The 43,047-nt window shown below is 69.5% G+C and carries 45 protein-coding genes and 1 tRNA gene (1 of these 46 cut by a window edge); 30 read left to right on the top strand and 16 right to left on the bottom strand.

Annotated features, from left to right (window positions below; genetic code table 11):
* The first annotated feature begins 295 nt into the window (after nucleotides 1-295).
* From BLU09_RS35320 to BLU09_RS35310, 3 genes are all read left to right on the top strand, one after another.
* Nucleotides 296-2,389 (top strand): Ig-like domain-containing protein, encoded by a 2,094-nt coding sequence (locus BLU09_RS35320; protein ID WP_244172303.1) that lies wholly within the window; start codon nucleotides 296-298, stop codon nucleotides 2,387-2,389.
* Between the two features lie 123 nt (nucleotides 2,390-2,512).
* Nucleotides 2,513-2,586, top strand: a tRNA-Arg gene (locus BLU09_RS35315).
* A gap of 204 nt (nucleotides 2,587-2,790) precedes the next feature.
* Nucleotides 2,791-4,011 (top strand): fibronectin type III domain-containing protein, encoded by a 1,221-nt coding sequence (locus BLU09_RS35310; RefSeq protein ID WP_090495548.1) that lies wholly within the window; start codon nucleotides 2,791-2,793, stop codon nucleotides 4,009-4,011.
* Nucleotides 4,012-4,033: 22 nt separating this feature from the next.
* Here BLU09_RS35310 and BLU09_RS35305 read toward each other — a convergent pair whose 3' ends face one another.
* The 9 genes from BLU09_RS35305 to BLU09_RS35265 all read right to left on the bottom strand — a co-directional run bounded on the left by BLU09_RS35305 (nucleotide 4,034) and on the right by BLU09_RS35265 (nucleotide 12,343).
* Nucleotides 4,034-5,317 carry a hemolysin family protein gene (locus BLU09_RS35305; RefSeq protein ID WP_090495547.1) on the bottom strand — a complete coding sequence of 428 codons (1,284 nt, stop codon included), beginning with the start codon at nucleotides 5,315-5,317 and terminating at the stop codon, nucleotides 4,034-4,036.
* A 78-nt stretch (nucleotides 5,318-5,395) separates the two neighbouring features.
* The gene (locus BLU09_RS35300; RefSeq protein ID WP_370527156.1) at nucleotides 5,396-5,737 is read right to left on the bottom strand and encodes a response regulator; all 342 of its coding nucleotides are present in this window, start codon (nucleotides 5,735-5,737) and stop codon (nucleotides 5,396-5,398) included.
* A gap of 158 nt (nucleotides 5,738-5,895) precedes the next feature.
* Entirely contained in the window at nucleotides 5,896-7,104 is a 1,209-nt protein-coding gene (locus tag BLU09_RS35295; protein ID WP_090495545.1) for a ceramide glucosyltransferase, read from the bottom strand.
* A 143-nt stretch (nucleotides 7,105-7,247) separates the two neighbouring features.
* Entirely contained in the window at nucleotides 7,248-7,934 is a 687-nt protein-coding gene (gene phoU / locus BLU09_RS35290) for a phosphate signaling complex protein PhoU (RefSeq protein WP_090495544.1), read from the bottom strand.
* Nucleotides 7,935-7,959: 25 nt separating this feature from the next.
* Nucleotides 7,960-8,703 carry a phosphate ABC transporter ATP-binding protein PstB gene (gene pstB / locus BLU09_RS35285; protein ID WP_222595301.1) on the bottom strand — a complete coding sequence of 248 codons (744 nt, stop codon included), beginning with the start codon at nucleotides 8,701-8,703 and terminating at the stop codon, nucleotides 7,960-7,962.
* Nucleotides 8,704-8,749: 46 nt separating this feature from the next.
* Complete coding sequence (gene pstA, locus BLU09_RS35280) at nucleotides 8,750-9,661, bottom strand: phosphate ABC transporter permease PstA (RefSeq protein ID WP_090495542.1); 912 nt, start codon at nucleotides 9,659-9,661, stop codon at nucleotides 8,750-8,752.
* Nucleotides 9,658-10,638, bottom strand: coding sequence for a phosphate ABC transporter permease subunit PstC (gene pstC, locus BLU09_RS35275; protein ID WP_244172302.1), 981 nt, complete (start codon nucleotides 10,636-10,638; stop codon nucleotides 9,658-9,660). The genes pstA and pstC overlap by 4 nt, the downstream gene beginning before the upstream one ends.
* A gap of 61 nt (nucleotides 10,639-10,699) precedes the next feature.
* A complete protein-coding gene (locus BLU09_RS35270) occupies nucleotides 10,700-11,521 on the bottom strand; it encodes a phosphate ABC transporter substrate-binding protein (RefSeq protein ID WP_090495540.1) in 822 nt (273 codons plus the stop codon).
* 132 nt (nucleotides 11,522-11,653) lie between these two features.
* Nucleotides 11,654-12,343, bottom strand: a complete 690-nt coding sequence (locus BLU09_RS35265) for a response regulator (RefSeq protein ID WP_090495539.1) — start codon at nucleotides 12,341-12,343, stop codon at nucleotides 11,654-11,656.
* A 195-nt stretch (nucleotides 12,344-12,538) separates the two neighbouring features.
* Between BLU09_RS35265 and BLU09_RS35260 the strand changes: the two genes are divergently transcribed.
* The 6 genes from BLU09_RS35260 to BLU09_RS35235 all read left to right on the top strand — a co-directional run bounded on the left by BLU09_RS35260 (nucleotide 12,539) and on the right by BLU09_RS35235 (nucleotide 19,406).
* Complete coding sequence (locus BLU09_RS35260; protein WP_090495538.1) at nucleotides 12,539-14,188, top strand: sensor histidine kinase; 1,650 nt, start codon at nucleotides 12,539-12,541, stop codon at nucleotides 14,186-14,188.
* The gene (locus BLU09_RS35255; protein ID WP_090495537.1) at nucleotides 14,185-15,528 is read left to right on the top strand and encodes a sigma-54-dependent transcriptional regulator; all 1,344 of its coding nucleotides are present in this window, start codon (nucleotides 14,185-14,187) and stop codon (nucleotides 15,526-15,528) included. Before BLU09_RS35260 ends, BLU09_RS35255 begins: the two co-directional genes overlap by 4 nt.
* Nucleotides 15,529-15,733: 205 nt before the next feature.
* Complete coding sequence (locus BLU09_RS35250; protein WP_090495536.1) at nucleotides 15,734-17,281, top strand: SulP family inorganic anion transporter; 1,548 nt, start codon at nucleotides 15,734-15,736, stop codon at nucleotides 17,279-17,281.
* Complete coding sequence (locus BLU09_RS35245) at nucleotides 17,278-18,018, top strand: carbonic anhydrase (protein WP_090495535.1); 741 nt, start codon at nucleotides 17,278-17,280, stop codon at nucleotides 18,016-18,018. Before BLU09_RS35250 ends, BLU09_RS35245 begins: the two co-directional genes overlap by 4 nt.
* Before the next feature lie 96 nt (nucleotides 18,019-18,114).
* Nucleotides 18,115-18,957, top strand: coding sequence for a sulfite exporter TauE/SafE family protein (locus tag BLU09_RS35240; protein ID WP_090495534.1), 843 nt, complete (start codon nucleotides 18,115-18,117; stop codon nucleotides 18,955-18,957).
* On the top strand, nucleotides 18,954-19,406 hold the full coding sequence (locus tag BLU09_RS35235; RefSeq protein WP_186817933.1) for a DUF1634 domain-containing protein: 453 nt from the start codon (nucleotides 18,954-18,956) through the stop codon (nucleotides 19,404-19,406). The genes BLU09_RS35240 and BLU09_RS35235 overlap by 4 nt, the downstream gene beginning before the upstream one ends.
* A gap of 6 nt (nucleotides 19,407-19,412) precedes the next feature.
* Here the strand turns inward: BLU09_RS35235 and BLU09_RS35230 are convergent, their stop codons facing one another.
* The 6 genes from BLU09_RS35230 to BLU09_RS35205 are packed head-to-tail and all read right to left on the bottom strand — an operon-like array spanning nucleotide 19,413 to nucleotide 24,443.
* Nucleotides 19,413-19,907, bottom strand: a complete 495-nt coding sequence (locus tag BLU09_RS35230) for a SixA phosphatase family protein (protein ID WP_011554767.1) — start codon at nucleotides 19,905-19,907, stop codon at nucleotides 19,413-19,415.
* A 59-nt stretch (nucleotides 19,908-19,966) separates the two neighbouring features.
* On the bottom strand, nucleotides 19,967-20,911 hold the full coding sequence (locus BLU09_RS35225; RefSeq protein ID WP_090495532.1) for a metallophosphoesterase family protein: 945 nt from the start codon (nucleotides 20,909-20,911) through the stop codon (nucleotides 19,967-19,969).
* Between the two features lie 12 nt (nucleotides 20,912-20,923).
* Nucleotides 20,924-22,285, bottom strand: coding sequence for a sensor histidine kinase (locus BLU09_RS35220; RefSeq protein ID WP_090495531.1), 1,362 nt, complete (start codon nucleotides 22,283-22,285; stop codon nucleotides 20,924-20,926).
* A 13-nt stretch (nucleotides 22,286-22,298) separates the two neighbouring features.
* Nucleotides 22,299-22,979 carry a response regulator gene (locus BLU09_RS35215; protein WP_090495530.1) on the bottom strand — a complete coding sequence of 227 codons (681 nt, stop codon included), beginning with the start codon at nucleotides 22,977-22,979 and terminating at the stop codon, nucleotides 22,299-22,301.
* 25 nt (nucleotides 22,980-23,004) lie between these two features.
* Complete coding sequence (locus tag BLU09_RS35210) at nucleotides 23,005-23,511, bottom strand: hypothetical protein (RefSeq protein WP_090495529.1); 507 nt, start codon at nucleotides 23,509-23,511, stop codon at nucleotides 23,005-23,007.
* The gene (locus BLU09_RS35205; protein ID WP_090495528.1) at nucleotides 23,508-24,443 is read right to left on the bottom strand and encodes a tetratricopeptide repeat protein; all 936 of its coding nucleotides are present in this window, start codon (nucleotides 24,441-24,443) and stop codon (nucleotides 23,508-23,510) included. The genes BLU09_RS35210 and BLU09_RS35205 overlap by 4 nt, the downstream gene beginning before the upstream one ends.
* Nucleotides 24,444-24,606: 163 nt before the next feature.
* Between BLU09_RS35205 and BLU09_RS35200 the strand changes: the two genes are divergently transcribed.
* On the top strand, nucleotides 24,607-25,209 hold the full coding sequence (locus BLU09_RS35200; protein WP_090495527.1) for a YceD family protein: 603 nt from the start codon (nucleotides 24,607-24,609) through the stop codon (nucleotides 25,207-25,209).
* 132 nt (nucleotides 25,210-25,341) lie between these two features.
* Here BLU09_RS35200 and rpmF read toward each other — a convergent pair whose 3' ends face one another.
* Nucleotides 25,342-25,530, bottom strand: a complete 189-nt coding sequence (rpmF, locus tag BLU09_RS35195; RefSeq protein ID WP_090495526.1) for a 50S ribosomal protein L32 — start codon at nucleotides 25,528-25,530, stop codon at nucleotides 25,342-25,344.
* Nucleotides 25,531-25,972: 442 nt separating this feature from the next.
* Between rpmF and plsX the strand changes: the two genes are divergently transcribed.
* The 20 genes from plsX to BLU09_RS35095 form a co-directional block, all read left to right on the top strand.
* Nucleotides 25,973-27,034, top strand: a complete 1,062-nt coding sequence (plsX, locus tag BLU09_RS35190; RefSeq protein WP_090495525.1) for a phosphate acyltransferase PlsX — start codon at nucleotides 25,973-25,975, stop codon at nucleotides 27,032-27,034.
* A 138-nt stretch (nucleotides 27,035-27,172) separates the two neighbouring features.
* The gene (gene fabD, locus BLU09_RS35185; RefSeq protein ID WP_090495524.1) at nucleotides 27,173-28,114 is read left to right on the top strand and encodes an ACP S-malonyltransferase; all 942 of its coding nucleotides are present in this window, start codon (nucleotides 27,173-27,175) and stop codon (nucleotides 28,112-28,114) included.
* Nucleotides 28,111-28,860: a 3-oxoacyl-[acyl-carrier-protein] reductase gene (gene fabG, locus BLU09_RS35180; RefSeq protein WP_011554757.1), complete on the top strand. Its 750-nt coding sequence runs from the start codon at nucleotides 28,111-28,113 to the stop codon at nucleotides 28,858-28,860. The genes fabD and fabG overlap by 4 nt, the downstream gene beginning before the upstream one ends.
* Nucleotides 28,861-28,964: 104 nt before the next feature.
* Complete coding sequence (acpP, locus tag BLU09_RS35175; RefSeq protein ID WP_090495523.1) at nucleotides 28,965-29,207, top strand: acyl carrier protein; 243 nt, start codon at nucleotides 28,965-28,967, stop codon at nucleotides 29,205-29,207.
* A gap of 84 nt (nucleotides 29,208-29,291) precedes the next feature.
* Nucleotides 29,292-30,545, top strand: coding sequence for a beta-ketoacyl-ACP synthase II (gene fabF / locus BLU09_RS35170; RefSeq protein WP_090495522.1), 1,254 nt, complete (start codon nucleotides 29,292-29,294; stop codon nucleotides 30,543-30,545).
* A gap of 20 nt (nucleotides 30,546-30,565) precedes the next feature.
* Nucleotides 30,566-31,009 carry a ribose 5-phosphate isomerase B gene (rpiB, locus tag BLU09_RS35165; RefSeq protein ID WP_090495521.1) on the top strand — a complete coding sequence of 148 codons (444 nt, stop codon included), beginning with the start codon at nucleotides 30,566-30,568 and terminating at the stop codon, nucleotides 31,007-31,009.
* Nucleotides 31,010-31,045: 36 nt separating this feature from the next.
* Nucleotides 31,046-32,302 carry a serine hydroxymethyltransferase gene (glyA, locus tag BLU09_RS35160; protein WP_090495520.1) on the top strand — a complete coding sequence of 419 codons (1,257 nt, stop codon included), beginning with the start codon at nucleotides 31,046-31,048 and terminating at the stop codon, nucleotides 32,300-32,302.
* A gap of 21 nt (nucleotides 32,303-32,323) precedes the next feature.
* Nucleotides 32,324-32,830, top strand: a complete 507-nt coding sequence (gene nrdR / locus BLU09_RS35155; RefSeq protein WP_090495519.1) for a transcriptional regulator NrdR — start codon at nucleotides 32,324-32,326, stop codon at nucleotides 32,828-32,830.
* Nucleotides 32,831-32,839: 9 nt separating this feature from the next.
* On the top strand, nucleotides 32,840-34,003 hold the full coding sequence (gene ribD / locus BLU09_RS35150) for a bifunctional diaminohydroxyphosphoribosylaminopyrimidine deaminase/5-amino-6-(5-phosphoribosylamino)uracil reductase RibD (protein WP_090495518.1): 1,164 nt from the start codon (nucleotides 32,840-32,842) through the stop codon (nucleotides 34,001-34,003).
* Between the two features lie 51 nt (nucleotides 34,004-34,054).
* Nucleotides 34,055-34,717, top strand: a complete 663-nt coding sequence (locus BLU09_RS35145) for a riboflavin synthase (protein WP_090495517.1) — start codon at nucleotides 34,055-34,057, stop codon at nucleotides 34,715-34,717.
* A 40-nt stretch (nucleotides 34,718-34,757) separates the two neighbouring features.
* On the top strand, nucleotides 34,758-35,261 hold the full coding sequence (gene ribH, locus BLU09_RS35140) for a 6,7-dimethyl-8-ribityllumazine synthase (protein WP_020478482.1): 504 nt from the start codon (nucleotides 34,758-34,760) through the stop codon (nucleotides 35,259-35,261).
* Nucleotides 35,262-35,264: 3 nt separating this feature from the next.
* Nucleotides 35,265-35,687 (top strand): transcription antitermination factor NusB, encoded by a 423-nt coding sequence (gene nusB, locus BLU09_RS35135; RefSeq protein ID WP_011554748.1) that lies wholly within the window; start codon nucleotides 35,265-35,267, stop codon nucleotides 35,685-35,687.
* Nucleotides 35,688-35,717: 30 nt separating this feature from the next.
* On the top strand, nucleotides 35,718-36,209 hold the full coding sequence (locus tag BLU09_RS35130; RefSeq protein ID WP_090495516.1) for a M17 family peptidase N-terminal domain-containing protein: 492 nt from the start codon (nucleotides 35,718-35,720) through the stop codon (nucleotides 36,207-36,209).
* 55 nt (nucleotides 36,210-36,264) lie between these two features.
* Nucleotides 36,265-36,639, top strand: a complete 375-nt coding sequence (locus BLU09_RS35125) for a response regulator (protein WP_011554746.1) — start codon at nucleotides 36,265-36,267, stop codon at nucleotides 36,637-36,639.
* Nucleotides 36,636-39,209 (top strand): chemotaxis protein CheA, encoded by a 2,574-nt coding sequence (locus BLU09_RS35120; RefSeq protein WP_090495515.1) that lies wholly within the window; start codon nucleotides 36,636-36,638, stop codon nucleotides 39,207-39,209. Before BLU09_RS35125 ends, BLU09_RS35120 begins: the two co-directional genes overlap by 4 nt.
* 43 nt (nucleotides 39,210-39,252) lie before the next feature.
* Nucleotides 39,253-39,819, top strand: a complete 567-nt coding sequence (locus tag BLU09_RS35115) for a chemotaxis protein CheW (protein ID WP_090495514.1) — start codon at nucleotides 39,253-39,255, stop codon at nucleotides 39,817-39,819.
* A complete protein-coding gene (locus BLU09_RS35110) occupies nucleotides 39,816-40,340 on the top strand; it encodes a chemotaxis protein CheW (RefSeq protein ID WP_090495513.1) in 525 nt (174 codons plus the stop codon). The genes BLU09_RS35115 and BLU09_RS35110 overlap by 4 nt, the downstream gene beginning before the upstream one ends.
* Nucleotides 40,341-40,361: 21 nt before the next feature.
* Nucleotides 40,362-40,739, top strand: coding sequence for a hypothetical protein (locus BLU09_RS35105; RefSeq protein WP_090495512.1), 378 nt, complete (start codon nucleotides 40,362-40,364; stop codon nucleotides 40,737-40,739).
* Complete coding sequence (locus tag BLU09_RS35100) at nucleotides 40,736-42,715, top strand: HEAT repeat domain-containing protein (protein WP_090495511.1); 1,980 nt, start codon at nucleotides 40,736-40,738, stop codon at nucleotides 42,713-42,715. Before BLU09_RS35105 ends, BLU09_RS35100 begins: the two co-directional genes overlap by 4 nt.
* A gap of 9 nt (nucleotides 42,716-42,724) precedes the next feature.
* Nucleotides 42,725-43,047, top strand: the 5' end (the start) of a protein-coding gene (locus tag BLU09_RS35095; RefSeq protein WP_090495510.1) for a CheR family methyltransferase. Its footprint extends 550 nt past the window's final position; the window shows 323 of its 873 coding nt (coding positions 1-323); the start codon lies at nucleotides 42,725-42,727; its stop codon lies off the right edge, out of view.

Below are 43,047 nucleotides of genomic sequence, written 5' to 3'. Positions count from 1 at the left end.
GCTGTGGGTTCGGGCGGTGGATGCGGCGGGGAACGTGGATGTCATTCCTGCCAGCCATGAGTGGCGGGTGGACCTGGAGCCTCCGGATACGGAGCTCACGGCGCCACTGCCCGCGCCGGTGAACAACCAGACTTCGGTGCCCTTCACGTTCAGCTCGACCGACCCGCAGGCCACCTTCCAGTGCAGCCTGAATGGGGCGCCCTTCACCACGTGCGCGAGTGGAATCATCGTTCAGACACCGGGTGCGGATGTGCAGTTCCGGTTCCTGGTGAGGGCGAGGGATACGGCGGGCAACGTGGACCCGACGCCGGCCGCCTATTCGTGGCGGACGGACAAGGTTCGTCCGGACACCCAGGTGGTGGCCTTGGTGGATTCACCGAGCAATGCGCTGCGTGCCCGGTTCAACCTGTCATCTCCCGACACGGACGTGGTGGGCTTCCAGTGCATCCTGGTTCGGCCTTCGTCGACCACGATGCCTGAAGAAGAGGATGAGGACTGGGAGGCCTGCGGGGCCTCGTACCTGACGTCCGAGTTGATCACCAGCACGTACACACTCTGGGCAAGAGCCGTGGATGCCGCGGGCAATGTAGATGCCACGCCCGCTGCTGCGACGTGGACGGTGGATCGAGATCCTCCGGACACGGTGATCACGTCCAAGCCGGACGCGTTGACGGGCGAGCCGACGACGGCCTTCGCGTTCCGCGGAGGGGATGACGATACGGACGTCGTGAGCTTCGAGTGTAGCTATGACGGACGAGACTTCTTGCCATGCGAGAGTCCCTTTGCCCTCCCGAATCCTCCAGGCATTCCGGTCTACGCGGAGGGTGATCACAGCATGCTCATCCGGGCTGTCGATGCGGCTGGGAACCGGGATGAGACCCCGGCCAACCACATCTGGAGGTTGGTGGTGGGGGATCCGGTGACCTATTTTCAGACGGGGCCCCCGACGGTGACTCGGCAAACCAGCGCGTCGTTCAGCTTCACCTCCAATCTGACCACCGTGATCTATGCGTGCCAGTTGGACGACGAGCCGCGTGAGGAAGATTGCGCGACCTCGGAGTCGCCCACCAAGCCGTATACGGGACTCGTCGAAGGGGGGCACATCTTGAGAGTGTGGGCCCGAGGAGGGGGGCGAGAGGCCTCGTCGCCCTCAGTTTATAACTGGACCGTCGACCTGACGGGGCCGGTGGCGCCGGTCATCAACGTTCCTGCTCAGAACGATGTCTACTTCAACGTTCAGTGGCCTCAATTCAGCGGACGCGTTTCCGAACGCGGAACCTTCATCATCAAGATCGATGGCGACATCGTAGGCACGTTCCAGGTCCCGGAGCAGTCGTTGTCGTGGAGCTTCGATAGCCCGGTGCAACTGGCGGATGGGCCCCATGTGCTGGCCGTCTCGCTGACCGACGCCGTAGGCAATGACGGTGCGGAAGCCTTTCGAACGTTTACTGTCGACGCGACGAAGCCGGAAACTCGACTCACCGCGGCCCCGCCACACCTGACGAATCAGCCGCGCGCGGTCTTCCAGTTCGAATCGAATGAGGCAGGCACGACGTTCGAGTGCAGCCTGGATGGCGGTGCCTTCGCGTCGTGTACCGGCCCCAGCTCTCATGAAGTCACGGTGGGGGATGCACTTCACACGTTCGCGGTGCGCGCCGTCGACCGCGCCGGCAACGTCGCGGATGTGCAGGGCACGCACGAGTGGCGCGTGGACTCGGTGGCACCGACGACCAACATCATTGAAATGCCTGCCGCGGATACGAACGTGGCGCGGGCGGTCTTCCGTTTCGAGTCCGACGAGGCGTTCGTGAATTTCGAGTGCAGCATCGACGGTGCTGCGTTCGACAACTGCCCCCCTGCGTACACGTGGGACGGCGTGCCGGAAGGCGAGCACCGCATCGAGGTTCGTGCTCGCGATGAGGCGGGCAACGTGGATGCAACGCCTGCGGTGCATGTCTGGCGTTTGGACACGACGCCTCCCCTGGTGCCGGTGGTGAGTTCGCCCGCGCCCGATGCGGTCGTGGGCTCGCTCACGCCGACGTTCCAGGGAAGCGCCGAACCTGGGAGTGAAGTTCTGCTCTTCGTTGACGGGCTCGACTTTGGCAGTGCGCGTGTCGAACCCACCGGGCAGTGGCGCCTGACGTTGACCCGGGCCATCAGCGAGGGAGACCACAGATTCAGTGCCTCGGCCCGGGATGCCGCGGGGAATGAAAGCGAGCGCTCGGCGGAGAGCGCCTTCAAGGTGGATCCCTCCATCAACATCATCCGGGAGGTCAGTTCCCGCGGTGGCGGATTGAGCTGTGCCGCGGGAGGGCAGGGGAGTGCGCCCCTTCTGCTCCTGGGGTGGGGCGTCCTGATGCTGATGGCTGCCCGGAGGCGTCGCGTGTGAGCGGACGGGGCGCATTCCGCCCCGGTGGGATGGCACGTCATCTGGCGTCCGTTGTAGGATTGCGTGCTTGCTTCGGCGGGGCACTTCGGCTACTTGTCGCCCCGCTTCATCCGGATGTCGGTTGCGCGATTAGCTCAGCTGGATAGAGCGTTGGCCTCCGGAGCCAAAGGCCGCAGGTTCGAATCCTGCATCGCGCGCTGGTGGAAGTGCCCGGGATTCTTGAGGTTGTTCCTCAAGAATCCCGGGCGCTGACCCCTCTTCCGACTCTCCACCCACCGATTGCCCACCTTGGAAGTAGGGTTTCATCCTTCCAAGAGGCTGGGTCGTCACGGACTCTTCCCGGTGGTGGTCCTCCTGCGGTACGCAGCGATTTCCCGGTTTCCGGGGGGAGGAGTGTCAAGATGAACGGACGAATCCGACTGGTGGCCGCGCTGTGTTGGGGCGTGATGATGGGACTGGGATGTGGTGGCTCCGATGAGCGGCCGCCCTCGCAGGAGCCCCAGGGGACAGTGCCGCAGGCTCCCTCGTTGGTGATCGCGGTGCCGGGCGACGGCCAGGTCACTGTGACGTGGGATGTCCCTTCGGACGGAGGGAGCGCGCTCCTCGACTATGCGGTGCATGTGCACTCGGACGCTGGGGAGGTCCGCGTGGTGACGGCGCCCGCGTCCGAGCCCCGGGCCGTCATCACGGATCTGACGAATGGAACCGCCTATGCTTTCAGCGTCGTCGCCAGGAATGCCCGTGGCAACAGTGCCGCTTCGGGGCGCTCCGACCGCGTGGTCCCCCATGTGACGCCCGGTGCGGTGCGGAACCTGGTTGCCGTCGAGGGCGACCAACGTGTGACGCTGAGCTGGGATGCCGCGGATGACAAGGGCATGCCGCTGGACAGTTACTTCATCACGCCCTACTTCGGCGCGCAGGAAGGCGAGATGGTGAGGGTGCCCGCGACCGAGTTGGGGAAGACCTTTCACCCGATGACCAACGGGATGGCGGTGAGATTCGTCGTCGTTGCCTTCAACGGGCATTCACGGGGGCCCGAGGCCTCCATCGAGGCGACGCCCTATACGACGCCCGGCGTGCCTGTCGTCACGGCCTTCCCCAGTGGTCAGCGGGTTCGCTTGGCCTGGAGCGTCGAGGACACGGGCGGCAGCCCCATCACCTCCTACCGGGTGACGGTGTACCTGGGGGACGAGGTGATTCGCACCGTGGATACCACCGCGACGGGCACGCTCGTGGAAGAACTGGAGAACGCCACGACCTACCATTTCACCGTTGAGGCGGAGAACGCGGCGGGCTGGGGCGGGGTCTCGGAGCGCATCGCCGCCATGCCCACGCGGGCCCCCTCCATGCCGCTCAATGCGATGTGCCAGGGGGGCGACGGGTGGATCTCCTTTTCGTGGGAGCCACCGGAGTTCGATTACGGCCATCCCGTGACGGAGTACCGCATCAACGCTGTCGTCAATGGGAACAGCACGGACTGGTACACCACTGACTTGAACTACCACCTCACGGACATTCCCAACGACGGCAGGGTCCTCTACTTCTTCATCTCCGCGCGGAGTGCCGTCGGGTTCGGGTCGTCCGCCGACCTCACTTGCTTCACCCAGCCCGCGCGTCCTTAGGACGGCGGGCGCTGTGCCGCTGTCACGCCTCCGCCGGCTCCTCGGGCGGGGGCAGGTGGAAGCGCACGGTGTCCACACGGCGGGGAGAGGACGCCACCACCTCCAGCACGAGTCCTCCCTCCGTCTGGACCTTGGTGCCCGGCTCGGGGATGGCGCCGCCGGAGAGGGCGATGCACAGGCCGGCCACCGTGGCGTAGTCCTGGTCCTCGTCCAGGTCCAGGGACAGCTCCCGGTTGACGTCGCGGATGCTCGCGGTGCCGAGCACCAGGGCGGTGTTCGGCCCCTCGCGCTTGACGTACTCCTCTGGCACCTCGGACTCGCTGAGGATGTCGCCCACCAACTCCTCCACGAGGTCTTCCACGGTGACGAGCCCCACCACACCGCCGCGCTCGTCCACCACGACCGCCAGCTGCATGCGTCGCCGCTGAAGCTCCTTGAGCGCGTCCATAGCCCGCATCGTCTCCACGACGAAGAAGGGCGGACGCATCACGTCCTCCAGGATGATGAGGTTGCCCTCCCAGGCCACCCCCAGAAGGTCCTTGGCGATGACGTAGCCGACGATGTTGTCCAGCGTGCCCTCGTACACCGGCATGCGCGAGTGGCCGCCCTCCAGCAGGACGCGGCGAATCTCCTCCGGACTGGAGTGCCGCCGCAGGGCCACCATCTCGTCCCGGGCCACCGACAGCTCGCCCACCGTCACGTCGCCCATCTCGAAGGCGCGTGATGCAATTTCGCCGGCGTGCGGATCCAACGTGCCCTGCTTCGCCGCCTCCTCCACCAGCTGCTGGAGCTCCTCTGCGGACAGGCGGCCTTCGGTGAAGTTCGTCCGGTCGCCGAACAGGCGCAGCACCACGTTGGAGCTAGCGGTGAGGAACCACACCACCGGTTGCATCAGCCACGCCAGGCCGCGCAGAGGCCGGCCGATGAGCAGCGCGTAGCGCTCGCCGGCACGCAGCGCGAGCGACTTGGGCACCAGCTCGCCCAGCACCAGCGAGAGGTAGGAAACGAAGGCCACCACGCCCGCCAGGGCGACTTCGTCCGCTTGCTGCTCGGGCACTCCCAGTCTCGTGAGGAAGTCACCCAGGCGCGTGGCGATGCTCGCGCCACCGAACGCGGCCGCCGTGGCGCCGATGACGGTGATGCCAATCTGCACCGTGGCCAGGAAGCGCTCAGGGTTGCCGCGCAGGGCCTCCACCGCTTTCGCGGAGGTGCTGCCTTCTTCAATCAGTTCCCGCAGCCGCGTCCGGCGGACAGAGATGATGGCCAGCTCCGCACCGGCGAAGATGCCGTTGGCCAGGACCAGCAACAGGATGATGAGAAGCTCGGTGACGATAATGGCCCTCCTCTCAGGGGCCCTCTACCCTATACGCCGGAGGCGGGCTGCTCACTCACCAAGTGACTGCAAGAGGAGCGACAATTGGTCGCGGCTCGCACCTTTTGGAAGGTAGTAGTGTGGCCCCGAGAGCAGGGCACTGCCTACATCCTGCGCCGCCGCGGACGTCAGGAAGACGATGCGGGGATGCGGCCCGCGTGGCAGATGCTCCACGACCTCCAGCCCGGACATGCCCGGCATGTTGAGGTCCAGCAGCATCACCCCGTAGCGTCCGCCGCGCCTCAGCGTCTCCAGGGCCTCCTGCCCATCCGAGGCCTCGGTCGTCTCGTAGCCAAGGTCCTCCAGGCTGAGCCGGAGGAATTCCCTCCAGTCCGCGTCGTCATCGACGACCAAGACCCTTCTTGCGCCGTTATCCGTTGCCAGTCGCGCCAATCGTCCTCCCCCGACCTGAGATGAACGCTGCTGAAGGGCGCCATCATTCTCCGCGAGCGGCGACATGGTGCTCGCCGCAGCATGCGGGCAGGCAGGCCCTGGAAGGGCGCGTCGCCAGGTCAGCCCGCGAGGATGCGGTCACCCTGGGGCAGCGCGGGCTCGGACGTCAGGCCTGCCGTGCGCACCGGCATCAGCCGGGTGCCCCGGCCCACGCGCAGCCGGGTGCCGCGCCAGTTCACGGTGCGGGAGAAGAGCGCGTAGCTCCAGGCCGCGAAGAGCAGGGCGTCCTTGGCGAAGACGGCGGGCACCGCGTCCCACGACAGGGCCTGCGGCCGCAGGGCGCGCACGGTGGAGAGGTCCACCGCGACCTTGCCCAGGGCCACCCCCAGGCAGAGCGCTGCGGTGTCCGAGGAGGGGGCCAGCATCGCGCCCAGCAGGGCCAGCGGCGTGGGATTCAGCAGGGCCTGGGCCAGGTACGTGCCCGGAGACACCGCGGTCCGGTGAATCACGCTCCAGCGCAGATAGCGCTGGAGGAAGGACAGGACGCTCTTGCGCAGCGACACGTTGAACACGGGCGTGTGCGCCATCACCACGCGCCGGCCCAGCTTCCGCGTCACCCACTGGCCGATGACGTAGTCCTCCGCCAGCACGTCCTTCACGGAGAAGAAGCCCCCCAGCGCGTCCACGTCCTCGCGGCGCAGCGCCATGGACTTGCCCACCACGATGTCCTGGCCCGCCAGCCGCTTGGCGGCAATCATCCCCGCCGCCGCGCTGGCGCCCAGGTGCAGGTTGTCCAGGAGCGAGCCGAAGGTGCGCTCGCCCATACCCGCCACCGGGTGGGTGACACAGCCCACCTCCGGGTCCTCGAAGGCCTGGGCAATCTCCTCCAGGTAGCCCGGCGCCACCCGCGTGTTGCTGTCGCTGATGACCAGCACGTCGTAGCGCGCCCGGTCCGCCAGGGTGATGAGCTGGTTCACCTTCGGGTTGCGGCCCGGCTCGCCCTCCTGGACCTCCAGGCGCATGACGTGGGGCCAGCGGGCGACCGCCGCGCGGGCGACGGCGAAGGCCGGGTCCCTGGCATCCTTGACGCCGAGCACCACCTCGTACGCGCCCGCGTAGTCCAGCCCCGCGAACTGCGCCAGGTTGGCTTCCAGGTCGTCATCCACGCCGCACAGCGGCTTGAGGATGGAGATGCCCGGGCGGGGCGTGCCCGGTTGCGCGGTGAGGGGCGGCCCACGCCGGTGGCGCAGCACGAGCGCGAACTGGACGGTGAGGATGAACAATCCGAGGCAGGCGGCAAGCAGCAGGACGGTGGAGGCGAGCAACATTCGCGGGCAATCCCCGGGGCCGGTGCGCCGTCATGGCGCGACCACGGTTGCCACGCTAGAGGCCTTCCACGTCAGCCCCGCGAAGCGCCCGGGGCGGGCCGGGCAATTCGCGGTGACAGGGCGGTGAAGCCCGCGCCCGCGGGTTACTCCGCCAGGTTGCGGCTCTGCGGGTGGCGGATGTCCTTGCCGCGCACCATGTAGACGACCATCTCCGCCACGTTCATCGCGTGGTCGCCAATGCGCTCCAGGTGCTTCGCGATGAACATCAGCGCCGTGGCGCGGCGGATGTTGCGCGAATCCTCCATCATGTAGGCGAGGAGCTCGTTGAAGATCTTGAGGAAGAGGGCATCGAGCAAATCGTCGCCCCGGAGCACCTCCTCCGCCTTGGCGACGTCGCTGGAGACGAAGGCGTCCAGCGACATGCGGACCTGCCGCTGGGCCAGCTCCGCCAGCCGTGGCGTGTCCACGTAGGGCGCCAGCGGGGGGGCCTGATTCAGGTCCATGGAGCGCTCGGCGATGTTCACCGCCAGGTCGCCGATGCGCTCCAGGTCGGTGACGATCTTCAGCGCCGTGGTGATGAGGCGCAAGTCGCTGGCGGCGGGCTGGCGCAGCGCCAGAATCTTCCGGCACAGCTCGTCGATGTCCACCTCCAGCCGGTTGACGTCCTTGTCGGCGGCGACGACCTTCTCGGCCAGGGTGCTGTCGCGGTCGGTGAGCGCCTTCATGCTCTGGACGATGAGGTTCTCCACCTTCGCGCCCATCGCGAGCAGCTTCTCCCGCAAATCCCTGAGGTCCGCCTCGAAGGCCTTGTCCGTATGCGTCGACGGCATGTGTCCGGTCCCCTTTTTCTTCCGCTCACCCGAACTTGCCGGTGACGTAGTCCTCGGTGCGCTTCTCTCGCGGGTTGGTGAAGATCTGCTCGGTGGGGCCGCATTCCACCAGCTCGCCCATGTAGAAGAAAGCGGTGCGGTCGCTGACGCGCGCGGCCTGCTGCATGTTGTGGGTGACGATGGCGATGGTGTACGTCGACTTGAGCTCGTGGATGAGCTCCTCGATTTTCGCGGTGGCGATGGGGTCCAGCGCGCTGGCGGGCTCGTCCATCAGCAGCACCTCCGGCTCCACCGCCATCGCCCGGGCGATGCACAGCCGCTGCTGCTGGCCGCCGGACAGGCCCAGGGCGCTCTCGTCCAGCCGGTCCTTCACCTCGTCCCAGAGCGCGGCGCCGCGCAGTGACTTCTCCACGCGCGTGGCCAGCTCCGCCTTGTCCTTCATCCCGCCCACGCGCAGGCCGTAGGCCACGTTTTCGAAGATGCTCTTGGGGAAGGGGTTGGACTTCTGGAAGACCATGCCCACGCGCCGGCGCAGGTCCACCACGTCCACGCCGCGGTCATGGATGTCCATGCCGTCCAGCAGGATGGTGCCCGAATGCGTGGTGCCGGAGATGAGGTCGTTCATCCGGTTGAGCGAGCGCAGGAAGGTGGACTTCCCGCAGCCGGAGGGGCCGATGAGCGCCGTCACCCGCCGGTCGAGGATGGCCAGGGACACCTTGTGGATGGCCGTCTTGGGGCCGTAGCGCAGGGTGAGCTCCCGCGCTTCCATCTTCGCTCGGGGATTCTGGGGTTGGAGGGACATGGCAGGCGTACCGTCAGTGGGCGCTGGCGGCCTTGCGGCGCGTGCGCGTCCGGATGATGACCGCGACGAGGTTGAGGGCGAAGGTGAGCGCCAGCAGCACCAGCACCGTCGCATACAGCGGACCACTGGCCTCCGTCACGTTCGGTGACTGGGTGGCCATGACATACGTGTGGTAGCCCAGGTGCATGAACTGGGAGTCCAGGTGCGTGGGCAGGTCCGGCAGGAAGTAGGCGGCGCCGGTGAAGAGGATGGGGGCGACTTCGCCCGCGCCGCGGGAGATGGCCAGCACCGCGCCGGTGAGGATGCCGGGCAGGGCGCCGGGCAGCACCACCCGCGCCAGCGTCTGTGACTGGGTGGCGCCCAGGGCCAGGCTGGCGGTGCGCTGCTCCAGCGGCACCGCGCGCAGCGCCTCCTCCGTGGAGACGATGACCACCGGCAGCGTCAGCACCGCCAGCGTCAGCGAGGCCCAGAGGATGCCCGGCTGGGCCCAGTGCATCTCCTCGTAGCCCAGCATCCGGTCCAGGTTGCCGCCGACGAAGAGGATGAAGAAGCCGAGCCCGAAGAGGCCGAAGACGATGGAGGGCACGCCCGCGAGGTTGACCACCGCCACGCGCACCCAGCGGGCGAAGCGTGACTCCGGCGGCGCGTACTCGTGGAGGTACACGGCGGTGAGCACACCCACCGGCATCACCGCCACCGTCATCAGGAGCGTGAGCGCGGCGGTGCCGAAGATGGCGGGGAAGATGCCGCCGCCCATCATGCCGTCGCTGGGGGGCTGGGTGAGGAAGGTCCAGGAGAGGTGATGGGCGCCGTTGCGCGCGACGTCCAGCAGGATGAGGGCCAGCATGCCCACGATGAAGAAGGCCGCGAGGGCCGTCAGTCCGGTGAGGCCCAGCCCCACCGCCCGGCGCGTGGTGTACTTCACGAGGCGCTCCCGGTCAGCCGCTGGAGGACCTTCTTCGTCCACGTGGAGGCGACCATGTTGAGGACGAAGGTGAAGATGAACAGCTCCACGCCGATGAAGAAGAGCAGGGAGTAGTGCGGGCTGCCCACCACCACTTCACCCATCTCCGCCGCGATGGTGGCCGACAGCGAGCGCGCCGAGTCCCCCAGGTTCCAGGACACGATGTCCGCGTTGCCTGACGCCATGAGGACAATCATCGTCTCGCCAATGGCCCGGCCGAAGCCCAGCACGCACGCGGCGAGGATGCCGGGGGCCGCCGCGGGCAGCACCACCTTCCACGCCGTCTCCCAGAGCGTGGCGCCCAGCGCCAGCGAGGCCTCGCGGTAGCTGCGGGGCACCGCGGTGAGCGCGTCCTCGGACACGGTGAAGATGACCGGGACGATGGCCAGCGCCAGCGCCAGCCCCGCAAGCGTGCCGTTGAGCGGCCGGTCCAGGTGGAACAGGTCCTTCACCACGGGGGACAGCACCATCAGCGCGAAGAAGCCCAGCACCACCGAGGGGATGCCGGCCAGCAGTTCGATGATGGGCTTGAGCAGCTCGCGCAGGCGGCGCGGGGCGAACTCCGCGACGAAGAGCGCGCTGAAGACGCCCATGGGCACCGCCACCAGCATGGAGACCAGGGTGATTTTCAGCGTGCCCACGAACAGCGGAATCATGCTGACCTTGGGCGTGTCCGACACGGGCTGCCACCGGAACGGGTAGCGGCCCTCCTGCGGCAGGAACATCTTGGCGAGGCTGGCTTCGTGGCGGGCGTCCGCGTCGGTGAAGAGCGTCAGCGCCTCCTTGGCCACGAAGACGATGATGAGGATGAGCGCGGCGATGCCCGTGAACGCCATCAGGGTGATGAAGCCCGCGACGGCCTTCTCCCGCAGTTGACGCCTCCGCGCCGCCGCGGACAGGCGCGGCGCGGCCACGACCCGCGTGAGACCTTGCTCCATGGTCGCCTGTCTATCCATAGGGATTCAGCGCCTCTTGTGACATTCGTGTGACGCTCCGTGGCTACTTCACGAGGAAGTAGCCGACCTGGGTGACGATGGCCTGACCTTCGGGGGAGAGCGCGAAGTCGATGAAGGCCTTGATGTCGCCGGTCGGCTCGGCGCGCAGGTAGAAGAAGAGGTCGCGCGCCAGCGGGTACTTGCCGCTCTTGATGTTGTCCGCGCTGGGGGCGATCTCCTCGTTGCCCTTCTTCACCTTCAGCTCCTTGATGCCCTCTGCGTATGCGGCGCCGCCGTAGCCCAGGCTGTTCTTCTCCTTGGAGACGGCGTTCACCACCGCGGCGGTGCCGGGCAGGGTCTGGATGGCGGGCGCGAAGTCCTCGCCGTCCAGCACCATGTCCTTCACGAAGACGTAGGTGCCGGAGGAGTTCTCCCGGGAGTACGCGACGATGGGCGCGTCCGCGCCACCCACCTGCTTCCAGGAGGTGATGTCGCCCACGTAGATCTTCATCAGCTGCTCGGTGGTGAGCGCGCTCACGGGGTTGCCCTGGTGGACGTAGAAGGTGACGCCGTCCTTGGCCACCGAGCGCTGCGCGGGCGGCGCCTTGTAGCGCGCGCGGAGCTTGTCGGCTTCCGCCTTCTTCATCTCCCGGCTGGACATGGCGATGTCCGTGGTGCCGTTCTGGAGCGCCGCCAGCCCCACGCCGGAGCCGCCGCCGGTGACCTGGACCTTGATGTTGGGGTTCTTCTTCATGAACGCCTCGGCCCAGCGCTGGCCGAGGATGACCATGGTGTCGGAGCCCTTGATGGTGACGGTGCCCGCCTGGGCAGCGGCGGGGAGCGCCAGGAGGAACACCGCGAGCAGGAGCTTGAGGAGCGATTTCATGGGGGACTTCTCGTGGCTGGAGGATGTGAATTGGAATCTGGACGCTGTGTGAGGCTTGCGCGAAGACGCCGCGCTTCTACGTGACGTGGGTGTCCGTTTCGCGTCCGCCACGTGACATCACCGTCACGTCGCTCAGCCCGCGGCTGGGTCCAGCATCCGGTAGCCGACACCGCGGACCGTCTCCAGCAGCGCGCGCGCCGGGCCCAGCTTGTCGCGCAGGCGCATGACGTGGGTGTCGATGGTGCGCGTCTCCAGGGAGGATGACAGGCCCCACACCTCTTCCAGCAACTGTTCACGTGTCTGCACCCGGCCCAGGCGGGCGAGCAGGTGCTCCAGGAGCCGGAACTCCAGCGCGGTGAGGGCCACCTCGCGCTCCTCCACGAAGAAGCGGTGGGACGCCACGTCCAGGCGAAGGGGCCCCAGCGCCAGTGGCGCCGTGCTGCCAGCCGTGGGGGCGCCGCGGCGGAGGATGGCCTTCAGTCGCAGCACCAGCTCCCGCACGCTGAAGGGCTTCACCACGTAGTCGTCCGCGCCCACCTCGAAGCCGCGGATGCGGTCGGACTCCTCGCCCTTGGCGGTGAGCATGACGATGAGGACGCCCCGGGACTGAGGGCTGGCCCGTAGCTGCCGGCAGACATCGATGCCGGACATGTCCGGCAGCATCAGGTCCAGCAGCACGAGGTCGGGGTTCTGCTCGCGCGCGGCCACCAGCGCTTCTTCGCCAGTATGGGACACGTGCGTGGTGAGGCCGGAACCCCGCAGGTTGAAATCAATGAGCTCCGCGAGGTCGCGTTCGTCGTCGATGATGAGGACATGGGGCATGGCGGGCCGCCACTCTGCGCGCCCCCTTTTCCGAACGTGTGACGCATGTGCAACAACTTCGTCATGACGGGAACACGCGCGGGAGCGGGCGCCCCGGGACGATGGCCGGCCCTCCAGCGGGCGGGTCCCCAGCCAGGTGGCCTGATTGCGCGTGAAGGTGCTTCCGCGCCGGGGTAAACCCCAGGGAGCTCTGTCATGACTTCCGCCCACCTGCCGCCAACCCCGCCTCCACTCCCGACGCTGACCCCCACGCCGGGCGAGCTGGCCCACGCGCAGCGGCGCGGGGGGCGCTCCGCGCTCGTCGGTCTGGGGCTGGTGGGGCTGGTGGCGCTGACGAGCCCCGTGCTGGGCTACGTGGAGGACGTGCGCAACGCGCGCGAGGAGCTGCTGAGCCGGCTGCTCAACCAGGCGCAGGTGCAGTCGGAGGCGCTGGGCGTCCACCTGGGGCTGTTGGAGGCGGAGCTGGCCCGCGTGGCCGGGCACCCCGCGCTGTCCCCCGAGGACGGCGCCTCCCCGGCGGAGCTGGCCCTGCTGGAGAGCGCCTTCTACCATTCGTCCCTCTTCTCGGAGGGCGTGGCCCTGCTGACGCCCGAGGGCGAGCGCGTCTGGAGCGACCCTCCGGACATGCCGCTGGGGCGCTCACCGCTGACGCAGCGGCCCTGGTTCCGCCGGATGGTGGAGGGCCGCCAGCCGGAAATCGACCTGCTGGAAGGGGAGGGGGGGCCCATCGTGGTCGCCGTCCCCATGTTCCAGGACGGCCGCTTCAAGGGCGTGCTGCTGGGAGAGCTCCGCGCCAGCGCGCTGCCCACGCGGCCCACCGCGCAGACGTCACTGGTGCTGATGGATGACCACGGTCAGGTCCTGATGCCTGTGGGGTTCAAGCTGGGCGCCGGGGACATCACGGGGCGGCTGCGCGCGCTGGCGAACTTGCCGGGGCCGCTGACGTTGGATGACATGCACATGATGGGCGCGGGCGCGTGGGTGGGGAAGAGCGACCTGCTGTTGGTCGTCCTGGAGGAGGAGACGGCCACCGCGGGCCTCCGGGCGCGCTTCCTGCGGCAGCTGGCGTTCCACATCGCCCTGCTGAGCAGCACGCTCATCATCTTCATCCTCCTGCTGCGGCACTCCTACCGTTCGCTGCTGGCGGCCGAGGAGCGGCTGCGACGCCAGGAGACCATGGCCGCGCTGGGGACCGCGGCCTCGCTCATCGCGCATGAGGTGAAGAACGCCCTCAACGGCATCCAGGCCGCGCTGTCCGTGCTCCGGCATACCCCCGCGGGCAGCGAGCTGCCCGTGGGCGCGCTGCGCTCGCAGGTGGAGCGCCTGAGTCATCTGGCGCGCTCGCTGCTGTCCTTCGGGGCGCCTCGTGCAGCGCTGCGCCGCCGCTGCGAGGTGCACCTGCTGGTGAAGGACGCGCTCCAGGGCGTGAAGCTGCTGCCGGAGTCAGAGGCCGTGGCACTGACCACGTCCCTGGAGGAGTCCCTGTGGGTCCAGGGGGATGCCGCGCTGCTGGTGTCCGCCATCGACAACGTGTTGCGCAACGCGGTGGAGGCAGGCGCGGTGGCGAAGGACACAGGGATGCAGTTGGCACCGTGGGTGAGCGTGCGTCTGACGCGGGAGGAACATGACGCCGTGCTCGTGGTGGAGGACAATGCGGGCGGCGTGGATCCGCGTCTCGAGCCCAGGTTGTGGGAACCTTTCGCCACCGGGCGGGCCAAGGGCGTGGGGCTGGGGCTGCCCATGGCGCGTGCCTCCGTGGAGGCCCATGGTGGCAGTCTGAACTATGTCCGGAGTCCGCTGGGAAGCCGCTTCACGCTGCGCCTTCCGTTGGAGGTGGCCCGATGAGCACCTATCTGTTGCTGGTCGATGACGACCGGACCTTCGCCTCGCTGGCGGCCTCCGTGCTGCGACACGAGGGCTTCCGCGTCACGCTGGCGCATTCACTCCATGACGCGCGTGGGGCCATGTCCCGCGAGGCGCCAGACCTGGTGGTGTTGGACCGGCGCCTGCCGGACGGGGACGGCATCGACTTCCTGCCGGAGCTGCGCGCCCAGCTTCCGGACACGCCCGTGTTGATGGTGACGGCGCACGGCGACATCGCCAGTGCGGTGGAGGCCATCCAGGCGGGCGCGCGCGACTACCTGTCCAAGCCGGTGGAGCTGGATGACCTGGTGCTGCGCGCCCGCCGCGCCGTCGCGGACCTGCAGCTCCAGGAGCGGCTGCGTCTGGCGGAGAGCGAGCTGGGTGGACGGCGGCGCCTGTCGCGTCCGCATTCGCCGAAGATGCTCGCCGCGCTGCAGATGCTGGAGCGCATCGCCAAGGCGCCGCGCAGCCCGGTGCTACTGCTGGGCGAGACAGGCGTGGGCAAGGAGGTGATTGCGCGCCACTTGCACGCGCTGCAAGGCGGGCAGGGCTCGTTCGTCCACGTCAACTGCGCCGCGCTGCCCGCCACCATGGTGGAAAGTGAACTCTTCGGCCATGAGCGCGGCGCCTTCACCGACGCGCGAACCGCCCGCCGCGGCCTGGTGGAGGTGGCCGCGGGCGGCGTGCTCTTCCTGGACGAGGTGGGCGAGTTGCCGCTGCAGCTCCAGGCGAAGCTGCTCACCTTCCTGGACAAGGGCGCCTTCCGCCGCCTGGGGGGCACCGCCGAGCTGAGCAGCAGCGCGCGCGTGGTGACGGCCACCAACCGCGACCTGACCAAGGAGGTGGCCGAGGGCCGCTTCCGCGAGGACCTCTACTTCCGCCTGAGCGTCTTCCGGGTGGACATTCCGCCGCTGCGCGAGCGCCGCGAGGACCTGTTGCCTTTGGCACAGTCCCTGGTGGCGGAGCTGGGCGCCGAGCTGGGGCGCCGGCCCGTGAGCTTCTCCAGCGCCGCGCGCGCCCGGCTGGAGCGCTACCCGTTCCCCGGCAACGTCCGTGAGCTGCGCAACGTGCTCGAACGAGCCCTGGTGCTGGAGGCCGGACCCGAGCTGGAGCTCGCCGCCCTGGAGCCGCAGGGCACCAGCGGCCCGCCCGATGTGGACCCCGACGCGTTCGTCGTCTCCGGGGCTCCGCGCCCCTTGCAGGATGTGGAGCGGTTGTACGTCCGGCACGTCCTCGCCCGCTTGGATGGGCGCCGGATGGAGGCCGCCCGGGTGCTGGGACTCTCCTATCCCACCTTCCTCCGCCGGCTCGAGGAGGAGTAGGCGAGGGCGCTTCAAGATTCTTGAGGCCGGCGGCCTCAAGGATTTTTAAGTCTGGATTCGGGACTTAAAATCGTTTTCATATTCCCGACCGCAATCACCTTGCGTTCCCTCTGAGCCTGTCGAAAGGCGGACGGCACGCTCTTTGCGGAGGGCCTCCACGTGAACCAGCGCACGCGGCAGTCGCGGCGACTTGTGTGGAGGTGTGATGTCGACTTCGAAGAGTCCTGAGAGCGTTGCTTCCCCCTGGAAGGCGCTGGCCACGGACCTGCCTGCTTCCCTGGTGGTGTTCCTGGTGGCGTTGCCGTTGTGTATGGGAATCGCGCTGGCTTCAGGCGCGCCCATCGTCAGCGGGCTCATCGCGGGTGTGATTGGCGGCATCGTGGTGGGGCTCTTTGGAGGCGTGCCCCTCCAGGTGAGCGGTCCCGCGGCCGGCCTCGCGGTCATGGTGTTTGGCTTCATCCAGCAGATGGGCCTGGCGATGACGTGCGCGGCGGTGGCCGTCGCGGGCGTGGTGCAGATGATTCTCGGCGGGATGAAGGTGGCGCGCGGCGCGCTGGCCATCTCTCCCGCCGTCATCCACGGGATGATGGCCGGCATTGGCATCCTCATCGTCCTGGGACAGGTCCACATCGTGATGGGTGGCGCGCCGCAGTCGAGCGCGTGGCAGAACGTGAAGGAGCTGCCGGGGCAGATTGCGGACCTTCATGGCGCCGCGACGCTGCTGGGCCTGCTGACCATCGGCGTGATGGTGGCGTGGCAGTTCGTTCCCGGAAAGTTGAAGAAGGTCCCCGGTCCGCTCGTGGCCGTGGTGAGCGCCACCGCGGCGGCGACCTTCATGGGTGCCGACGTGGCCCGGGTGGACCTGCCGGAGAACATCTTCTCCAGCATCCAGCTGCCCACCTTCCCCAAGGGCGACTGGGTCACCTTCGGCACGGCGGTGCTGTCGCTGGCGCTGGTCGCGAGCGCGGAGTCGCTCTTGAGCGCGGTGGCCACGGACAAGATGCACACGGGCCCCCGTGCGAACCTGGACCGCGAGCTCTTCGGCCAGGGCCTGGCGAACACGATTTCGGGTCTGGCGGGCGGCCTGCCCATCACCGGCGTCATCGTCCGCAGCGCCACCAACATCACCGCCGGCGCGAAGACGCGGCTGTCGGGAACGCTGCACGGCGTGTGGCTGCTCCTGTTCATCACGTTGCTCGGCTCGGTGGCGGGGCTCGTCCCCCTCACCGTGCTGGCGGGTCTGCTCGTCTTCGTCGGCGCCAAGCTGGTGAACGTGCACCACATCCGTGAGCTCCAGAAGCGCGGGGAGCTGGCCGTGTACCTGGTGACGGTGGCCGGCGTGGTGGGCGTCAACCTGCTGGCCGGTATCGGCATGGGCCTGGCGTTCGCGGTGCTGCGCCTGCTGTGGCACCTGGGCAGCGTCAAGGTGGACGTGCACCAGCAGGCGCATGCGTCCTATCTGGTTCGAATCTCGGGCGCGCTGACGTTCGTCGGCGTCCCCAAGCTGTCCACCGCGCTGGCGCAGGTTCCGTCGGGCTCCAAGGTGGAGCTGGACCTGGCGGTGCAGACGCTGGACCACTCCGGGCACGAAGCCCTGGAGAGCTGGTGTGACACGCATCGCAAGACGGGTGGCTCGGTGTTCGCCGAGTCGCTCGAAGACGTCTGGAGCCGCAAGGGCACGGTGAAGCCGAGCAGCCCCGTGGCCGTTGGCGGTCCCAATCACAACTCGCTTGTCTCTGGAGGTGCGCAGTGAGGAAGCTCATTCGCGGTCTGTTGGACTTTCAGCTCAACGCCCGTTCTAGCTATCGGGAGAAGTTCGCGTTGCTGGCGCAGGAGCAGAAGCCGGATTGTCTCTTCATCGCCTGCGCGGACAGCCGCGTGGTTCCCAACCTGCTCGTGTCCACGGACCCGGGCGACCTGTTCGTGGTCCGCAACGTCGGCAACATGGTGGCGCCGTCGGATTCGAAGGGGCAGTCCACGGGCGACCAGTCCGAGGCGGCCGCGCTGGAGTTCTCGCTCCGCAACCTGCCGGTGGAGGACATCGTCGTGTGCGGCCACTCGAATTGCGGCGCGATGAAGGCCATCCTCGCCGGGGGCGTGGGGCCTGAGAACCCGAACCTCAAGGGCTGGCTTGAGCACGGCAAGGACGCGCTCCAGCGGATGGATGCGAACCCGACGCTGGGTGAGGGCCGGTCGGACTACGATCGCCTGTCCCAGAACAACGTGCTGGTGCAGATAGAGCACATCTCCACCTATCCGTGGGTGAAGGAGCGTCTCGACGCGGGCACCCTGCGGCTGCACGGCTGGTGGTTCGACATCGCCACCGCGCAGGTCCACGCCTGGCGCCCGTTGCTGGGCCGCTTCATCCCCATGGACGAACTGGTGGGCGAAGCCCTGCTGCGCGAGCTGGGCGCGGACACCCAGGCCCCCGGCGCGCTCGCCAACGGCAACGGTGCTCAGCGCATAGCGGTGGTGGCCAGCGCGCAGTAGCCCGGTGGAAGCAGGCAACCAGGGGAGCGGCTCGAATCGAGCCATTCTCCTGGTGGCCAAAGGCCGGTGAGGGGGAGAGGATGGGGAGCAGCTTCGATGACTCCCTTCCTCTTCATGCTCGTCGTCCTGGGGTTTTCCGTGGGTGCGGGACTGCTGGGCTCGCTGCTGGGTATCGGCGGCGGGCTCATCCTGATTCCCGTGCTCACGTTGCTCCTGAAAGTGGACATCCAGTACGCGGTGGGGGCGTCCATCGTCTCCGTCATCGCCACGTCCAGCGGCGCGGCGGCGGCCTACGTGCGCGACCGGATGGCCAACACCCGCGTGGCCATGTTCCTGGAGCTGGCGACCACCGCGGGCGCGCTCAGCGGCGCGTACATGTCCGGGCTGGTGGGTGGGCGCGGCGTGTACCTCGTCTTTGGCGGCGTCATGGCGTGGTCGGCGCTGGTGATGCTGCGGCGGATGCGGGCGAGCGCCGAGGCGCCGGTGCCCGCGAACGCGCTGGCGGACCGGCTGGCCCTGCACGGCAGCTACTGGGATGAGTCGCAGGGCCGTGAGGTGTCCTACCGCGTCACGCGGCCACTGACGGGATTGGGGCTGATGTACGTGGCGGGCACGGTGAGCGGCATGCTGGGCATCGGCTCGGGCGCGCTCAAGGTGCCGGCCATGGACCTGGCCATGCGGCTGCCGCTGAAGGTGTCCACGGCCACCAGCAACTTCATGATTGGCGTGACGGCGGCAGCCAGCGCGGGCGTCTACTTCGCGCGCGGCAACATCGACCCGTTCATCGCGGGGCCGGTGTGCGTGGGTGTCACGCTGGGCGCGTGGCTGGGCTCGCGCCACCTGATGGCCCGGGTGAACAGCACGTGGCTGCGCGCGCTCTTCGTGGGCGTGCTGCTGTGGGTGGCCTTCGAGATGCTGCGCAAGGGGTGGGCGTCATGAGCGAGGCACCGAAGCCGGCGCCGCGAAGCCCTGAGGCCGCCACCGCGGCGGTGCAGGACGGCGAGGACGCTTCGCTGCTCCATCCGGAGCAGCTCATCAGTGACTTGCTGCGGTACGGCGTGGCCGCCAGCCTGGCGTTGGTGACGCTGGGCACCGTGGTGACCTTCTTCCGCCACCCGGACTACCTCGTCTCGTCCGAGGCGTTGCTGCGCCTCACCTCGCCGCACCCGGTGCCGCACACCCTGAGGGACGTCGTGGCGGGGGCGCTGGCTGCCCGGGGCCAGGCGTTCGTCATGGCGGGACTGCTGGTGATGATGGCCGTGCCGGTGATGCGGGTGGCCCTGTCGCTGCTCATCTTCCGCCAGCAGAAGGACCGGCTCTACGTGGGAATCACCGCCACGGTGCTGGCCATGCTCGTCCTGTCCTTCCTGCTGGGCGCGGCGCACTGAGGCGCGTCAGCGCAGGTCGCCGGGGCGCTTCACGGGCTTGCCCGGCGTGGCCCACCACGCGAGCGTGAAGCCGCCGTTCTTCAGGGGATGGAGCGCCAGCGCCGCGCCCTTGCGCAGCTTGTCCGGCAGCTCATGCTCCAGGGCGCGAATGGCCGCGCGCTCCAGCGAGGGGTTGTGGCCCACCAGGGCCCAGCCCGCGCCGCGCTCGCGGCCCAGGTCGACGATGCGCTTGTGCGCGCCGCGCTGGGGCAGCAGGGCGGGGTGGACCTCCACGCCGGACACGCCGAAGGCCTCGGCGAGCAGCTCCGCCGTCTGGACCGCGCGCACCAGCGGACTGGTGATGATGCCGCGCAGTGGCGTGAGGCGTGCCAGCTTGCGTGCGTGGTGGCGGAAGGCCGCGCGGCCTTCCGGGGTGAGGGCGCGCGCCTCATCGCCCAGGACGTGAGAGTCCTCCGCGACGGCGTGGCGGATGAACAGCAGCGGCAGCTCGCGTGCAGACATGGTGAGCGCCGTGAATCACCCCGGGCATCCCCGCGCAAGCAACGGACTGGCGACAACGTCTACCCTTCGAAATCGTTGAGCGCGTCCAGGGGCAGCGGCGCCGCGCCTGTCACGGTTCCGTCCAGGTCCGTGGGCAACGAGGCGGGGTCGACCTCCGGGGAGGGACGACTGTCCATGGGCGTGGCCGCGGCGCGCGAGGTGGCCCCTGGCGGCGGGCGGAGCACCGGGCCCGGCGGCGGCAGGCCGGAGTGGCGCCGCGCGGCCTCCATCAGCGCGTTGTGGTGGCGGTAGCGCGCCTCCACCAGCTTGTGGACCAGGAGCGGTCCGCCGGGGACGCGGCGCGCGGTGAGGGCCTGGGTGGCCTTGCGCACCGGGTAGCGCACCCGGCGAATCTGCACCCGCCACCCCTTGGGCGTGAAGGTGAAGACGCCGTAGGCGGGGCGCAGGTCTCCGTCCCGGGGGATGCCCGCGCTGGCCACGTCCGCGATGAGCATGCGGCCCACGCGGCGGCGGTAGGGGAAGTGCAGGTGCCCGAAGGCGCAGGCCGCCGCGTCCAGGTGGCTGAAGAAGCGGCGCACCGCGACGTCATCCAGCGTGGGGTCCAGCGACTCCTCGAGGTTGCGCGGGTTGGCGTGGCAGACGAAGAGGTCCTGTCCCTTGCGCGGCGTGTAGCGCACGGAGAAGGGCAGGGCGCCCAGCTTCTCCAGCAGCGCGCCGCCCAGCTGGTCCCGCGTCCAGCGCAGCAGCTCCGTCTTCCAGTGGTCCTTCTCCCGGTAGGCGCCGCCCAGGTAGTTGCCCGCCAGGTAGCAGTCGGTGTTGCCCATCAGGACGGAGTCACACCGGTCGAAGAGCAGGTCCACCGTCTCCCGGGGATGGGCGCCCCGCAGCGCCAGGTCTCCGGCCGCGACGATGTAGTCGGGGGCCACAGAGCGGGCGATGTCCTCGAGGACGGCCTCGCAGGCAGGAAGATTGCCGTGGATGTCCGCGAGGATGGCGACCCGCATGGTCACTCCATCCTACCCTGTCGCCGCGCTCGATGAAGCCGCCAGGGGCAGAAAAATGGTGAAGGTGCTCCCCGCGTTGGGTTCGCTCTCCACCTTGACCTCGCCGTCCATGGCCTGGAGCAGGTGCTTGACGATGGCGAGCCCCAGTCCGGTACCGCCCATGTCCCGGCTGCGGCCCTTGTCCACCCGGTAGAAGCGCTCGAAGATGCGCGACTGGTGCTTGGGCTCGATGCCCACCCCCGTGTCCTTCACCCGCACCACGCAGCGGCCTTGCTCGCACGCACCGTAAACATCCACCCGCCCACCCGCGGGCGTGTACTTCACCGCGTTGTCCAGCAGGTTGAGCAGCACCTGCTCCACGGCCCGGGGGTCCCCCACCGCGAGTAGACCTGGAGGGACGTGGAGTGAAACCGCCTGTCCCTTGCCCTCGGCCTTGGGGCGCACGGTGTCGGCGGCGCGCGCGGCGGCGTCGGCCAGGGTGACGCGGGCGAGCTTCAGGCTCGCCTCGCGCGACTCCAGGCGGGACAGCTCCAGCAGGTCCTCCACCAGTTCAGACAGGCGTTCGGACTGGCGGTGGATGATTTCCACCATCTTCGGCGCCATGACGGGGTCATTGAGGGCGCCGCCCTGGAGCGTCTCCGCGTAGCCGCGGATGGCGGTGATGGGCGTGCGCAGCTCGTGCGACACGTTGGCCACGAAGTCCTTGCGCACCTTCTCCAGCCGGCGCAGCTCGGTGACGTCGTGGAAGACGGCGGCGCTGCCCGGCAAATCCTTGGCCAGCGGCGTCACCCGGATGGAGAGCGTGCGCGGGAAGTGGCCGTCCAGCGTGAGCTCCAGGTGGCTGGATGCGCTCTCCCGGCAGGCGCGCATCACGGCGTCGTGCAGCGCCTCGTTCCGGATGAGGGCCAGGGGGCGCTGGCCGGTGAGCGGGCTGCTCGTGGACGCCAGCAGGGGGCGGAGCGCGTCGTTGTGGCGCACCACCGTGCCCTCTGCGTCCGTCACCCAGACGCCCTCCGTCATGCCGTCCAGCACGGCGGTGAGGGTGCGCGCCTCCTGGGTGAGCGCCGCGTTGCGCGCGGACAGCTGGGTGTGCAGCGAGTCGATGGCGCCTTCGAGCCCGGCCACCTCGTCCAACCGCTCAGGGACGCTCGGTGGGGCGGGGGGGCCGCCCTCGGCGCGCTCCCGGGTGTGGCGGGCCAGCAGGTCGAGCTGCCGCTGCAGCGTTCCGCGGCTCACGCCCAGGGACATGAGGGAGCCGGCGAGCGCGACGAGCGCCGCGGCAAAGACCTCCTTCGGTCCGTCGAGGAGGGCGACGAGCGTCGCGACGACGACGGCGGGCAGCAGGAGCGGAAGGAGTGTGGCGCGCAGGGGCATGGGCGGGGCGGCCTCACGGAGGGCTGAGCTTGTAGCCCACGCCGCGCACCGTCTCGATGATGTCCCCGGCGGGGCCCAGCTTCTCGCGCAGCCGCTTGATGTGCGTGTCCACGGTGCGGGTGTGGATCTCCGCCTGGATGCCCCAGACGTCCGACAGCAGCACCTCGCGCGTCTGCACCCGGTCCGAGCGCTCCAGCAGCGTGCGCAGCAGGCGGAACTCCAGCGCGGTGAGGAGCACTTCCTCGCCCTTCACGCGCACCTGGTGGCGGGTGGTGTCCAGGCTGATGTCGCCGGAGGCGAGCACCGCGGAGGGCCCGTCCTCCGCGTCCGCGCGGCGCAGCACGGCCTTGACGCGCAGGAGGAGCTCGCGGACGGAGAAGGGCTTCACCACGTAGTCGTCCGCGCCCAGCTCCAGGCCCTGCACCCGGTCGGACTCCTGGCCCTTCGCGCTGACGATGATGACGGACGCCTTGCGCAGCTCGGTGTCCGTCTTGAGCATGCGCAGCACCTCGCTGCCCGCCACGTCCGGCAGCATCAGGTCCAGCAGCACCAGGTCTGGCGGATGCGCGCGCGCCTTGGCGAGCCCGCTCGCGCCGGTGCTGGCCGTCTCCGTCTCGAAGCCCGCGGCCCGCAGGTTGTAGTCGACGAGACCCGCCAGGTCCTGCTCGTCCTCGATAATCAGGATGCGCGACATGAAGCCCTCTCGAGTCCCTCCGCGCTCAGGGCGCGATGGACGGATTGCAATCTCCACCGGTCAGCGTCAGGGGCGCGGCAATCACCGGGGCGTTGTCGCCCGCGTTGACCTCACGGAGGTAGTTGCACGAACTCCCCAGGAAGCCGGGCGGGGTCCCCGTGGTGATCGCCTCGATGACGAGCGCGTAATCTCGGCCCACCGGCACGTCCACCGCCAGCTCCAGGCTTCCTCCCGACTGGAGGGTCGCCAGGTCCACGGGGAAGCGGAGGGCCCTGCCCTCGCGCCCCTGGGCGTCCTTCAGCACCACCAGGTCGTCACGCCGCACCTGGGTGCCCAGGCACGTGCGCTGAATCTCGGTGCAACTGCGGCTGGAGCCCCGCGACACCACGGCCACCTGCAGGGCCTGGACGTCGTTGGCCACCGCGCGCTCCATCGTCAGGGCGAGCGGAAAGCGGCCCGCGGGCTCGGCGTCAGGGCCGCACGCGCCAAGAAGGCCGAGCAGCAACAGCGGGGACAGGAGGCGCAGGCTCATGGGGCGGGGGGCTCCACGCGGATGGTGATGGGAACGCGGCCCCGCTCTTCGCCGGAGGTCAGCGCGACGATGCCGGCGGTGGCGCCAATGGCCACCGCGCCCACGCCCACCCAGAGCCAGGGGCTCTTGTACCAGGGACGGGAGGACGGGTCGGCGGCGGCGCCGGCGCGCACGGCCCGGGGCGCCACCTGGAAGATGAGCGGCTGGAAGGAGTCTCCCCGGCCCGCGAGCCGGCGCTGCGCCGCGTCCGCGACCTCGAAGTAGTACTCCATCTCGTAGGCCTCGGCCTCGGTGGGCACCTCGTAGGCCGGCAACACCGCGCGGTAGCGCTCGAGGGGGCGGCCGTCGGGGCCTCGCTCACGCGCGAAGTCCACCGAGCTGTAGGCCTCGTCTCCGGCGCGCCGGTAGAAGAGGCGCGCGCGGGCGCCCAGCGCCAGGTCCTGGATGGCGGCCTCCACGACGACGGGCTCGCCACCCGGTGGATCAGGGATGGGGTCCACGTCCAGGGTGACAGGGCGGACGCGCCGGCTCTTGATGTCCTCGCGGATGCGCGCGTAGAGGGCGCGCAGCTTGGGCGGGGAGCTGCGGGGGAGCTCGTAGTCCGGCCGGGCCTGGAGCAGCTTCTCGTAGGCGTCGCGCGCCTGGGGCTCGTCTCCCAGGTAGAGGGCCGTGAGGCCCAGCAGGCGGTACATCTCCACCAGCTGATCATCCGTCAGGTCCGGCGCATCCAGGCCTTCCAGGAGGGTGCGACGTGCGTCTTCGAATTCGCCCTGGTCGAACTGTTCGCGGGCCTCGGTGATGGCCGGGCTGGCCGGGCCGAGCTGCGAGAGAACAGGCTCAGGGAAGAGGGGCCGGCTCCAGCCCAGTCGGGCACCCAGGCCCAGCACCAGGATGAGGGCCCACCCGCGCAACCGCCAGCCATGTGCGTGCATCGATTCGAACCTATCAAAACGTTATCGAGAGAATCCACGAAGGCCGGCCCGTCGGGGGTGACGGCGCGGTGACATCTTCGTGGCGGTGTTGCACGAGGGCGTGTTGACGCTGGAGGGGCCACCCTCTATGTTGCGCGCCCCTTTTGGCCTGGAAGTAGCGTAAATGCTCGTAAAGGTTGATCAAATCAAGGACGCAGGGCTGAAGCTCGAGGAGCCCGTCAATCTCGAGCTGCTCGGTGAGACGCTGGGAGGCGCTGCCTCCGGCGAGGATACCGGATTCCGAGCCACGGCCCCGGCGACGTTGAAGGCGTCGCTGCGCAAGCTGAGCGGCGGCGTGCTGCTGGAGGGGCGCTTCACGGTGGACGTCACCAGCCCCTGCAAGCGCTGCCTCGCCGACGTGGCCATGAAGGTCCCCGTGGAGTTCACGCTCAACCTGGTGCCGGAGTCCCTGGCTCGGGGCGACGACTTCAAGGACGACGACGAGAAGGCCATGGAGAAGAAGGAGCGCAGCCAGGGGGAGTCTGGCGGCTCCTTCGAGCTGGACGACGCGGATCAGGAGCTCTTCGACGGGAAGACCATCAACCTGGATCCCATCGTCCGGGAGCAGCTCCTGCTGGCCCTGCCGATGAACGCCGTGTGCCGGGACGACTGCAAGGGCCTGTGCTCGCAGTGCGGCGCGAACCGCAACGACGTCGCCTGCACCTGTGACACCCGGCCGGTGGATCCGCGGCTGGCGCCGCTGAAGAACATCAAGCTCAACAACTGAAGTGAGCCTGGAGGGCAGGGCCGCCTCGTGAGAGGGGGCCCTGGAACGACAAGGGCCGCGGCCTCCATTGGATGGAGACGCGGCCCGTCGTGTTTCGCAGCGCCCGGGAAGGGCGCTGTATGTGACTGTGTGTCAGGCCTGGGCCTGAGCCACCACTTCACGGCCCTTGTACTGGCCACAGGACGTGCAGGCGCGGTGAGGCATCACCGGCTCCTTGCAGTTCGGGCACTTGGTCACCTGCACGGCGCTCCGCAGGTTGTTGTTGGCCGCACGACGGCGGTCACGACGCATCTTCGAAGTACGCTTCTTGGGGACACCCACGGCTCACCTCTATATTCGACGCCGACCCGGAGCGTTCGCGCCGGTCCGGACCGGTTGAGTCCAATGTCTTTCGCGCTGTGCCGGGGTCCCCGGCTCCGTGCGCAACACTCTCTGCTCGAAACCGGTCTGGGGCGGTCGCCGAAGGCTCCCGTACTCCATGTCCGGCTTCGGAAGGCGGCGGACCCTAGCGGCTCGAAGCCCCCGAGTCAATGTGGCAACGCGGGAGGGCCCGTTATCTCCCGGGCACCGTCTATCCCGGACGGTGCCCGGTGACAACGCCCATGGCGCGGGCGCCATTCTTCCGGAAGTGCCCCAGGGCGCATCAGCCAGTCGTTGCCCCCCTCCAGGGTTCCTGCTGTGCTGCGCGCCGCCCGCCCCCCGGCGGGTGGGATACCGACACCGACAGCCGCCGGGGCGCCTGGCGGGCAAGGAGAGGGTGGGGATGAGGCTGGTGCTGGATGCCATGGGCGGCGATCACGCGCCCGCCGCCCCCGTGGAGGGTGGGGTGCTCTTCGCGCGGGCCCACCCCGGTCACCAGGTGCTCCTGGTGGGGGACGAGGCGAAGGTGGCGCCCCTGCTGGGCAGGCTGCGGCCTCCAACCAACCTCCAGGTCCACCACGCCTCTGAAGTCGTGGAGATGGACGAGCACGCCTCGACCGCCTTCCGCCGCAAGCGGGACTCCTCCCTTCGGGTGGGCTTCGAGCTGGTGCGGGACGGCCAGGCGGAGGCGCTTGTCTCGGCGGGCAACTCCGGCGCCGTCATGGCCGGGGGCCTGCTCACGCTGGGACGGCTGCCGGGTGTGGAGCGTCCCGCCATCGCCGCGCTCTTCCCCGCGCTCAAGGGCGGCGGCCGGTGCCTGCTCCTGGATGCGGGCGCCAACGTGGACTGCAAGCCGTCGCACCTGGCCCAGTTCGCCGTCATGGGAGAGGCCTACGTGCGCGCGCGCATGGGCGTGGCCCGGCCCCGGGTGGCCGTGCTCTCCAATGGAGAGGAGTCCTCCAAAGGGACGCCGCTCACCCGGGAGGTCAGTGGGCTGCTGCGGCGCTCGGATCTGGACTTCGTGGGTTACGTGGAGGGCAAGGACCTCTTCTCCGGCGAGGTGCAGGTGGTGGTGACGGACGGGTTCACCGGAAACGTCGTCCTGAAGACATCCGAGGGCGTGGGCATGGGCGTCATTGGCATGCTGCGTCAGGCCATCGAGCGGCGCGGCGGGCTGGCGGAGAAGGTGGGGGCGATGCTGCTCCAGCCCGCGCTGGCCGGGCTTCGCCGGGTGGTGGACTACGCCGAGTACGGCGGGGCGCCCCTGCTGGGCATCCAGGGGGTGGGCATCGTCGCGCATGGGCGCTCCACGCCCCGGGCCCTCTTCAACGCGCTGGGCGCGGCGCTGGCCATGGCGGAGGGGGGCGTGCAGGCGGAGTTGACGCGTTGCATCGGGCGCGCGGCGGCGTGGCTTCCGACCCATCCGAAGGGAAAAAGAGCGACAGACGCGGGCGTTTCCGATTAGAGCCTTCGCCCGGAGCGTGCAGGCCGCCTCGGGTTGGTGGCGGGGCGCCTCGCGGAAATTGCTGGCTCAACCTGGTCAGGTACGGCAACAGGGCGTCCAGCCTGCGGCCCCGGCCGCTGAAGAGGAGGCAGAGTCCGCATGTCGAAGGTCGCGTTCGTGTTCCCCGGGCAAGGCAGCCAGGCCGTGGGGATGGGCAAGGACCTGTATGAGAAGTTCCCCGAGGCCCGGGCCGTGTTCGACGCGGTCGACGCCGCCCTGGGGGAGAAGCTCTCCACCCTCTGTTTCGAGGGCCCGGACGAGGCGCTGAAGCTCACGGCCAACACCCAGCCGGCCATCCTCACGGTGTCGCTGGCGGCGCACGCGGTGTTCGCGAAGCGGGGACCGGCGCCGTCCTTCGTGGCGGGGCACTCGCTGGGCGAGTACTCGGCGCTGGTGGCGGCGGGCGCCATGGACCTGGGCGACGCGGTCCGGGCGGTGCGCGCGCGCGGCACCTTCATGCAGGAGGCGGTGCCCGCGGGCGTGGGCGCCATGGCCGCGGTGCTGGGCCTGGTTCCGGAGAAGGTGAAGGCGGCCTGTGACGCGGCGGCCGAGGGGCAGGTGGTGTCGCCGGCGAACTACAACTCACCCGAGCAGACGGTCATCGCCGGTGACGCGGCGGCCGTGGAGCGCGCCGGGGTGAAGTGCAAGGAGGCCGGCGCCAAGCGCGTGATGCCCCTGCCGGTGTCCGCCCCCTTCCACTGCGCGCTGATGGCGCCGGTGCAGCCCCGGCTGGCGGAGGTGCTGGGCGGCATCCAGGTGTCCGCGCCGTCCGTGCCGGTGGTGACCAACGTGGAGGCCCGTCCCAACGCGGACGCGTCCCGCGTGGTGCCGCTGCTCCTGGAGCAGGTGAGCTCGCCGGTGCGCTGGATTGAGTGCGTGGAGGCGCTGAAGGCCGAAGGCGTCACCCGCATCATCGAGCTGGGGCCGGGCAAGGTGCTGGTGGGCCTGGTCAAGCGCATCACCAAGGACATCGAGCTGTTCAACGTCGAGGACTCCGCGAGCCTGGACAAGGCGCTCGCGGCACTGGGGGTGGCACCATGAGCGGCTTCAAGGACAAGGTCGTGCTCGTGACGGGTGGCTCGCGCGGCATCGGCCGGGCGTGCGCGGTGGCCTTCGCCAAGGCGGGGGCCTCCACCGTGGTCATCAGCTATGCGGGCAACGAGGCGGCGGCCCAGGAGACGGTGGCCCTGCTCCAGGCGGAGGGCGCCAAGGCGGAGGCCATCCGCTTCGACGTGTCCGACAGCGCCGCCTGCGCCAGCGCCGTGGACGGCATCGTCAAGGGCCACGGCCGGCTGGACGTGCTCGTCAACAACGCGGGCGTCGCGGTGGACGGCCTGGTGATGCGGGTGAAGGACGAGGACTGGGACAAGCAGCTGGACACCAACCTCAAGGGCGCCTTCTCGCTCATCCGCGCCGTCAGCCGGCCCATGATGAAGCAGAAGGGCGGCGCCATCATCAACATCACCTCCGTGGTGGGGGAGATGGGCAACGGCGGTCAGGCGGCCTACTCGGCGTCCAAGGCGGGGCTCATCGGCCTGACCAAGTCCGTGGCGCGCGAGCTGTCCAGCCGGAACATCCGCGTCAACGCCGTGTCCCCCGGCTTCATCGGGACGGACATGACGCATCAGATCAATGACGAGATGCGCCAGAAGATGCTGGAGGGCATCCCCCTGGGGCGGCTGGGCAATCCGGAGGAGGTCGCCGGTGCCGTGCTCTTCCTGGCGGGGGACGCCGCGTCCTACATCACCGGCGAGGTCCTGAAGGTCAACGGCGGAATGTACATGTAACCCACGGTTGGATTGCCGCCGGGCGTGGGATATACCGCGCCCGCTTTCGACATGGTCCGGGAAGCCAGCCGGGCCACATCTGGTTCCTGGAGGGTTCTACACTTATGTCGACGTCAACCATTGAGGCCAAGGTCAAGTCCATCATCGCCGACCAGCTCGGTGTCGGAGAGGATGAGATCAAGCCGGAGTCCTCCTTCATCGAGGACCTGGGCGCGGACAGCCTCGACATCGTGGAGCTCGTCATGGCGATGGAAGAGGAGTTCGAGGTCGAGATTCCCGACGAAGAGGCGGAGAACATCAAGACCGTCGCCGACGCCACCAACTACATCAACACCCACAAGAAGTAGGTAGCACCACGGCGTGCCGGGGTGCGGGGCGGCGCCGCGTGATGCGCGGCGTCCCCGGTGTCCCAGGCGCCACCGGAGAGGACCGTGTCACAACGTCGAGTCGTCGTCACCGGAACCGGGCTTGTTTCGGCTCTGGGAACCGGAACCGAGAAGAACTGGCAGGCGTTGATCGCCGGCAAGTCGGGTATTGCCCAGGTCACGCGCTTTGACGTTGGCAAAATCGACACGCGCATCGCGGGCGAGGTGAAGGACTTCGAGCCCGAGGCGTTCATCGAAAAGCGCGAAGTGCGCCGGATGGACCTGTATGCGCAGTTCGCATTGGCTGCCGCGCAGATGGCCGTGACGGAGTCGGGCATTCCCATTGGCCCGGATGCGCCGCACGGCTACATGCCGGAGAAGGTCGGCGTCATCGTCGGCTCGGGCATCGGCGGTATCTCTTCGCTGGAAGAGCAGCACCGCAAGGGGTTGGAGAAGGGGTTCGACCGGTTGTCGCCCTTCTTCATCATCCAGATGATCATCAACATGGCGCCCGGCCTCATCTCCATGCGGTACAACTGCAAGGGGCCGAACTGGGCGCCGGTGTCCGCGTGCGCCACCAGTGCCCACGCCATTGGCGAGGCCTGGAAGTCCATCCGCCTGGGTGAGACGGACGCGGTCATCGCCGGCGGCGCCGAGGCGGCCATCACCCCGCTGGGGCTGGGTGGCTTCTCGGTGATGAAGGCGCTGTCCACGCGCAATGATGATCCGGCCGGGGCCAGCCGTCCCTTCGACAAGGACCGTGACGGCTTCGTCATGGGCGAGGGCGCGGGCATCCTGGTGCTGGAGGAGATGGAGGCCGCGAAGAAGCGCGGCGCCAACATCCTGGCGGAGGTGGTGGGGTACGGTGCCAACTCGGACGCGTACCACGTCACCCAGCCGGCGCCGGAAGGCGAGGGCGCGGCGCGCTGCATGCGGCTGGCGCTCCAGTCCGCGGGGATGAACCCGGAGGACGTGGGCTACATCAACGCTCACGGCACCTCGACGCCGTTCAACGATGCGAACGAGACCAAGGCCATCAAGACGGTGTTCGGCGACCACGCGCGGAAGCTCGCCGTGTCGTCGACCAAGTCGATGACGGGCCACATGCTCGGCGCGGCGGGCGGCTTCGAGGGCGTGGTCAGCGCGCTGGCGCTGGCGCGGAACATCCTGCCGCCCACCATCAACCAGACGACGCCTGATCCGGACTGCGACCTGGACTACGTGCCCAACCAGGCGCGTGAGGCCCGGGTGGACGCGGTGATGAGCAACTCGTTTGGCTTCGGCGGCACCAACGCCGTGCTGGTGTTCAAGCGCTTCTAGCCGTCCCAGGAGAAACCCGCGTGAAAGTCATCCTCGCTTCAGACCACGCGGGCCTGGAGCTCCGGCAGGAACTGGTGGCCGCGCTCACCGCGCGGGGCGTGGCCCACGAAGACGTGGGTCCCGTCACGCGGGACTCGGTGGACTATCCGGACTTCGCCGCGCGGGTGTCCCGCGCCGTGGCGTCCGGGGAGGCCACGCTGGGCGTGCTGGTGTGTGGCACCGGCATTGGCATGAGCATCGTCGCCAACAAGCACAAGGGCATCCGGGCGGCCCTGTGCACCACGGAGTTCGAGGCCCGGATGGCCCGGGCCCACAATGACGCCAACGTGCTGTGCCTGGGCCAGCGCGTGGTGGGGGCCGGCGTGGGCCGCGCCATCCTGGAGGCGTTCCTCAGCACTGCTTTCGAAGGCGGCCGCCACGAGCGGCGCGTCCAGATGATTCGCGAGGCCGAGTCCCAGGGCTAACGGCCCCGCCGTACCCGTCGTTCGAGGGAGTCCGCCATGGAGAACATCCGTACGCTGGCCGAAGTGGACCCGGAGATTGCCCGCGTCCTCCGCGAGGAGACCCAGCGCCAGGAGGAAGGGCTGGAGCTCATCGCTTCGGAGAACTTCGTCTCTCCGGCGGTGATGGAGGCGGTGGGCTCGGTGCTCACCAACAAGTACGCGGAAGGCTACCCCGGCAAGCGCTACTACGGCGGCTGCGAGGTGGTGGACGTGGCGGAGAACCTGGCCATCGCCCGCGCCAAGGACCTGTTCGGCGCGGACGCGGTCAACGTGCAGGCGCACTCCGGCAGCCAGGCCAACATGGGCGCCTTCATGGCGCTGATGAAGCCGGGCGACACCATGCTGTCGCTGGACCTCAACTCCGGCGGCCACCTCACCCACGGCGCCACGTTCAACTTCTCCGGCAAGCTCTACAAGGTCGTCCACTACGGCCTGACGCGTGACACGGAGACCATCGACTTCGCGCAGGTGGAGTCACTGGCCAAGGAGCACAAGCCGAAGGTCATCGTCGTGGGCGCCAGTGCGTACCCGCGCACGCTGGACTTCGCGAAGTTCCGTGAGATCGCCGACGCGGTGGGCGCGGCGATGCTGGTGGACATGGCGCACATCGCCGGCCTGGTGGCCGCGGGCGTGCACCCCTCGCCGGTGCCGGTGGCGGACATCGTCACCAGCACCACGCACAAGACGCTGCGCGGTCCGCGTGGTGGCCTGGTGCTGAGCCGCGAGCCCTACGCCAAGGCCATCAACAGCCAGATCTTCCCCGGCATCCAGGGCGGCCCGCTGATGCACGTCATCGCCGGCAAGGCGGTGGCCTTCAAGGAGGCGCTGTCGCCGGAGTTCAAGGCGTACCAGCGGCAGCTTGTCGCCAACGCGAAGGCGCTGGCGGAGGCGCTCCAGCGCGCGGGCCTGCGGCTGACGTCCGGTGGCACGGACAACCACCTGATGCTGGTGGACCTGCGCCCCAAGAAGCTCACGGGCAAGGTGGCCGAAGCGGTGCTGGACAAGGCCGGCATCACCGTGAACAAGAACATGATTCCGTTCGACCCGGAGAAGCCGATGACCACGTCCGGCATCCGGGTGGGCACGCCGGCCATCACCACGCGCGGCATGCGCGAGGCGGAGATGGCGGTGGTGGGGCGGCTCATCGGCGAGGCGTTGGACGCCGCGCAGGACGACGCCGCGCTGGCCCGCATCAAGGGGCAGGTGAAGGAGCTTTCGCAGGGGTTCCCGCTCTACGCCTCGCGGTTGAAGTAGATTCGCGGGCTGTACCCTTCCATGCGCTGCCCCTTCTGTCAGGACGCCGAGAACAAGGTCATCGACTCCCGTGAGTCACACGAGGGCTCCGTCATCCGGCGGCGCCGCGAGTGCCTGACCTGCAAGCGCCGCTTCACCACGTATGAGCGGGTGGAGGAGCTCTACCCGCTCATCGTGAAGAAGGACGGGCGGCGCGAGGCGTTCGACCGGGAGAAGATCGTCAACGGGCTGAAGAAGGCGTGTGAGAAGCGGCCCGTGTCGGCGGATCAGCTCGAGGAGACGGTGGTCGCCATCGAGCGGCAGCTGCAGGGCATGGGCGAGAAGGAAGTGCCCTCGTCCGTCATCGGCGAGGAGATCATGCGCCGGCTGCGGCAGCTGGACGAGGTGGCCTATGTCCGCTTCGCGTCCGTGTACCGCAGCTTCCGCGACATCGCGGAGTTCATGGACGAGCTGAAGGCCCTGCGCGAGGCGGAGGCGCGCGAGCAGCGCCAGTCGCCTCCCTCGGCACCGGTGGACAAGGGCGGTTAGAGAAAGCACATGCGGCTGTTGACACGGGCAAGGTTGGAAGCGACACGGGCGCCCCGGGCGAAGCGAGCAGCGGACTTCGACCGGGCGGTGGCTGAGTTCTTCATGCGCATCGCGCTGGAGGAAGCCGCCAAGGGCCTGGGCCGCACCAGCCCCAACCCCGTCGTGGGCGCGGTGCTGGTGAAGGGCGGGCGCATCATCGCCCGCGGCTACCACAAGAAGGCGGGCAGCGCGCACGCGGAGGTCGTCGCGCTGGAGGCGGCCGGTGCGCGCGCCAAGGGCGCGGACCTCTACACCACGCTGGAGCCGTGCGACCACTACGGGCGTACCCCGCCGTGCAGCATGGCCATCATCGAGGCGGGCGTCCGGCGCGTCATCTGCGCGTCGGCGGACCCCAACCCGAAGGTGAGTGGCAAGGGCGTGGCGCGGATGCGGCGCGCCGGGCTCAAGGTCCTCACGGGCGTGCTCGCGGAGGATGCGGACCGCCTCAACCGGCCCTTCTTCAAGATGATCCGCACGGGCCTGCCCTGGGTGACGCTCAAGGCGGCGGTGACGCTGGACGGGAAGCTGGCCACCGCGACCGGTGACTCGCGCTGGGTGACGGGGGCGCCGGCGCGCGCCTGGGTCCACCGGCTGCGGGACTCGGTGGACGTCATCCTGGTGGGGGCCAACACCGTCCGGAAGGACGACCCGAAGCTGACCACGCGGCTGCCTGGAGGCGGTGGGAAGGACCCGCTGCGCGTGGTGGTGGACAGCCACCTGCGCCTTTCCCCGGGCTACACCCTCTTCACGCAGCGCAGCCCCGCGCGCACCGTGGTGGCCACGCTGGAGGACCCGGAGGGCCGCAAGGCGCGGCGCTTCCTGGCCCAGGGCGTCGACGTCTGGCAGCTCCGCGAGAAGGCAGGGCAGGTGGACCTCAAGGCCCTGCTGCGGCGGCTGGCGAAGGGCGGCCACAACCACGTCATGGTGGAGGGCGGCGCGGAGATGTACGGCTCCTTCCTGCGTGGGCGCCTCGCGGATTCGCTGGCGCTGTTCCTGGCGCCCAAGCTGATTGGCAGCCCGGGCCTGTCGTGGGCCGGCGACCTGGGCGTGAAGGAGATGGCCCAGGCCCTGGCGGTGAAGGACCTCGCCTTTGAACGCCACGGCGACGACATCCTGCTCCAGGCGCTGTTGTAGGACACGAGCGGCCGTGGGCGCAGGCGGGGCCGGTCCGTTATAAGCGGCCCCATGTTTACCGGCCTCATTCAGGACCTTGGCAGGGTGGAGCGCGTCATTCCCGGCGGGATGACCGACCTGTGGATTCACACCGCGCTGGGCGCGGCGGCCTTCGAGCTGGGCGAGTCGATTGCCGTCAACGGCGCCTGCCTCACGGTGGTGGAGCGCACCGGCGACAGCTTCCGCGTGCAGGCCGCGCCGGAGACGCTGCGCCGGACGACGCTCGGCTCCGTGAAGCCCGGAGACCAGGTGAACCTGGAGCGGGCCCTGGCGCTGGGGGACCGGCTGGGCGGGCACCTGGTCTCTGGCCACGTGGACGCCGTCAGTGAGGTGCTGGAGACGTACCCGGAGGGAGGCTCCTGGGTGATGGGGTTCCGGCTGCCGGAGGAGCTGGCGCCGTACTTCATCGAGAAGGGCTCGGTGGCCATCGACGGCATCAGCCTCACCGTCAACACGGTGGAGGCGGACCGGTTCCGGGTGCAGCTCATCCCGGAGACGCAGGAGCGCACCACCTTGAAGGCGCGGGGCGTGGGGTCGAAGGTGAACCTGGAGGCGGACCAGATAGGGAAGTACGTGGCGCGGCTGTTCGCGCTCCAGCGGGGCCAGGGGGCTCCCGGGGGAGGTGGCGGGCTGACGGCGGCGGCCATCGCGGCTGCGGGGTTTGGCACGCCGTAGCAGGCGACGCCGGGCCCCGGGGTGGTGTAGGAAGCGCGGCATGCCTCGCTACTTCGACGGTGACTTTCTACCCCCCAAGGGCCGCTTCGCCATCTGCGTGGCCCGCTTCAACGGCTTCATCACCGAGGAGCTGGCCAAGGGCGCCGTGGACACGCTGGTGCGCCACGGCGTGGCCGACGCGGACATCGACGTGTACCGCTGCCCCGGAACCTATGAGCTGCCCGGTCTGGTCCGGCGCGTGACCGAGACGCGGCAGTACGTGGGCGTCATCACCCTGGGCGCCGTCATCCGAGGCGGGACGCCGCACTTCGACTACGTGGCCGGCGAGTGCGCCAAGGGCATTGGCGCGGTGGCCTTCGAGGCCGCGGCGGCCACCCCGGCCACGACGGTGACTTTTGGCGTGCTGACGACGGACACGGTGGAACAGGCCATCGACCGGGCGGGCGTGAAGGCGGGGAACAAGGGAGCGGAGGCCACACTGGCCTGCATCGAGATGGTCAATCTGTACGCGAAGATGTCGGCGACGGACGGAAGGAAGGCGTAGGTCATGGGCGCGCGAAGAACGGGACGTGAGCGTGCGCTGCAGGCGCTCTACCAGTTGGAGATGGCCACCGCGACGACGGCGGAGGCGCTGGAGTCGGCCTGGTCGGCCGCCGAGGAGAGCAACAAGCGGGACCCGGACGCGGTGAAGTTCGCCCGGGAGCTGGTGGAAGGTGTGCAGTCCCATCGGGACGAAATCGACCAGCTCATTGAGCGCCACAGCCACAACTGGCGCCTGGACCGCATGTCGCGCATCGACCGGAACGTGCTGCGACTGGGCATCTTCGAGCTGAAGTACCGCCCGGACATCCCCCGCAAGGTGTCCATCAACGAGGCGGTGGAGCTGGGCAAGAACTTCGGCAATGAAGAATCGAGCGCGTTCGTCAACGGGCTCCTGGACCGCGTCGCGGTCGCCTTGAACAAGCCGTGAGCCGCTGACGCCAGCCGCGAGGGACGCGCCGTGAGCCAGACGACGACGCACGACATCGGATTGGAGGGCCTGGACACGCTCGGCGGGGTGGACGCGCTCTGCCTCTTCATCGCCGAGGATGACCGGCCCCTGCCGTCCTCCGCGGGCTTCGTGGACTGGCGGCTGTGTGGCTCGCTCTCGCGGGTGCTCAAGGCCGGCTTCTTCACGGGCGCGAAGGATGACTGGCTGCTGCTGCCCTCGGACGGGAAGCTGGCGGTGCCCCGTATCTTCGTCGTGGGGCTGGGCGCGCGTCAGCGACTGGACGCGGGCACGTTGAACGACGCGATGGCTGAAGCGGGACGGGTGCTGTCCAAGGCCCGGGTGGAGTCCGTGGCGCTGGAAGTGCCCGCCGGTGGCCAGGTGGAGGACGCCGCGCGGGCCGCGGCTTTCCAGAAGGGCTTCCTGCCCGCGTTCAAGGGCGAACGGGTGGCCGTCCTGGCGGACAAGGGACTCGTCAAGTCGCTGCCTGCACGCAAGGGCTGACGCTCGGCGGGCGGGCGGGCCTTCTGCTAGCATGTCTCGCCCGGGGCGAGCGCACATGCGTGTCAAGGTGTTGATTGTCGAGGACTCGAAAGCATCGCGCGAGTACATCGCCGCGATGGTCGAGGCCGTGGAGGGCGTCGAGGTGGTGGTGACCTCGAGCGGCTTCGAGGCCCTGAAGCTGCTGCCGCGTCACCGCTTCGAGCTCATCATCACCGACATCAACATGCCTGACATCAACGGGCTGGAGCTCATCAACTTCGTCAAGAAGAACCCCAACTACCGCGAAGTGCCGCTCTTCATCATCACCACGGAGGGGCGCGATCAGGACCGCGAGCGCGGGCTCGCGCTGGGCGCCGCGGAGTATCTGGTCAAGCCCTTCCTCCCCGGGAGCCTCGAAGCGCTCCTGCGGCGCTACCTGAAGCTGCCGTGAGTCCGGTAAGCAAGGCGCTGGCCGAGTTCGTGGCCGAGGCGACGGAGATTCTCGACGCCCTGGCCAGGGACCTGCTCGTGCTCGACGAGCGCCGGGGCTACGAGGCGGACCCGGACCTGGTCAACGGCATCTTCCGCGCGGCGCATTCGCTCAAGGGGTTGTCGGGGCTGTTCGGCCAGGAGCGCATCTCCCGGTTGGCGCATGGGACGGAGGACCTGCTCGACAGGCTTCGGCTGGGGAAGCTGCTGCTGGACGGCGCGGTCCTCGATGCGCTGATTGAAGCGCTGGATGCGTTCCAGGCGCTGCTGGGCGAGGCCGCTCGCGGCGCGGAGAGCGAAAGCCTGTCCGCCCGCGTGGATGCGATGGCCGCGCGGATGGCGTCGATGGGCGCTCCGGCGGAGGTGGCTGCGGACGACCCGCTGGACCGCTTGGAACTGGAGGCGCAGGTCCGCTCCGTCTTCACGGAGTACGAGGAACACCGGCTGCGGGAGAACGTGCGGCGGGGTGTGTCGCTGTGGCGCGTGCGGGCCGCCTTTGATTTGTCCGACTTCGACAAGGGACTGGCGGAGCTCAACGCGAGGCTCAAGCCGCTGGGCGAGGTCATCAGCACGTTGCCGTCCGCGCAGCCGGGTGGCGCGCATGGCATCGCGTTCGACCTGATTTTCGGTGCGCAGGTCGACCGTGTGTCCCTGGAGACGGGCCTGAAGGGGACGCCCGCGGAGCTGTCCGCGCTGACGGTGCGCCCGGCCGCGGCGGCTGCGACGAGCGCGCTGCTTCAGGCCGCGCAACCCGCCGCGACGATTCGCGCGTCCGGGGGCGCGAAGTCGGAGACGCGGCCTGGAGACGCGGCGACGCAGGATGGGGACGCAGGCGCTGCTCAGGACGCAGCGGCAGGGGGCGTCGCGGCTCCTGATGTGCCCATCCGCGTGACGGATGCGGCCCCAGAGGCGTCGCGGAAGGGCGCAACGCCCTCGCGCGGCTCCCGGGGGACGTCCACGGACGCCAAGGCTTTGCCCGCGGCGGGGCATTCGGCGTCGCCCAAGGGCGGCGGCAAGAAGAAGGGGGGGCGCGCGACGCCCGCCGCGATGCCTCCCGAGGCGCAGCAGCCGCTCCTTCCGCACGTACCGGAAGACACGGAGCCTGGGCCCCTGGAATGGCCCACGTCGGACGCCGACGTGCCTGCCAATGCCGGCGGCTCGTCTTCACCGACTGCCGCGCCCGGCCCCTCCAGTGTGCCCGTCGTCGCCTACCTCCAGGGCGCCGCCAAGGCATCACCCAAGGGGCTCTCGGTGGCCCCAGCGGCACCGGCCGGCGCCCCCGTGAGCACCCCAGCGGCGCTGACGGCGGACACGTCGCTGCGCTCCCTGACGCAGACCGTGCGGGTGGACATCGGGCGCCTGGATGGCCTCATCAACATGGTGGGCGAGCTGCTGCTCATCAAGGCCAACCTCCAGCGGCTCGCGGAGTCCGCGAGGCAGGACGGCGCGGTGGCGCTCTCCAAGCTGTTCGGCCAGGAGCTGGCGCGCGAAACGCGAGGCCTGGAGCGCAAGCTGGAAGCCCTCCAGGAAGGCCTCCTGGAAGCGCGGATGGTCCCCGTGGGCCAGGTGTTCGACAAGCTGGCGCGGTTGGTGCGACGCATCACCCGCGAGGCGGGCAAGGAAATCGAGCTCGCCATCAGCGGCGGCGAGGTGGAGCTGGACAAGCTCATCGTCGAGGAACTCAGCGACCCGCTGATGCACCTCATCCGCAACGCCATCGACCACGGCGTCGAATCCCCCGACGCCCGTCTGGCCGCGGGCAAGCCCCGGCGCGCGGTGGTGGGCCTGCGCGCCGAGCAGAAGGGCAACCACGTCGTCATCGAGGTGAGTGACGACGGCTCTGGTATCGACGAGGTGCGCGTGCGCGAGGTGGCCATCACGCGCGGCCTCATCACCTTCGCGCAGGCCCAGGAGATGAGCCGGAGGGAGCTGCTCAACCTCATCTTCCAGCCCGGCTTCTCCACCGCCCGCAGCGTGTCCGAGCTCTCCGGCCGGGGCGTCGGCCTGGACGTGGTGAAGAACAACCTGGGCAACCTGTCGGGCATCATCGACGTGTGGAGCGAGCGCGGAAAGGGCACCGCCTTCCACCTCACGCTCCCCGTCACACTGGCCATCATTCGCGCGCTGCTGGTGGGCGTCAGTGGCCGCACCTACGCGGTGCCGCTCAACAGCGTGCTGGAAATCATCTCCGTCCAGCCCAAGGAAATCCGCACCGTGGAGCGGCGCGAGGTCCTGGACCTGCGCGGACAGACGTTGCCCTTCGTGCGGCTGGCTCGCATGTTCGCCTTGCCGGAGCGCCCGGTGAGTCGCCACTTCGTCGTGGTGGTGGGCCTGGCCCAGGAGCGCCTGGGCATCGCCGTGGACGAATTGCACGGTCAGCAGGACATCGTCACCAAGCCCCTGGGGGGCAGGCTCCAGTCCGTCCGGGGCATCTCCGGCGCCACCGAACTGGGCAACCGGCGCACCGTCCTGGTGCTGGACGTGGCGGCGCTCCTGGAAGAGGGCATGGCCGTGGAGCGGCGTCGCGCCTGACCCTCGCTGCGAACGGGCGCGCCGGCTGCTATCCTGCGTCGCTGTGTCCCGGTTCTCGGAACTGCTCGACGACTTCTTCTACCGTCCTGACGAGGACGTCTCCGGGCTCCAGGACTTCGCGGCGGGCAGCGACGGTGTCTTGCCCGCGGCCCCCGAAGAGGTGCCCGAGGAGTATCTGGCCTTTCGCCTGGAAGGGGAGTGCTACGCGGTCCCCATCCGGGGGGTGCGTGAAATCTCCAAGGTTCCGCCGCTGACGGAGATTCCCCGCGCCGAGCCTCAACTCCTGGGGGTGATGAACCTGCGCGGTGAGCTGCTGCCCGTATACGACGTCAAGGTGCGGCTGCGGCTGGCGGAGCGGGCGCCCCTGGTCGCCGGGCCCGACGCGCCGGCGCCGCCCCGGAGCGCTCGCATCCTCGTGCTGCGCACGGAGACGGGGCCCGCGGGGGTGTGGGTGGATGGCGTGGTGGGCGTGGTGAAGCTCAAGCCGTCCATGCTGGAGGCGCCGCCACCGGGGATGCGCGTGGGTGACAGGGATTGCGTGGTGGGCATGGGCCGGCGTGGCCCCATGCTCTACATCCTCTTGGACGCGGAACAGGCGCTCGCCCCATGAAGGACTCTGTCAACCTGCTGTCGCGGCGTCCCCACGCGGTCCCGGATGAAGTGTCCTCGGCCGCGGACACGGTGGTGCAACTCTGTGCCTTCTTCATCGGCGCCGAGGAGTACGTGCTGGACATCATGCGGGTGGAGGAAATCCTCCCGCTCCAGCGCATCACCCCCATCCCCCACGCCCCGGCGTTCGTGGAGGGCGTGCTCCACCTGCGCGGCCTCATCCTGCCGGTGGTGGACCTGCGGTGCCGGCTCCTGGGCACGCCGGGGCCGGAGACGCCGAAGACGCGGCTGCTGGTCTGCAAGCTGGGTACGCGGCGCGTGGCGGTGAAGGTGGACCGGGTAGCGGAGGTGCTGCGCGTGCGGCGCGGCGACATCAAGCCCGCGCCCGCGCTGAGGGTGGCGGGACACACGCCCTTTGTCGTCGGTGTCTGTGGACCACCGGACCGGCTCCGGCTGCTGCTGGACCTCAAGGCATTGCTGCGCGTGGAGTTGGAGCGCGAGTCTTCAAGGAACACAACGTAGGCGCACACATGGGGGATTGAGGTGGGCCATCAAGGACTGGAGCAGCACCGAAGAATCCTCGGCATCCTCTTCATCGTCATCAACGGGCTGTCGGTGCTCATCGCCGTGGGAGTGATGCTGTTCTTCGGGGCGATGGGCGGGATGTTGCCAGGCGCGAAGCCCGAGGAACGGGCGCTGATTGTTGCCATGGGCATGGGCGTGGGCGGGTGCCTGGCGCTGCTGGGGTTGCCGGGTGTCATCACCGGCTTCGGGCTGCTGTATCGCAAAGCGTGGTCGAGGACGCTGACACTGGTGCTGGGCATCCTCGCCATTCCCAATGTTCCGCTGGGCACGGCCCTGGGGGCCTACGCCCTCTGGTTCTACCTCCAGCCAGGGTCTGACCAGGTCTTCGACACATGAGCCCCCACTCCGAGCCCCCGGTCGAGGAAGAGGCGCGCTACCTCGCACTCCAGTCGCTGGACCCGTGCACCGCGGGCGTTCTGGAGATTCTCGTCGTCGGTTTGCATGACGAGAGCTGGCGCGTGCGCCACGTCGCGGCGGAGGCCCTCAAGCGGATGCCCGCCTCGAGCGAGCTCGCGGCCCGGCTCATCTCCGTGCTGGGGGAGCGAGGGGAGACGGGGGCTCGGAACGCGGCGGCGGAGGCGCTCGCGGGGTTGGGCAGTGTCGCGTTGGGCCCGTTGGTGGACCTGCTGGCCCATCCGGACCCGGACCAACGCAAGTTCGCCGCGGACATCCTTGGGCAACTGGGTCAGCGCGACGCGGAGGGCCCCCTGGTGCGTTCGCTGTCGGACGCGGACCTCAACGTGCGTGTGTCCGCGGCGGAGGCGCTGGGGCGCATTGGCGGCGCGCAGGCCGTCACCGCGCTGGAGGCGCTGCTGGCCGAGCCGGAGCCGCTGCTTCGCCTGTCCGCCCTGGAAGGGTTGACGCTGCTTCAGCATGCGGCGCCCCTGCCGGTGGTGAAGGCCTTGCTGGAGGACCCTCGGCTTCAGCGGAGCGCCTATCGGATGCTGGGCCTCCTTCCGGAGGCGGACGCGACGGTGCGCATCTGCCAGGGGCTCACGTCGGAGTTGCGCTCGGTGCGAGAGGCGGCGCTGTCCGCGCTGGGGACCCAGGCCGCGCGTGCCGCGGACGCGCGGCGTGGGGCGCTCGAAGCGGTGGTGCGGAAGGCGCTCTTGCCCCTGCCCGGTCTGACGCCGCGACTGACCGAGGCGCTGGCGTCCGAGGACGTCATGGTGTGCGCGGGCTCGTTGGTGGCGGTGGCCTCGCTGGGCGAGGCTTCGCTGGCCGTGCCCGTGGCGGAGTGTGCGCGCGAGGCGCGGCTGCTGCGCGAGGTGCTGCGTACGCTGGGCAGGTTGGGGCCGGACGGCGGGCGCACCTTGCTTCAGCGTCTGCCGGACCTGTCCCTGCCGGCGCGGGCCGCCGCAGCCGAAGCGCTGGTGGACCTGGTCGACGCCTCGGCGGTGGCGCCGCTGTGCGCGTTGCTGGAGTGGGTGGAGGACGAGCTTCGCGCGGTGGTGGTGCGTGCCTTGGGGAGGACAGGCGCGGCCTCGGCGGTGTCGCCGCTCGTCGCCCTGCTGGAAGAGCCATCCCTCGCGGGCGCGGCGACGCGCTCCCTGACCGGGCTGGCGGAGTCGTGCCGGCAGGCGGTGCTGGAGGCGTTGGAGGACGCGGTGGCGCGCAGGGCCACGCCCGCGGCGGTCGCCGCCCTGGCCCACGTGGGCGGCGTGCCGGCCCTGCCCACGTTGAAGCGGCTGGCGCGAGACGAGGACCCTCGGTGGCGCGCGGCGGCGGTGGTGGCGGCGTGTGAGCTGGATGGCGACGTCGGCCGGGAGTTGGTGCGCGCGGCGCTCGCGGATGAGTCCGTGCCGGTGCGCATCGCGGGCACGCGGGCCCTGGCACGACTGGGCGGACCTGACGCGGGCGCGCTGCTGTCACCGGTCCTGAGGGACGAGGACCCCTCCGTGCGGGTGGCCGCGGTGGAGGCGGCGGGGGACTGCGGCGCGTTGGACCGGGTGCCGGACCTGGTGGCCCTGACGCGGGATGCGGATGGCGCGCTGGCGGTGGCCGCGGTGCGGGCCCTGGCGCGGATGGGAGCGGCGGGCCCCGGGGTGTTGCGGGAGGCCGCGGGCCATCCGGACGTGGAGGTGGTGAAGGCGGCGCTGGTGGCGGGGGCGGAGTCGTCGGCCGGGGTGACGATGGCGCTGTCCCTGCTGCGTCATGCGCGCTGGGATGTCCGCGCGGCGGCGGCGCGAGTGCTGGGAGATTCGGCGGGGCCGGAGTGTCTGTCCGCCGCCCGGGAGGCGCTGGAGGCGGAGTCGGACGCCCTGGCGCTGCGAGCCCTCTCCGATGCCGTGGAGCGCCTGCTCCGGCGCTGAGAGGGCTCCATGGCACGCTTCGACGACGGACGTCCGGAGATGTCAGCGGAGGAGTTCCGTCTCCTCCGGGACCACGTGTATTCGCACTGCGGCATCCTGGTGCACGAGGACATGAAGTTCGTGATGGAGCGCCGGCTGTGGCCCCGGCTGGAGTTGCTGGGACTGCTGGACTACGGCGCGTACCACCGCTACCTGCGCTACGACGCCAACCGGCACGCAGAGCTGGAGGCGGCCGTCGAATCCCTCACCACTCACGAGACGTACTTCTTCCGCGAGCCCATGCAGCTCAAGGCCTTCACGGACGAACTGCTCCCGGTGGTGGCGCAGCGCAA

It is taken from the genome of Myxococcus virescens, from assembly GCF_900101905.1.
GTDB lineage: Bacteria > Myxococcota > Myxococcia > Myxococcales > Myxococcaceae > Myxococcus > Myxococcus virescens.
Note: the sequence above shows the minus strand (reverse complement) of the source record. Positions and strands in the feature narration are given on the sequence as shown.

Coding starts and splice junctions, on each gene's coding strand:
- BLU09_RS35205 (WP_090495528.1), bottom strand. CDS start 24,443: ATGCACGCACATGGCTGGCGGTTGCGCGGGTGGGCCCTCATCCTGGTG.
- BLU09_RS35270 (WP_090495540.1), bottom strand. CDS start 11,521: ATGAAATCGCTCCTCAAGCTCCTGCTCGCGGTGTTCCTCCTGGCGCTC.
- ribD (WP_090495518.1), top strand. CDS start 32,840: ATGCGGCTGTTGACACGGGCAAGGTTGGAAGCGACACGGGCGCCCCGG.
- plsX (WP_090495525.1), top strand. CDS start 25,973: ATGAGGCTGGTGCTGGATGCCATGGGCGGCGATCACGCGCCCGCCGCC.
- BLU09_RS35215 (WP_090495530.1), bottom strand. CDS start 22,979: ATGTCGCGCATCCTGATTATCGAGGACGAGCAGGACCTGGCGGGTCTC.
- fabD (WP_090495524.1), top strand. CDS start 27,173: ATGTCGAAGGTCGCGTTCGTGTTCCCCGGGCAAGGCAGCCAGGCCGTG.
- BLU09_RS35100 (WP_090495511.1), top strand. CDS start 40,736: ATGAGCCCCCACTCCGAGCCCCCGGTCGAGGAAGAGGCGCGCTACCTC.
- BLU09_RS35200 (WP_090495527.1), top strand. CDS start 24,607: ATGCTCGTAAAGGTTGATCAAATCAAGGACGCAGGGCTGAAGCTCGAG.
- BLU09_RS35265 (WP_090495539.1), bottom strand. CDS start 12,343: ATGCCCCATGTCCTCATCATCGACGACGAACGCGACCTCGCGGAGCTC.
- BLU09_RS35310 (WP_090495548.1), top strand. CDS start 2,791: ATGAACGGACGAATCCGACTGGTGGCCGCGCTGTGTTGGGGCGTGATG.
- fabG (WP_011554757.1), top strand. CDS start 28,111: ATGAGCGGCTTCAAGGACAAGGTCGTGCTCGTGACGGGTGGCTCGCGC.
- BLU09_RS35145 (WP_090495517.1), top strand. CDS start 34,055: ATGTTTACCGGCCTCATTCAGGACCTTGGCAGGGTGGAGCGCGTCATT.
- BLU09_RS35250 (WP_090495536.1), top strand. CDS start 15,734: ATGTCGACTTCGAAGAGTCCTGAGAGCGTTGCTTCCCCCTGGAAGGCG.
- phoU (WP_090495544.1), bottom strand. CDS start 7,934: ATGCCGTCGACGCATACGGACAAGGCCTTCGAGGCGGACCTCAGGGAT.
- BLU09_RS35225 (WP_090495532.1), bottom strand. CDS start 20,911: ATGCGGGTCGCCATCCTCGCGGACATCCACGGCAATCTTCCTGCCTGC.
- BLU09_RS35110 (WP_090495513.1), top strand. CDS start 39,816: ATGAAGGACTCTGTCAACCTGCTGTCGCGGCGTCCCCACGCGGTCCCG.
- BLU09_RS35230 (WP_011554767.1), bottom strand. CDS start 19,907: ATGTCTGCACGCGAGCTGCCGCTGCTGTTCATCCGCCACGCCGTCGCG.
- acpP (WP_090495523.1), top strand. CDS start 28,965: ATGTCGACGTCAACCATTGAGGCCAAGGTCAAGTCCATCATCGCCGAC.
- pstC (WP_244172302.1), bottom strand. CDS start 10,638: ATGGAGCAAGGTCTCACGCGGGTCGTGGCCGCGCCGCGCCTGTCCGCG.
- BLU09_RS35240 (WP_090495534.1), top strand. CDS start 18,115: ATGACTCCCTTCCTCTTCATGCTCGTCGTCCTGGGGTTTTCCGTGGGT.
- pstB (WP_222595301.1), bottom strand. CDS start 8,703: ATGGAAGCGCGGGAGCTCACCCTGCGCTACGGCCCCAAGACGGCCATC.
- glyA (WP_090495520.1), top strand. CDS start 31,046: ATGGAGAACATCCGTACGCTGGCCGAAGTGGACCCGGAGATTGCCCGC.
- BLU09_RS35210 (WP_090495529.1), bottom strand. CDS start 23,511: ATGAGCCTGCGCCTCCTGTCCCCGCTGTTGCTGCTCGGCCTTCTTGGC.
- BLU09_RS35235 (WP_186817933.1), top strand. CDS start 18,954: ATGAGCGAGGCACCGAAGCCGGCGCCGCGAAGCCCTGAGGCCGCCACC.
- BLU09_RS35295 (WP_090495545.1), bottom strand. CDS start 7,104: ATGTTGCTCGCCTCCACCGTCCTGCTGCTTGCCGCCTGCCTCGGATTG.
- BLU09_RS35260 (WP_090495538.1), top strand. CDS start 12,539: ATGACTTCCGCCCACCTGCCGCCAACCCCGCCTCCACTCCCGACGCTG.
- BLU09_RS35125 (WP_011554746.1), top strand. CDS start 36,265: ATGCGTGTCAAGGTGTTGATTGTCGAGGACTCGAAAGCATCGCGCGAG.
- ribH (WP_020478482.1), top strand. CDS start 34,758: ATGCCTCGCTACTTCGACGGTGACTTTCTACCCCCCAAGGGCCGCTTC.
- BLU09_RS35255 (WP_090495537.1), top strand. CDS start 14,185: ATGAGCACCTATCTGTTGCTGGTCGATGACGACCGGACCTTCGCCTCG.
- nrdR (WP_090495519.1), top strand. CDS start 32,324: ATGCGCTGCCCCTTCTGTCAGGACGCCGAGAACAAGGTCATCGACTCC.
- BLU09_RS35220 (WP_090495531.1), bottom strand. CDS start 22,285: ATGCCCCTGCGCGCCACACTCCTTCCGCTCCTGCTGCCCGCCGTCGTC.
- nusB (WP_011554748.1), top strand. CDS start 35,265: ATGGGCGCGCGAAGAACGGGACGTGAGCGTGCGCTGCAGGCGCTCTAC.